The organism is Kutzneria sp. NPDC051319 (assembly GCF_040682195.1).
Classification (GTDB): domain Bacteria; phylum Actinomycetota; class Actinomycetes; order Mycobacteriales; family Pseudonocardiaceae; genus Kutzneria.
Map to the genome: position 1 here is coordinate 1 of NZ_JBFBAM010000051.1, position 57671 is coordinate 57671.

Below are 57671 nucleotides of genomic sequence, written 5' to 3' on the forward strand. Positions count from 1 at the left end.
ACCGCGCGCCGGCCGGCGCGCGGTCGCTGACGACCGGCCGAGCCGCACGGCGCCGTCGAAATATCGTCGAATATCGACGACTCGTTGACAGTGCCGCGAAAGCACGGGCAGCATGACTCGCTGTTCCGGAAGGCAGGGGCTCATGTTCACCTCAGGTAAGCGCTTTCTTGCGGCGGTGGCAACGGTTCTGCTCGGCCTGACGACGGCGGGCACGCCCGTGGTCGCGGCACCGGCCCAGGCCGGCGAACGAACCGTCGACTTCGATCACGGCTGGCGTTTCGCCCTGGTGAACACCACGGGAGCGGACGCGCCCGAGCCGGCGGCGGCCGATTCGTCCTGGCGATCGGTGGACCTGCCGCACGACTGGAGCATCGGCCTCGACCCCACCGCCGGCCCGAACACGACCGCCGGCACCGGGTACCTGCCCGGAGGACTCGGTTGGTACCGCAAGACGTTCACGTTGCCGAGGTCGATGACGGGCAAGAAGCTGTCGATCGAATTCGACGGCGTGTACATGGACTCCTCGGTGTACTTCAACGGGAAGCCGATAGGCACGCACGCCTACGGCTACACCGGGTTCAACCTCGACCTGACGGCGCTCGCGCACACCGACGGCCACACGCCGAACGTGCTCGACGTGAAGGTGCGCAACCAGGTGCCGAGCAGCCGGTGGTACTCGGGCAGCGGCATCTACCGCGACGTGCACCTCGTGGCCACCGACCCGGTGCACATCGCCCGGCACGGCACCTTCGTCACCACCCCGAATCTGGCCGGCACGATCAAGTCCGGCTACGCGACCGTGCACGTGGACACGACGGCGGTCAGCGAGTCCGGCGACAACCCGGCCCAGCTGGCGGTCACGGTTCGGGATGCCGCCGGCAGGCCGGTGACCAGCAGGTCCAGTGACGTCAGACTGGGCAGGAACGCCGCTACCACGGGGCTGGACCTGCGCTTGGACCATCCGAACCTGTGGTCGACCGACACCCCCTATCTCTACACGGTGGACACCACACTGTCCGTCGGCGGCCGGCTGGTCGACCAGACCAGCACCACGTTCGGCGTGCGCTGGTTCACCTTCGACGCCGACCAGGGCTTCTCCCTCAACGGCACGGCGATGAAGCTTCACGGCGTCGACATGCACCACGACCTCGGCGCGCTCGGGTCCGCCATCGACCTGGACGCGGTGCGCCGGCAGATGCGGATCATGAAGAGCATGGGCGTGAACGCGCTGCGCACCTCGCACAACCCGCCGTCGCCGCAGATGCTGCAAGTGTGCGAGGAACTGGGCATCGTCGTGATGGACGAGGCCTTCGACACCTGGCGCACCCCCAAGGTGCGGTACGACTACGGCCGCTTCTTCGACGCCGACAGCGACGCCGACGTTACCGAGATGGTCAACGCCGCCAAGAACTCGCCGGCGGTGGTCATGTGGTCCATCGGCAACGAGATCCCCGACTCGACCTCGGTCACGATCGGTGTGCCGATCGCGAAGCGGCTCATCGCGGACGTCCGAGCCGCCGACCCGACCCGGCCGATCGTGATGGGCTCGGACAAGTACCGTTCGGTGCCGGCAAACGGCTCGGCCCAGGACCAGATCCTGCGCATGCTGGACGGTCTCGGCCTGAACTACAACACGGCCGCCTCCGTGGACGCGTTGCACGCCAAGTACCCAACCAAGTTCCTGTTCGAGTCGGAGTCGTCCTCGGAGACCTCGACCCGGGGCGCCTACGACAGCCCGGACCAGCTCAACTCCGGTGAGAACTACACGCCGGGCCGGCGGACGGCGTCCTCGTACGACAACAACCTCGCGTCGTGGACGATGAGCGGGCAGTACTCGCTGAAGAAGGACCGGGACCGCCGGTTCTTCGTCGGCCAGTTCCTGTGGTCGGGCTTCGACTACATCGGCGAGCCGACCCCGTACGACGACGTGTTCCCGGTGAAGTCCTCGTTCTTCGGCGCGGTCGACACCGCCGGCTTGCCCAAGGACCAGTACTACCTGTTCCGCAGCCAGTGGAGCGCCGATCCGATGGTGCACCTGGTCCCGATGAACTGGACCGACCACCGGCCGGGGGAGCCGGTGACGGTGTGGGCCTACAGCAACGCCGACACGGTGGAGCTGTTCCTCAACGGCAAGTCCCTCGGCGTGCGCAAGTTCGACCAGAAGACGACGGCCGACGGCCGGAAGTACCTGGAGACCACCGAGGCGACCGGGGACGACAAGACCGTGACCGGCGGGCCGTATCCGGGCAGCTACACCAGTCCGAACGGCAGCGCCGGCAAGCTCAATCTCACGTGGACGGCGCCGTTCGCTCCTGGCCGGCTCGTGGCGGTGGCCAAGCGCGGCGGCGTGGAGGTCGCCCGTGACGAGCTGCGGACGGCCGGCGCACCGGCGGCGATTCGGCTGAGCGCGGACCGCGGGAGCTCACTTTCCTTCGTCACGGCCGAGGTCGTCGACGCGAACGGCGTGACCGTGCCCGACGCCGACAACGAGTTGACCTTCCACGCGTCCGGCGGCCGGCTCGTCGGTCTCGACAACGGGCAACAGGAGAGCGCCGAGAACTACCAGTCCAGTTCGCGGGCGGCGTTCAACGGCAAGGCGCTGGCCATGATCCGGGGTCCGCTGAGCCTGACGGTGACCTCGCCGGGTCTGCTCTCCGGCTCGCTGAACGGGAATCCGTCGATCGCGGGGCCCGCCGTCAAGGCGAGTCCGGGTGCGGACGCCAGCTTCTCCGGCGCTCCGAACACCCTGCCCGCCGCGATGCTGGACGGCGTCACCACCAGTGGCGGCTGGTCGAACTACTACAGCAAGGCCGCCACCGCGCTGCTGCCGGCCGTGAGCAAGGCCCATGCGAGCGACTGGGTTTCCGAGTCGTGGCCCACGACCCGCCGCGTCGACGAGCTCGGGGCCTACTTCACGGTGGACGCGGTGCATTCGCTGCCGGCGTCGATCCAGGTGTCCTGGTGGGACGGCCGAGCCTTCGTGCCGGTGACCAACCCGAAGATCACCTGGGCCGCCGGCTCCGACCAGCCGACGCGGGTCGCCTTCGATCCGGTGTCCACCACGAAGATCCGGCTCGACCTGTCGAGCAGCCATCCCGGCGCCGGCAACGGGTTCCTGCAGATCGCCGAGCTGACGGCCGGCTGACCGCGGCACCGCGGCGGCCCCCTGGGTCGCTCACCGAGTTTGAAACGATTCAACGAGAGGTGTGGCCATGCTCGAACGGCTGTCCCGAGGTTGTGTCAGAGCGGTGGTGGCGGCCACCGTCGTGGCGGCGGCCGCCACGACGCTGACCGCGTGCGGCGGCGAGTCGGGCGGTCCGACGACGCTGCGCTTCGTGTGGTGGGGCAACGAGGACCGGGCCACCGCCACCAAGGCCGCGGTGGCCCAGTTCGAGAAGCTGCACCCCGACATCAAGGTCGAGACCGAGTACAGCGGCTACGACGCGTACTTCCAGAAGCTGTCCACCCAGGTCGCCGGCGGCGCCGGGCCGGACCTGATGCAGCTGGACCGGGCCACCATCGGCGAGTACGAGCACCGCCACGTGCTGGCCGACCTCGCCGGCATGTCGCTGCACCTCGACAAGATCGACGCCAACCTGCTGGCCGGTGGCAAGGTCGACGGCGGCCAGTACGCCGTGCCGGCCGGCCAGACCACCCAGATGCTGGTGCTGGACCCGGCGAAATTCACCGCCGCCGGCGTGACCGTGCCGACCGCGAAGGGCCAGAGCTGGACCTGGGCGCAGTTCACCGACGCGATCACCAAGGTCGGCGCGACCGGAGTGGCCGGCACCACCGACTTCGGCTGGGCCATCGACTGGTTCGAGGTGTGGCTGCACCAGCACGGCAAGTCCCTCTACACCGCGGGCAAGCTCGGCTTCGACACGAACGACCTCCAGACCTTCTGGACGCTGACCGGGTCGCTGCGTGACCGCAAGGGCGTCACGCCGGCGACCGCGACGACCAAGATGGACGGTTCCACGCAGAACTCGGCGCTGGTGGGCAAGCAGTCCGCGTCGGAGATCAATTACGACTCCAGCCTCACGGGCTACCTGTCCTCCTACGGCGCGCAGCTGGCCGCCGCGCCGCTGCCCAGCGACGGCAAGGACACCGGCATGGCCGCGATGCCGCCGGTCTCGTTCGCCGTCTCGCAGCGCTCCAGCCACAAGGACGCGGCGGCGAAGCTGCTGGACTTCCTCGTCAACGACCCGGACGCCGGCAAGATCCTCGGCGCTACCCGTGGCCTGCCGCCCAACCAGGACATCCGCACCCAGGTGTGCGGCGCGGCGACCGGCGCGAACAAGGCCGTGTGCGACTACGAGGCCGCGCAGCGGGACAAGGTCGGGCCGGCCTTCGGGGCGTGGCCAACCGGGTCGTCGGCGATCAAGCGAGACTTCCAGCGGACCTACGACGACGTCATCTTCGGCCGGATCAGTGCCGCCGACGGCGCGAAGCGTGTCGTGCAGAACGCCCAGAACTCGTTGTCGTGAGGCGCACCCAGGGGGCGGCGTACCTGTTCCTGTCGCCGTGGATCATCGGCGCGACGCTGCTGACGGTCGGCCCGATGCTCGCCTCGCTGTACCTGTCGCTCACCGACTACGACCTGTTCGACCCGCCGAAGTGGCTCGGCCTGGACAACTACCGGGTCATGTTCACCGAGGACGACCGGTTCTGGGCGGCGGTCGGCACCACCGCCCGGTACGTGCTGTTCTCCGTGCCGCTCAAGCTCGTTCTCGCGCTGGCCGTCGCGCTGCTGCTGAACCGGCCACGGCGCGGCGGCGGGCTGTACCGGTCGGCGTTCTACGCGCCGTCGCTGCTCGGCGCGAGCGTGAGCCTGGCGCTGGTGTGGCGGGCGATGTTCGCCAGCGGCGGCACCGTCGACCGCGTGCTCGCCGCCGTGGGCATCACCACCGGCGGCTGGGTGGACCAGCCCCAGTACGCCCTGCTGGCCCTGGTCGCGCTGGCGGCCTGGCAGTTCGGCGCGCCGATGGTCATCTTCTTGGCCGGCCTCAAGCAGATTCCCCGTGAGTTGTACGAGGCGGCCGCGATCGACGGCGCGGGGCCGCTGCGGCGGCTGGTGAGCGTCACGCTGCCGATGCTGTCGCCGGTGATCCTGTTCAACCTGGTGCTGGAGACCATCCACGCGTTCCAGGCGTTCACCGGCGCCTTCGTGGTCAGCAGCGGGCGCGGCGGCCCGAGCGACTCGACCCTGCTCTACACGCTCTACCTGTACCAGCGGGGATTCACCGACTTCCGGATGGGCTACGCCTCGGCGATGGCGTGGGTGCTGCTGGTCGTCGTCGCCGGCGTCACCCTGCTGTTGTTCCGGGGCGCGCGTGGCTTGGTGTTCTACGCGGGGGAGGACCGATGACACGGAGGCTGGTGTGGCATGTCTTCGTCGTCCTGATAATGGTGGTGCTGCTGTACCCGGTGATCTGGCTGGTGAGCACGTCGTTCAAGCCGGCGCAGGAGGTGCTGTCCGGTCTCGCGTTGCTGCCGAAGGCGCCCACGGGGGACAACTACGCCCAGGTGTTCGCCGGCGTGGGTGGGTTCAGTGTGTGGCACTACTTCGGCAACTCGCTGCTGGTGTCGGTCGGGGCGGTGCTGGGCAACGTGATCTCGTGCTCGCTGGCCGCGTATGCCTTCGCTCGTCTGCACTTTCGCGGTAGGGGGCCGATGTTCGGCTTCATGATGGGCACGATCATGCTGCCCCAGCACGTCGTGCTGATCCCGCAGTACATCATCTTCCAGAAGCTGGGCATGGTCGACACGTTCTGGCCGCTGGTGCTGCCGAAATTCCTGGCCACGGATGCCTTTTTCGTGTTCCTGATGGTGCAGTTCATCCGTGGCCTGCCGCGCGAGCTCGACGAGGCCGCCACGCTGGACGGCTGCGGGCCGGTGGGCACGTTCCGGCACGTGGTGCTGCCGCTGCTGCGGCCGGCGCTGGTCACCACCGCGATCTTCACGTTCATCTGGACCTGGAACGACTTCTTCAGCCAGATCATCTACCTCAACGACCCGAGCCGGTTCACCCTGCCGCTGGCGCTGCAGATCTTCGTCGACCAGAGCACGCAGTCGGCCTACGGGCCCATGTTCGCCATGTCCGTGCTCGCGCTGGTCCCGATCGGGCTGTTCTTCCTGGCGTTCCAACGGCTTTTGGTGGAGGGCGCGGCGACGTCGGGGCTGAAGGGATGACGCGGTCACTGGGGTTGTTCGCGGAGGTCGCGCTGATCGGCGTGCTGGTGTGCGTCGCGTCCGCGCCGCTGGTGACGTCGCTCGGCGCGGTGGCGGCGGGGTCGGTGCTGTTGGGCGAACTTCTCGACGGCGGCCCGACTCCCACGGCCCGTCGCTTCGTGTCGTTGCTGGGGCGGGCGTTGCGTGATCCGGTGGCGCTGCTGGTGCCGGCCGTTCTTCTCGCAGTCGGTGCGGTGGACGTGGTGGCGTTGCTGGGCGGCGTTCCCGGCGGCCCGCTGATCGGACTGGCCCTGTTGGCGGTCTCCGTCGTGGTGGTGCGCGGTGCCGCGCGGTGGATGCCCGGCGCGTCGTGGGCCGTGCTGCTGGCCGACCCGCTTCCGTTGCGGGACTGGCGTGGCAGCGCGTTGGTGGCCGCCGCGCTGGTGGTGCTGGCGATTGTTGTCGTGCAGGCGCCGGCGTTTGTCGTGCTGGCACCCGGCTTGCTCGTGCTGTCGACGGCGGCCGTGGCCCGCAGGCGTGCGCGATGAGGCCGCGGGTGGTGCTGGCCGGCGCCTCCGGTTACGGCCGCAGCTACCTCCGGCAACTCGTCGACCTCGACGCTGCCGGCCGGCTCCGGTTCGTCGGGGTGTGCGAGGTGAACCCGTTGGACGACGAGGGAAGGCGTCTGGTCGGCGCCCGACCTGTCGACACCGAACTGGGACGGCTGCTCGCCGCCACCGGCGCCGACATCGGGATCGTCGCCACACCGATCCCCACGCACGTTCCTCTCGCGCACCAGGTCCTCGACGCGGGGGCGCATCTGCTGTTGGAGAAGCCGCCGACGATGACGCTGGGGGACTGGAACCGGCTCGTCACGCGAGTGGGGGAGGCCGGGGTCGCCTGCCAGATCGGCTTCCAGAGCCTGGGATCGCAGGCGTTCACACGCCTCGCTTCGCTCATTCGTGACGGCGAGTTGGGCATCGTGACCGGAATCGGCGTTCGCGGCCGGTGGAGGCGCCCCGACGACTACTACCGGCGCGCGTCGTGGGCCGGCCGGCGCGAGCTCGGGGACGGCGCGCTGGCCAATCCCTTCGCGCACGGCATTGCCACGGCGCTCGAACTGGACGGCAGCACCGGTGTCCTCGATGTGCCGTCGATCGAGCTGGAGTTGTTCCGTGCCAGGGACATCAACGCCGACGACACCTCCTGTCTGCGGCTGCGGACCGCGCGTGGCACGACCGTCGTCATCGCGGTGACCCTGTGCGCCGAGGACGAGGAGGAACCGGTGCTGATCGTGCACGGCACCGCTGGCCGCGCGGAGCTGCACTACACCCTCAACCGGCTGGTCCGGCCAGGGCGCACGGAGGACTTCGGCTGCGTGTCCCCGTTGGAGAATCTGTTGGCGCACCTGGCGGATCCGGCCGTGCCGTTGCAGTCGCCGGTGCAGCGTTGCGGTGGGTTCACGCGGGTGCTGGAGGCGATCCGCACCGCCCCCGATCCACTGCCGATCGGCGCGGAAAACGTGCGCCGACGGGGCGAGTATGTCGACGTGGTCGGTGTCGACGCCGTGGTCGGCCGGGCCGCGGAGGAGTTGCGCACCTTCTCCGAACTCGAGGCGCCGTGGGTGACCGGCCTGCTCAAGGACGTGACGGAGTACGGCTGGGACAAGGTGTCCCTGCCGCAGGTGGTCCCTCGGCCCGCACTGCACCCGGTGCGGACCCTGCACGGCACCGTGGTCACCGCCGAGCACCCCGAGGATCACCGCTGGCACCGCGGGATCGGACTCGCGCTGCCGGACGTCAACGGGGTCAACCTGTGGGGCGGTCCGACCTATCGCCGTGGCCTCGGCTACGTCGAAGGTGAGTTGGGCCAGGTGCGTGAGATCGAGCCGGACGTGGTCGAGTGGTGTGACGCCGCCGGCCAGGGACTCCTGCGGGAACGTCGCCGAATCGAGGTCCGGCCGCACACCGGCGGTTGGGAGTTGGTGTGGCACAGCGTGTTGTCGGCCGAGACCGACGTGGTGCTGAACAGCCCCGGCAGCAACGGCCGACCCGGTGCCGGTTACGGCGGCTGGTTCTGGCGGCTGCCGACGCTCGACCCGGAGCTCGTGGAGGTGTTCACCCCCGACTTTTACGGCGAGGAGCAGGTGAACGGCGCCCGCGCGGAATGGCTCGCCGTCGTCGTGCACGATCCCGACGCGCCCTGGACCGCCGTGCTGTCCGGCCCGGACGACCCGTGGTTCGTCCGGGTCGGCCAGTACCAGGGCGTCGGATCGGCGCTGGCCTGGGAGCGTCCGCGGGTGGTGCACGCCGGCGAGCAGCTCGACATCACCGTGCGCATGGTGCTGCTCGACGGCGTGCACCGCCGGGCCTGACGCGTCGAACCGGTCAGCCGAGCCGGAAGTCCGCGACCCTGATCGGCGACGGCGTGGTCGGACCGGTCGATTTCCGCTGGTACAGCACGGAGAAGACTCCCTCGTCGCGGACCCGGGACGTGTCGACGTCGACCTCGCCGAACGCGCCGAGCTGATCGGCGCCGAACACCTGCGTCCAGTCGGTCCAGCCGCTGGCCCTGGTCGCCGCCACGATCCGGCCGAACGGCATGATCACGTAGGCGTTGTCGTACCTGTCGAACACGAGCTTCGACCGCTGGGTGGAACCGGACTGAACGGGAATCTCCACCTTGCTCCAGGTTCCGTTCCCCGCCCTGGACAGCAGGAAGGTGTGCCCGTACCGCTGGCGATCTGCCTGGTAGTCGGTGACGCACTGGGTGAACCGCCCGGGCACGTAGCTGATCAGGGCGTGGACGGCGCCGGCCGAGTCGACGGCCTGGCTCTCCTGGTTCATCAGGCCGTGGTCGGGACCGAGCGGGTCGACGACCAGCCCCGGCGAGTCGAGGGAGACCGCCGACCCGCCGGTGGCGCCGACCACCGTGCCGGCGTTGTTGTGCCAGGTTCGGCCCTGATCGTCGCTGTAGACATAGCCGGTGTCGTGATTGGACAGTCCGCCGCCGGCGCACAGCACCCCGGTGTTGCCCTCCCGCCACGTGAACGTGGCATACAGCCGGCCGCTCGGCGTGTAGTCGATGCCGTGCAGGTACATGTTCCGGGTGGTGCTCACCACACCGTTGGGGCCGGTGTAGTTCCCGGTGGCCGACTGCCATCGGCCCAGCTTCGTCCACCGGCCGCCGGCGTACTCGGCCAGCTCGTTGGTGCCGTTGCCGGAGGCGCCGGTGCGGTAGGAGAGCTGCAGCGCGCCCGTCGGCGTGACCAGGAACTGCGGATAGGTGATCGAACCGAGGTCCACGCCGCCCAAGGTGCGTTGCACCGCGCCGAAATCCGCCCCCGTCCACGGGTGCGAGGCCGGGTGCGACAGCAGGCCGGCGACCGAGGCCACGTAGTAGACCGGATTGTCGTGGGTGTCCATGGCGATGTGCAGCCGTCCGTCGGCGGGGGAGACGCCCAGCGAGATGACGTTGTGGGAGTCGTTCGTCGACAGCTGGTGCGGCAGTTTCACGGTGGCCCAGGACCCCGACGGCAGCCGGCGGCGGGCGATCACCGCGTTCCGGTCGGCGGTGTACCAGGCGGCGTACTGGTAGCCGGCGTAGGACAGGATCCCGCTCTGCTGGAACGAGTCGTTGTTGACCAGCCCGTCGTAGGAGACGAAGTACAGCGCGGTCGGATCCAGCTGGGTGTCGGCGGTCCTGGTCACGGCGACCGAGCCGGCGGCGTGCGCACGGCCGGCCGGGGCGGCTGTGGCCAGCGTGGCCACGATGGCGGTGAGCGCCATGGCCACCAGGAAGCCGCGAGATGCAACCCTGGCTTTCAAGATCATTTCAAGGCACCCGTCGTTGTGGTCAGCGCAGGAAGGCGGCGGCGGGCAGGTGGGCGTCGGCCATGTCACGCGTGACGAGACCGGCCATCACCGTCCCCCCGTACTCCGAGAAGTGCGAAGAGTCCTGCACGCCGTCGTGGGCGACGGTCAGGTACAGCGGCCAGGAAGCGGCTTCGCCCAGCCCCTCCAGCAGCGCCTGGCTGCGTGCGGTGAGGTCGATCAGTGGCGTGTGCAGCTCGCCGGCCAGGGAGCGGATCACCGCGGGCAGGTCGACACCGAGGTTGTTGACGACCAGGCCGGTGGGCGTGAGCTTGCCGTCCGAACCGAACAGGTGCCGCACGGGCGGCGTGACCAGCACGGGCCGGCCGCCGCGCTGGCGGACGCCGTCGACCAGTTTGCGCAGGTTGGCCCGAAACGTGGCTTCGGGCGTGGTCTTGTCGTTGTGGGCCAGCTGGATCAGCACCTCGTCACCGGGCCGGATCAGCGGCTGCACGGCGGCGAACAGCTTCGGGTTGCTCAGCCAGCTGACGGTGCTTTCCCCGGAGTCGGCGTAGTTCGCCACCACGATCCCGGGGCGCAGCAGCTGCGGCAGTTCCTGCGCCCAGCCGCGTTTGGGGCCGTTGAGCCAGTCCGAGGCGGTCGAGTCGCTGATCACGAACAGGCGCGGGTGATGTGCCGGTGTCACGGTCACTCTGGTCGCGGCCGGATGGCTGCCGGTGAGGCGGACCTGCAGGCCCGGGGTGCCGGTTCCTTCTTCGCCCGTGGGCATGCTCTCCGGACTGCGCACGTTGACCGAGAGCACTTCCTGGCGGAACTCGCCGGCACGGGTGCCGACCGGGGCCAGCATCGTCCGGCGCGCCTCCACCTGGATGCCGCTCTGCGCGGCGGCGGTGGCGCTGCCGAGGGTGACCGTGACGTCGTAGTCGCCCGGCGGGACGTCGAACGAGTACGAGGCGGCGGCGGGGGAGGTGGTGAGCAGCGAGAACAGGGTGACGGCGCTGACGATCGGGGCGATCACGGGGCCTCCTGCGGGGCGATGGCGAGCAGGGAGATGTAGGCGAGGGTGCGCTGGGCGAAGTCGTTGGTGGCGAACGTGGCGAAGTCGCCTGCGGGGTTGGACGTGCCCCGGGTCGGGATCTCGTCCACCGGGACGGGAACGGCCGTGCCGGAGACCCGCACCGCCGCCGGCCACGGCTGGCCGCTCGGATCGGAGGTGAACTGCTGCCAGCCCCGAGACCGGATCGTCGGATCGGCCAGTTGCTCGCCGGCCCACGCGGTCACACGGGAGTAGATCGTCTTGAACACCTGGGGGTTGAAGTCCCGGCCGTAGCGGGCGATCTTCTCCGCCGACGGCGCCTGCACGTAGCGGGCGAAGTCCAGCAGGGTGCGGCGGAACTCCGGCACGTCGAAGAGATCCAGCGCCTCCCACAGGATCTGCTCGCCGCAGAACGCCATCGCCAGGTTGTAGCCGCCGTCGAAGTCGCCGCGTCCGAAGTTCACCAGGTGCCCGGTGGTGGGGTCGAAGCCGACGGCCCCGCCGGCCTCGCCGGTGAACAGCCCGGCGGGGAAGGCGGCGATGTCCCGCATGCCGGTCACGATCCGGTCCCGCCACCGGGTGTCGCCGGTGCGCTCCCACTCGGTCAGCCAGTTGCTCACCAGCGCGTACCAGTCGGGGCCGATGCGCACCCGGGCCGGCGCCTGGGTCTGCGGCGGCAGCACTTCACGCAGCGGATCGATCGACCGCAGCGTGGCGTCGGCCCGCAGCGAGCTCCTGATCAGGTCGCCGAGCAGCTCGTCGGCGGTGAGGTAGTAGGCGAACCGCTTCGTGAACGACTCGCCGACCCTGGCCTCCTTGGCGCCGTCGCCCCAGTGCGAGACGGCATGCCGCGAACCGAGGCCGGCGAACCGCCCGCTGTGGTGCGTGTCGACCTCGCTGACGTGCTGGGTCATCGCCCGCGCCAGCCGGAACACCTCGGGCCGGCCGGACCGCAGGAAGACGTACCACAACGCCGCGTCGGTGCCGAGTTCCGCGTTGTCCCAGGCGTATCCGCCCACGTCGTAGCGCCAGCAGTGCCGGTCGGCGTCGTAGGTGTGCATGACGTCGCCGTAGTGCCAGAACCCGTAGAACTCGCGCTGGTCGACCTGGCCGGCGTAGAAGGCGACCTCCCGGTCGACGCCGTCCTCGTAGGCCGCCAGCGTCGCGGTGCGGCGGTCGGGCAGGCTCCAGCGGCCGAAGACGCCGGCCTCGTGGTAGCGGGCCGGCGACGCCACGATCTGCGCGCTGACCTCGGCGGGAAGCTGCGCCACCCGGTCACGCGTCGGCGTGCTGTCCAGGGCCCACAGCCACATCTCGGTGGAGCGGACCACGCCCTCCGGGGTGGCGAATCCGGGCTGGACGTCCTCGTAGGAGAGGTCGAGGCCGTGGGCGGTGGTGTCGTAGGGGCGCAGGTCCATCGCGCCGGCCTGCGGCGCCCATGACCACAAGGTGACGGTGGCGGTGTCGCCGGCCGCGCCGCGGACGTCCACCGCGCGGGGGAAACGCTGCCAGAAGTCGCTCATGCCGAAGGCGAGGCCGCCGCTGGTGCTCCCCACGTAGCCGAAACCCGATGCGCGGTCGCCGTGCCCGGCGTGCTTGAGCCAACTGGCCTTGGCGGAGGTCCGCTTCCACACCGAGAAGTGGTTCGCCGTCTCCTGGAACAGCGTGAAGTCGTTCCACACGGCCAGTTGCCGGTACCCGTCGCGCACCTGCTGCGACCACTGATCGACGGGCGGGGTGGCGGTGCCGGCGATCTGGGCGGCACGCACGGCCGACCCCGGGTCGCGGCGGAGGCCGGTCAGCACCCGCACCGGCTCGCCCCAGATGCCGCCGGCCGCCGTGCCGAAGCGGATGTGCCGGTTGTGCGGCTCCTCGGCCATCGGCACCGCGATCTGCAGCCCGAGCCCCCCGATGAGGTCGTGGTCGACGTCGGCGTCCCACACGAAGTGGTGCACCAGGCGGATGGCCTCGTCGCCGGCCCCGAGGTAGATCCGCAGCGTCCAGGGCAGGACCGACCGCACGTCGCCCGGCAGGCGATAGCGACCGGTCAGCTTCACGACCGCCCGCACCGGGCCGGCCTGCTCGATGGTCGCCGAGGTGACGTACCCGACCCACTCGTTGCGGCGGACCACGTTCGCGTCGTCGTGCTGTCCCTGCAACAACAGCGTGAGTCGACCGTCGTGACCGACGACAGTGCCGCCGCGGGTGATGGAGGTGATGGGCGTGGGACCATGCGCGGCCAGGCGGACATCGACGACACCGTTGCCGAGCCTGATCTCGTCGCCCGACTTCGACACGACAACGGGGTGCCTGGGCGCGGCCGGCACGCCCGTGCTGAGCCGGAACGCCCCGGTCACCGGCGTCTCGGCGCCGGTCGCGTGCGCCGTCCACTTGAGACTGCCGTCCGGCCAGTAGGCCAGCGGCCACGACTGCACCGGAACCGACGCGCCGTCCGTGGTGGCCAGGGCGAAGGTCGCGTCCTTGGCCACCTGCCCACGGGGCCAGGGCACGCCCCAGGTGCTGCCGGACGGGGCGGGCGGCGGGCCGTCCAGCCAGTGCAGGTCCGCCGACGGTGTGGTCGGTGTCGTGGCCGGCGGCACACCCAGCCCGGCGGCCGCGGCCGCCGCTCCGGTGCCGGCCAGGAAGATTCGTCTCGGAAACGACATCGGCGACCTTTCCTAGCGAGTGAGCACGATGACGGCGTTGTGGTCGGCTCCCGGCGTGACGGTCACCGTGAACAGGTGGGTCGCCGAGTCGTAGTGCACCGCGCCGGCCGCGTCGGCCAGGTGGCGGTGGAAAGCGCTTTCCGACGTCGAGTCGCCGGACAGGTAGGCCACCAGCGGGGCATTGGCCTTGGTGACGGCCAGGGAGCTGATCGCCGGCGCGCTGCCGCCGAAGTCGATGTCCAGGCCCGGGGCTCCGGCGCCGCCCTGGCCGGTGGGCTGCCCCTCCGGACCGCGCGCGTTGACCGTGGTGGGGGCGACCTTGCCGGCGGCGGTCGGGGCGGGAAACACGCCCGCGGTCAGGCCGGCCATGAGGATCGCGTGGCGCCTGAGAGACATGGACTTCTCCTGCCGTGTCCGGTGTGGACTGTGCGATCGCGCGACGGGGTCCGGTGCGGCAGGACAGTACTGCTGGCTCCGACCATCGCCAAAAACGTTTCAATTCGCCGGACGCGCTGGTAGGCGGTTCGGCGTGAACGAGACGCGCGGGTTCGGACGTTCGCGGTGGTGGCGGCGGGCATGCGCGGCGGTCGACGGTGATCGTCGCCAAGATGAAAATTACACCGAGCGATCCGCGGACCGGCACGCTTCGACTGGTGATCGACCCACGTGCCGAGGTCCATCGCTCACGAACGAGCTCACCGCGTCTTCGGGCTCTGGGCATTCGTCCCCCCGGTTCGACGTGTCACGCTGGCATTTGTCGAATATTCGACGCCCGGTGGGACCGCCGGATTGGTCGAACCCATGGTGGACGCGCATGCCCTGGTCTAGACCGGCCCTCGCCATCGGGGCCGGTTCTTGACCGGCTCGCAATTCCCGTGCCACAGTGCGCTTGCCTGACACTGTGTCACCGGACGATCACGAGGATCCGTCGAAAAGACTCGATGAACCGTCCGGTCGAACCGCCGCGCAACGACGCTCGGAAGGTCCCTGCTCATGCGTAAATCCCTGCGCTTTGCCCAGGTCGGCCTGGCTGCCCTCGCCACGCTGGTGCTGACCGCCACCACCGCCCACGCGGCCGGGTGGTCCTCCTCCGACAAGTGGGGCACCTGGTCGAACGGGGGCTACACGCTCAGTAACGACGTGTGGGGCGGCGGCGCCGGCCCACAGACCATCTGGGCCAACTCGTACAGCAACTGGGGCGTGACCTCCAACCAGCCCAACACCGGCGGCGTGAAGTCCTACCCGCACTCCGGGCGTGGCATCGGCAAGAAGCTCAGCGCCATCGGCAGGGTCACGAGCAACTTCAACGTCACGGTGCCGGGCAGCGGCGCCTACGAGACGGCGTACGACATCTGGGCGAACAACAACGCCTACGAGATCATGCTGTGGATGAACAAGACCGGCGCGGTCGGCCCGATCGGCAGCAAGCAGACCACGGTCACCGTCGGCGGCCACACCTGGGACGTCTACAAGGGATCGAACGGCGCCAACGCCGTGTTCTCGTTCCTGCGGCACGGCAACACGAACGCCGGCTCGGTGGACGTCAAGGCCGTGCTGAACTGGATCAGGTCCAAGGGCTGGTTCGGCGACGTGACACTGGGCGACGTGCAGTTCGGCTTCGAGATCACCTCGACCGGGCGGTCGCTGAACTTCACCTCGAACAGCTTCTCGGTCTCCTCGTCCTGATCGGCCCGATCCGACACGGCGACGGGTCCTGCGCCGCCTCCGCGGGCGGAGGCGGACCCGGGTCGTGTTGTTCCTCCGAGAGGCGGACGCTGCCGTGCTCAACCTGACAGATGTCCGACCGACGCTGGTGGACGTGGCCCATGCCGCCGGGGTCTCGCTGGCCACGGCGTCCCGTGTGCTCAACGGTTTCCACCACGTCCGGCCGGAAACGCGCCGACAGGTGGTGCAGGCGGTCGACCGGCTCGGCTACGTCCGCCAGCGGGCCGGCCGGGCGCATGAGCCCCGGCGCGCCGGCCTGGTCGCCGTGACAGTGTGCGAGGACGGCAGCCGACTGTTGGCCGACCCGTACTTCAGCCGGATCCTGTGGGGGATCAATCGGGAGTTGGCCGCGGCCGACCACGATGTGGTCCTGCTGACCGTCGATTCTGCCCGCAACGGCAAGTCCCCGGCGCTGCGCCACTTACGCAGCGACCATGTCGACGGCGCGTTGATCGTCAGCATGCACGCGCGGCATGCCGGACCGCTGGAGCGGGTCGGTGTCCCCATGGTCGTCGTCGGTCGGCCGGTGGGCGCCGATCCGACCCGCTATTCCTCTGTGGACGTTGACAATCACGGCGGAGCGGCCCTCGCGGTGCGCCACCTGATCGAGACCGGCCGGACCCGGATCGCCACCGTCGCCGGGCCGAAGGACATGTCCGCCGGCGTGGACCGGCTCGCCGGATTCAGCGACGCGCTCACCGACGCCGGCCGGTTCGACCCGGGTCTGGTGGTGCACGGCGATTTCAGTCTGCCGTCCGGGGAGCACGCCGCGCTGCGGCTGCTGGACCGGCGGCCCGACGTGGACGCCATCTTCGCCGCCTCGGACCTGATGGCCGTCGGCGTGATGCGGGTCCTGCGGCGCCTCGGGCGGCGGGTGCCCGACGACGTCGCCGTGATCGGCTTCGACGACGCGCCGATCTCCCGCACCACGGATCCGCCGCTGACCACCGTGGGACAACCGGTCGAGGAGCTTGGTGCGCAGAGCGCCCGTGAGCTCCTCGCCATCCTCGACGGCACGGTGGTCGAGCACCGCCAGGCGGCCCTCGGCACCAATCTGGTGCTGCGGGATTCAGCGTGAGGGCACAGGTTCGTCGGCCGCCCGGACCCAACCGCGGCTTCGACCCGCCCTGAACGCGTTCCCGGCTCAACCACGACAGCTCACCGGCCCGACCGCAACCGCGGTGCCGCCGACAGCGGCACCGCGGTCCGGCGATCAAGCGATCAACACCCGAGCAGGTTGCAGGCCACCGCCGAGGAACCGCTCGTCCTGGACGGCGGCGTGCCGTCCGGCGAGTTCACCGGCACGTACGAGGCCGACGCCGTGTTGGTGAAGGGCAACAGAGAAATCAGCAGCTGGGTCGAGCAGTAGACCTGCTTGCTCTGCCCCGCCGCCAGATCGAACGTGCCGGCCGCGCTCCGGCAGGACGATTCCGCGCTGTCGTTGACGGTGGCGCCGGTGATGCCGACCGGACCGGCGTCGGTCACCGTGATCCGCCAGTGCGGGTGGGCCAACAGCAGCCCGAGCAGACCTGGAGTCGCGTGTTTCACCCACGGCCCCGGACCACCGGGCCCGCAGTCGCTGTCGTGCGCGGACGCGCAGATCTCCTTGTTCACCGACACGTTTGGCTGGCAACCGGATCCCGGGGCGACCCGCAGGCTCACGGTGTTGGAGGTGAGCGGGCCGGTGGCGTCCGAACCGGTGGCGGTGTCGGTCACGCCGCTCACCGTGCAGGTCGACGAAACCGTGGTGCGGAAACAGATCTGGGGCGCGTCGCCGCTGAACGACACCACCAGATGCGGCTGGTTGCCGCCGGTGAAGTCGTTGCTGTTGTTCAACACCAGGTGTGCCGAGACGGTGATGGCCGGATGCGCGGCCGGCGAGATGCCCGACAGGTCGAGGCTGCCGTCGGCGGCGAACGACGGATGGGCGAACACGGAACCGTTGACGTCGCTGACATCCGCGGTCGACACGGCCAGGTTCACGTTGGTCAGGTTCATGTTCTCCAGCCGGGCATCCGTGTAGCCGTGGATGTGGTTGGTTCCACCGTCGCAGTAGAACGACGACGGCGTCAGCGTGACGTCCGCGCCACTGTGGATGCACGGCGAGCTCGACGTCGACGGGTCCTCGGAGAACAGGACCCCGGCGTCGCCGAGCCCGAACAGGCAGCGGGTGGTCTGGTCGTACGCGTAGCCGTAGTCCCGCGTCGCACCGCCGTTGGCCGAGGGATGGGTTGCCGGCAAAGGGAATCCGGCACACGCGGCGGCAGCCGTCCAGTCGTAGCACACGGTGGCGCCGGCGACGGATCCACCCCAGATGCCGGTGTAGCCGCGCAGGTGCCCGTCCGGGCCGAGGGCGTTCTCCGGATCGAAGACCAGCTGGCTGCTCAGGCCGTTGAACACGGTCGGCGCGGCCAACGAGGTGCCGTCGATCTTGTAGCAGGTCGTGGTCGACGTGGGATTGCCGGCCGTCGTCGAACACGCGCCGACGGCGTTGTTGCCGGTGTCGTAGGCGGTGTAGGCGTTGTACGAGTTGCCGCTCGGCGCGACCGTGTGCGGGCTGCTCCAGCCGGCGCAGGCCGAAGCGGTGGCCGGGTCGAAGCAGCCCAGCACCACCGGGCCGCCCGGCGACGACGAGCCGAACACCTTGCCGCCGGCCACGGCCAACGAACCCATGTACAGGCCACCGGGCGCGTTGTTGTTGGCCGGCACGACCGGGGCGTACGGCTGGCCGGCGCAGGGCGACTGCGAGGCGATGGTCAGGCACGCCACCTGGCCGTTGGTGCCGAAGCCGTAGAGGTTGCCGCTGGTGGTGACCAGGCCGGCGAGGCCGTACGCGCCGCCGCTGCCGGTGTTGACCAGGGGGAAGTAGCCGCAGTTGGCCCGCGCGGCCAGGTCGAGGCAGCCGACGCCGACAGAGGCGTCGGTCGTGGCGGCGTAGTACACCACGCCGGGCCGACCCGGATCCTGCACGTACTGCGGGGTCAGCGTGCTGGCGAGGTCGCCAGTGGCGCCCGAGCCCAACGGGCCGGGCGCGGCGTTGACCGGGCGCGGCCAGGGACCGCCGGCACAGGGCGCGCCGGCCGTCAGGTCCGTGCAGACCAGCTTGGGCGCGGCGGCGTACAGGTGGTGGTACATGTTCCACGCCTCGACCGTGCCGTCCGCGCGGCGGTAGACGATCGGCGTGTAGCCGTCGCCGCCGGTCGCGGTGGCCGTCGGCTTCACCGGCGCCAGCAGGATGTTGCCCAGGTTGGTGCCGCCGGCGCGGGCGCCGGGGTTGGTCGCGCGCACCGCCACCGTTGCCGCGCCCAGGTCGGTGCCCTGGAAGTTCGTGCCGTCGGCCGACCAGGACGGCGTCCAGCCCGGCGGCACCTGGAGCGACCCCGGCACATAGGTCTGCGCGCCCTCGACAGGGTCGGTGACGGTGGCCGGGGCCGAACCGCTCGAACTGTTGTTGGCGTAGCTGAGCACCCAGTTGAGAGTGTCGGCGTGATGCACCGGATCAGCGCCCGGACTTGTCACGTCCTGCACGCTCTTGGTCAACCTGGACGGCGCCGCGACGGCGGTCGGCGCGGCCACACCGGCGGCCACCGCGGTTATCACGACGCCGATGGTCAAAGTGGAGCGTGCGAAGGCCAGTCTTCGTCTCATGCTCTCCCTCGTTCCCCAATGGACACCTCCGCCGGGATTGCCGGCGGCTGCGCGAAGGCGAGCGTAGGAAGACAGTTGCCATGGGACAACAAGGGTCGCTGGGACGCGAACCTCGCTGCTCTGTCCGCGCGAATCCATGGTGTGCGACCGGACTCTGTGCACGCCTGCGGCATCGTCGCGCTGGGCAGAACGGGGGCCCCTCTAGCCCGATCGGCTACTGGTGAAAGTTCTCTCTTCTGGAGTCTCCGCCCGATCGGCTCGGCGTCGACGGCCTGACCGTTCGGCCGACCTCCTGCGTCACGACACCACCAGGTCGCGGTCAGGTGGTGTCGTGACGCAGGGCAGCGGCCAGCCATTCCTGAACCGTGGCCGCTCGTTTCGGGATCCGGCTGGGGAGTGCCGTTGATCGTCGCCACCAGCGTGCTGTACCTGGTGATCAGGTTCAGTCCGGTCATCCTGGCCCGGACTTCGGCCGCCTTGTCCCGGTCGAAGCCGATCATGGTGCGCCGGGACTTGTCGGCGTCGTGCCGCCCGGTCATGGCGGCGACGAACTCGGCGCGGTGCGCGGCCATGCGCTCGGCGATGTCCCGGGCCTGCCGCGAATCGGCGGGCACGCCGGCCTGCTGTGCCGCCTGCGCCTCGAGATGGAGCCGCCGCTGCGTCTCGGCATGCGCCATCATCTCCGGCGAGGTCATCAGCTTGCCCTGTTCGGTGCCGAAGATGCGGTGCAGGTGATCGCGCAGCGCCGTGCGGAACTGTTCGTCCTGCACGATCTCGGCCAGTTCGATCCAGGCCTCGAGCTGTTCGGTGGTGGGCTCGTCGGCAAGGTGCGGCCGCCGGTCGCGCAGCCGCTCGACGTAGCCGGGGTGGACGTCGAGGCCGTCGGTCACGAAGTCCCAGAACCGGGTGATGAGCTGGTCGCGGTCGTCGTCGGACATGGACGCGAGCTTGTGCATCAGGCTCACCTGCTCCGTTGTGGTGTGTTGTCGCACGATGGTCCGCAGCACCGCGCGGCGGGCCCGGAACTGGCGCAGTTGGTCCTCGACCAGCCGCAGATGCGCGACGGCCAGGTCGTGCAGGGTGGTCTGCGCGCCCAGCACCCGGCGGATGTCGTCCAGACCGGCGCCGAGGTCGCGCAGGGTGCGCACGAGTTCGAGGCGGGCGATGGCGTGCACGTCGTACAGCCGGAAGCCGCCCTCGGTGTGGCCGGTGGGCGCGACGACGCCCTCGTCGGCGTAGAACCTGATCGCGCTCACGCTCAGGCCGGTGCGGCGGGCGACGTCCCCGATGGAGTAGAGCTCGTTCACACCAGCCACTATGAGATCTCAAGCGGCCTGAGAGTCAAGGGCGGTCCGACGCGGGCGCAGACCGTGACCTTGGCGTCGCGGCACAGGGTTGGGACGAACACGGCGGCCAGCTCCGTTCGTCCGGTCGACCCGTCGGTGGATCCGCGGCCAATGCGTCGAAATGAACTCGCCGTTGTCGACATCCCCGCCGGGATTCTTTCGGGCCGGCCGCGGCGCCTCGGTCGTCATTGGCACAAGCGAACCTTTACGCAGCGGAATGCGTAGTCACTCGTGCAGTCCAGCCACGTCGAGGTCGGGGGTTTCATGTCGGTCGCCAACCAGCCGAGCATTGTACTAAACGGGAGGTACCGTCTCGACGCGCCACTGGGGCAGCGAAGCGACGGCTGGATGTGCGAAGCGCACGACCTCGTCCTGGGCCGACCGGTCATCGTCAAGATGTTCAAGTCGGTGGTGGACGAGGCGGCCGCACCCCTGTTCACCGAGCAGATCAAGTCGCTGGCCGGCCTGCGGCACCCCTGCCTGGTGGCGCTGTACGACGGGGGCATGGCCGACGGCCACCCCTTTCTGGTGATGGAACCGGTCGACGGGATCGATCTGCTCGACGGCACGAACGAGCGGCCGGTGTCCGCGGCGGACACCGCTGCCCTGGGCGCCGGCCTGGCCGAGGGACTGGCCCGCATTCACGCGGCGGGATTCATCCACGGCGAGCTGACGTCCGCCAGCGTGCTGATCGACGCGAGCCGACGGTGGCGGCTGGTGGGCTTCGGCGTCGCCCGTCCCCAGGACGGCACGGCCGCGGCCGACGTCCACGCGCTCGGGCTCGTCCTGCTGAACTGCCTGAACGGGCCGGACCGGGACGGGGGCAACGAGGCGATCCCAGGGCCGCTGGCCCGTGTGCTGGCCGCGATGACGTGCCGGAATCCCGAGCGACGCCCGACCGCGGCGGTCAGTGCCCAACGGCTCAGCCAGGCCGCGGACACACTGCGAGCCGGTCCCAGCTCGCCATCGGCCGCCGCGCTGCGCTGGGGCCGGGTCGCCGGTCTCGCCGCCGCCGGCGGTCTGGTGGCTGCGGCCGCCATCGCGCTCGTTCCCACGTCCGTTCCGCACCAGGCCACACAGCCGGTCGCGGCCCCCGCGCCGACGCCGCCGGGGCAGCTCCCGGTTCCCGGCCCGACCGCGACCCCTGGGCGGCCGGTGTCGTATCCAACGCAGGCGACCAAGCGGCCGCCGACCGCGGGCACGCACCCCACGACCAGCGCAACTCCGACAACGAGCGCATCTCCGACGACGAGCACCCAGCCGCCCACGGTCAGTGCCGACCCGACCACCACGGACACACCGCCCGGCCTGATCAAGAAGCCGCTGAGGCTGCCACCCGGATTGTTCAAGAAGCTGTTCGGGACGGATCACGACGACTGGGGTTGGCCGTTCGACTGACGAGCGTGGCGAGAATTGCCTACCGGCGTCGAATATTCGACAATTCTGGTGGGTCGGCGTCGTCGTCGAACTAATCGAAGCCACAGGTGCAATCCCATGAACATGGACCAGACCTCCCGCTGGCGATCGGGAGCGTCTTGACCGTGTGCGAAATGGCGTGTCACAGTGTGCCGCTATCCTGCGATTCGCTGTGCGGCGAGCACGCCGCGTCGAATTCATTCGAGAAGGGCGCCGTGCCATGCGTAGGACCCCGCGACGTGCCCGGCCCTCGATGGCCCCGTCGTCCGGACGGGCATGATCTGGTTCGACGGCCCGGCCGAGCGCTGGGTGGAGGGTCTGCCGATCGGCAACGGCCGACTGGGCGCGATGGTCCGGGGCGGGGCGAGCGAGCTTCGCTGCTCCGTCAATGAGGACACCTTCTGGTCCGGCCCGCCGGCCCCCGGCGAGCCGACCGTGCCGGACGGATTGCTCGACACGGTCCGGGAGATGCTCCGGGACGGCCGCCACGTCGCGGCGGGCGAGCTGCTGAAGACGGTCCAGGGACGCAACGCCGAGGCCTTCCAGCCGGTCGGGGACCTGGTGCTGCGGTGGACGAGACCGGCCACCGCGGCACCGGGTCTGCGCCGCGAGCTGAACCTGGTCGACGGCATCGCCCGCCACCTGTCGGACGGGACCGTCACCGAGGCGCTGGCGGAGGTGCGGCACGGCATCATGGTGCTGCACTGGGCGAGCGAGGAACCACGGGACGGCGAACTGCGGTGGCAGACCTCGCAGCACCGGCACAGCATTCATCCCGCCGGCGTTCAACCGTCCGGCCAGGACGGACTGGCCCTGCTGTTGGCGGCGCCCGCCCATGTCGGCCGCGATGATCACGGACCGGTCGTCGAGCATGCCGACCGGGCACTGCGCGCCGCCGCGGTGGCCCGCGCCCGATCGGAAGCGGGCGGGTCCCTGGTGGTGGACGGTGCGGTGTTGCGCCTACGGGGTGTTCGGCGGCTGACCGTTTTCGTCGACGTGCGAACGGGATTCGCGGGCTGGGACCTACAGCCGACGTCGGACGGGCCGGCCTGCGCGGCGGTCGCCGAGCGGGCCATCGCCGCCGCTTTCGGCCGGCCGTGGACGGAACTCCGCGCGGAACACCGAGAGGAACATGCCGAGCGAATGGGGCGGGTGACGTTGCGACTCGGTGGTCGGCCGCCGCAGGATCGTCCGCTCGACGCGAGGTTGCGCGCCCGTGCCGGCGGCGAGTCCGATGAGTGGTTGATGTCGGTCCTCTTCGACTTCGGCCGCTATCTCCTGCTCGCCTGCTCGCGTGCGGACAGCCAGCCCGCCCACCTGCAGGGCCTGTGGAACGACCAGGTGACGCCGCCCTGGAACTGCGACTACACGCTCAACATCAACACGGAGATGAACTACTGGCCGGCCGAGACGACCGGTCTGGCGGAGTGCCACCAACCACTGCTGCGTCTGGTCGGAGAGCTCGCCGAGGCCGGTCGCGGGGTCGCGCGCGGGCTCTACGGGGCGCGCGGCTGGGCATGCCATCACAACACCGACCTGTGGCGGGCGACCTGGCCGGTGGGGGAGGGGCGGGACGATCCGATGTGGTCGTTCTGGCCGATGGGCGGCGTCTGGCTCTGCCTGCATCTGGCCGAGCACTGGGAGTTCGGCCGCGACCGGGACTTCCTGCGCCGCACCGCGTGGCCGCTGGCGGCCGGCGCCGCGAGCTTCGCGCTGGACCTGCTCCACGAGGACGAGGACGGCTGGCTGGTGACCGGCCCCGCCACCTCGCCGGAGAACCGCTTCGTGACGGCGGACGGCCCGGCCGCCGTGGACATGTCGTCCACAATGGACGGGACGCTGCTCCGCGAGCTCTTCGGCTTCCTACGGCGCAGCGCCGAGGACGCCGGCGACGCGGCCGATCCGACGCTGCTCGCCGAGATCGCGGCCGCGCTGCCGCGCCTGCGGCCGATCGCCGCGGGGTCGGACGGACGGCTGCTGGAGTGGCACATCGCACGGGAGGAGACCGAGCCGACGCATCGTCACGTCTCCCACCTGAGCGGCGTGTTCCCCGGAAACACCGTGCTGGCAACGCATTCCGACGCGGCCCGGCGCAGCATGGAGCAGCGCGGCGATGCGAGCACCGGGTGGTCGACGGCGTGGAAGGCCGCTCTGTGGGCTCGACTCGGTGACGGGGACGGGGCGTACCGGCTGCTCGACCTGTTGCTGCGACCCGTCCCGGCCGACGGTTCCGGTGGCGACGAGGGAGGCGTCTATCCGTCGCTGCTCTGCGCGCATCCGCCGTTCCAGATCGACGGCAACTTCGGCGCCACCGCCGCCATCGCCGAGATGTTGCTCCAGTCCCACCACGACGGACGGCTCGATCTGCTGCCCGCGCTGCCGTCCGCATGGCCCGACGGCGAGGTGCGCGGGCTGCGCGCACGCGGCGGCTTCACGGTGGAACTGCTCGCCTGGACGAACAATGCACCTACCCGGTGCCGCGTGGTCGCCGGCCCGAACGCCGCCAACGGCGGCACGGTCCTGCTGCGGTGGCGCGACGCCGTCGGCACGACGCGGGAGCGGCTGTGCCGTGCGGGAGAGGGAACGATCTCGCTGATCTAGGCTCTACGCAGTCCCGACCCGTACCTGAAGTCCAGGTCGGTCAAAGCCGGCACGGTACTCGAACCAGGAGCTGGCGGCAATGACGGGGTGATCAGGTGGACGGGTGCACCACGGCGAGTAGGTGACGATGCGAAGAGGCCGACCGGCCGGCCCGACCGGCTCCGTCGTGCGACGGGCATTCCGGCTGCTGGACGCGTTCGATGCGCAGCGCCGGGCACTGACCCTGAGCGAGATCGCCCGTAGATCGGACATGCCGCTGCCGACCGTGCACCGGCTGCTGCGGGACCTGTGTGCCCTGGGCGCCGTCGAACGCGGTGACGACGGCCTGTTCCGCATCGGGCTGCGCCTGTGGGAAATCGGCTCGCTGGCCCCGCGTGGCCAGGGATTGCGCGAGCGGGCGCTGCCCTTCCTGGAAGACCTGTCGCAGATCACGAAGGAGAACGTTCAGCTCGCCGTCCGTGAGAGCACCGAGGTCGTCTTCGTCGAGCGGATCGCCGGCTCCGGCGCGGTTCCGGTGCTGACCAGGGTCGGCGGGCGGTTCGCGCTGACGGCGACCGGTGTCGGGCTGGTGCTGCTCGCGCACGCCCCGGCCGAGATCCAGGCCACGGTGCTGAGCATGCCGATCGAGCGCTACACACCGCGGACGGTGACCGATCCGGCGCAGTTGCGCCGAATGCTGGCCGACGTGCGGGCACAGGGCTTTGCCATCAGCGACCGGCAGATCTCCATGGACACCCTCTCGGTCGCCGCGCCGGTCCAGGACGGCCACGGTCAGGTCGTCGCGGCGGTGTCCCTGGTCGTGCATCACGGCAGCACTTCGCCGCACTTCTTGGTGCCGTTGGTTCGCACCAGCGTACGAGCGCTCTCCCGCGCTCTCGCCACACCGGGGTGACCTCGGCGGGCGGCACGCAAGTCGTCTTCCATTTTCCGGAAGAGCTGTTGGCGCGTGGGGGAGCACCCGTGATGCTGTGGTCCGTGCCAGCTGTCACCTCGCGGGAGGTCGATGACCATGACGGAGATTCCACGCGACCAGTGGTACGTCGCCGCCTACAGCTCGGAGATCGGTCACGAGCTGTTCGCCCGCACCATCTGCGGTGAGCCGATCCTGTTCTGGCGCACGCGGGGCGGCCCGGTGACGGCCGTGCCCGACCGGTGCGTCCACCGCCGCTTCCCGCTCTCGCAGGCGCCGTCCAGGCTCGTCGACGATCAGGTCGTGTGCGGCTATCACGGGTTCACCTACGCCAGCGACGGCAAATGCGTGGCCGTGCCGGGACAGAGCCGGATCCCCCGCACCGCGCGGCTGCTGCCGTATCCGTTGGTGGAGCAGGACTCGTTCGTGTGGGTGTTCATCGGCGATCCCGCCAAGGCCGACGCGTCGGCCATCCCTCGGGCGCCGTACCTCGACTCGCCGGACTATGCCACGGTCGCCGGCATGGAGCCGTTGCGGGCCCGGTTCTCCTTGCTCGTCGACAACCTGCTGGACCTGTCCCACGAGACCTATCTGCACGGCGGCTACATCGGCACGGCGGAGGTCGCGGCGACCCCGATCACGACCGAGGTCGACGACGAGGCCGGCATCGTCTACGTCTCGCGGCACATGGACGACACGGAATGTCCGCCGTTCTACGCCAGGTCCACCGGGCTGCGGGGCCGGATCACCCGCTGGCAGGACATCGAGTACACGCCGCCATGCCTGTACATCCTGCACAGCCGGGTCGCCCCGGTCGGGTCCGTGCCGAACCCGGACGGCACCGACCCGGACGCCTTCCACGTCGAGGTGGTCTACGCGATCACGCCGGAGACCGAGAACTCCACCCACGACTTCTGGGCGGTGGCGCGGGACTTCGCCCTGGAGGACCAGGAGGTGTCGACCTTCCTCGCCGAGAGCAACCGCACGGTCGTGCTGCAGGACGTTGCGGCGCTCGACGTCCTCGAACGGGTCATCGCCACCGAGCCCGACGGCTACCAGGAGCTGTCGATCAACATCGACACCGGCGGCCTCGCGGCACGTCGGATGCTCCAGCGCATGGCCCGTGCACCTCAGGCTGCCAGCACCCCGTCATGACCGACCTTCCCGAGAACCGGCCCGGGTCGTCCGGCCGGCGTGTCCACCGTGTGCACTGGGTGCCGGGCGCGGACCGGCTCCGTGCCGTGTGCCATTGCGGAGCCGAGCGCGAGTTCGACGAGCCGACCGAGTTGTGGGACTGGCTTCTCGGCCACCCCGCCGGACACGAGGCGACCCACCGCGAACCACAGCCACGGCCGGTCGGAGCACCGGTCCTGGCGTCGACCTGAGACCAGGACAAGACACCGCGATGACGACCGAGCCACACACCGAGCACGAACTCGATCTCGTGCTCGTGCGCAAGGAGACGATCGCCGACGGCGTCGTGCGGCTGACATTGCGCCACCCGGACGGGGAGTCCCTGCCCGGGTGGAAGCCGGGCGCGCACGTCGATCTGGTGCTCACCGACGACATGACCAGGCAGTACTCCCTGTGCGGGAACCCGCATGATAGGTCGACCCTCCAGGTGGCCGTGCTCCGCGAGGAGGCTGGCCGGGGTGGTTCGCGGTACGTGCACGACGTTCTCGTCGAGGGGCAGCGCGTTCACCTTCGCGGTCCTCGCAACCACTTCGCCCTCGTGGAGGCCAGGCGATACCTGTTCATCGCCGGCGGCATCGGCATCACCCCGATCCTGCCCATGCTCGCGCAGGCAACGGCTGGCGGAGCGGACTGGAGGCTCGTCTACGGCGGCCGCACACGTCAGTCGATGGCGTTCCGCGACGAGTTGACGGTCCGATATCCAGGGCGCGTCGACATTCACCCGCAGGACGAGCACGGTCTGCTCGACCTGTCCTCGCTGCTCGCGGAACCGGGATCGGACGCCGACGACACCGCGATCTACTGCTGTGGACCGGAAGCCCTGCTCGTGGCAGTCGAGCAGCATTGCGCCGGTCGGCCGTCCGGCGTGCTGCACCTGGAGCGGTTCGCGCCGAAGGACGGCGCGCTGGACCGTTCTCGTACGGCATTCGAGATCGAGCTCGCTGGGACGGGCACGGTGCTCCAAGTCCCGACCGACCGATCCATCCTCGGTGTCGTCGAGGAATCGGGCGTCTCGGTGCTCTCCTCGTGTCAGGAGGGAACCTGCGGCACCTGCGAGACCGCTGTGCTGTCCGGGAAGCCGGATCACCGCGACTCCGTCCTCACCGCCGAGGAACAGGAGGCCGGCGACGTGATGATGATCTGCGTGTCCCGCTCGCATTCCCCCCGCCTTGTCCTCGACCTCTGACGACAGGCATCTCGTGCTGCGTCGCACACGCCGGAGTGCTAGCGGAGGCCGCTCATGATGGCGTTGATGATCTCCTGATGGGTGACCGCGTAGGACTTCCGGTCGAACAGCCCGAATCCGTACTGGCCGTTCGCGCCGTTGTCCCAGTAGACCGCGGCCGCGCCGTACTTCTTGGCCGTGGCCACGACGGCGTGCGCGTAGTCGGCACGGTACTTGTTGCTCGACGAGTCGAACGAGGACTTGTCTATCGAGCCGTATTCGCCGACCACCACCGGGTATCCCTTGGTTACGAACTTGTCGTACGTCTTCTTCAACTGCGCGTCCAGGTAGTCCTCCTGGCCCCAGGTCGACTTCTTGGCCGGATTGGTCGCCGCGCGGCCCCACTGGGTGATGGCGCCGCTGTCCGTGCCGGTGAAGTCCCAGGGGTCGTAGTAGTGCACGGAGATCATGATCCGCTGTTCGCTGCCGGGGATGGAGGAGGACCGGTACTGGTCGGTCGGCAGCGCGAAGCCGTAGTTCCCGGTGGTGTAGTCGATGTTCGTGTTCCAGCCGGGGATGAGCAGCCACCGCGCGCTGTTGTTGCCGCCGGTCTTCCGCACGGTGTCCACGAAGGTCTGGTTGTAGCCGTTGATGTTCGAGTAGCACGGCTGGGTCGGATTGCCGTACTGCCCGGTGAACTCCTCGTTCATCGACTCGAAGATCAGGTGCTGGTCGTAGTTCTGGAACTTGGCCGAGATCTGCTGCCACGCCTTCTGGTACCTGGCCTTGATCGTCGTCTGCGCGGACGAGTCGCAGATCAGCCAGGAGCCGGTGACGGACTTGTAGCCGTCGCCGTGCATGTTGATCAGCACGTACAGGCCGCGGTTGTAGGCGTAGTCGACGACCTGCTGAATCCGGTTCAGCCAGGAGGAGTTGATCGTGTAGTTCGGGCCGGCCCCGATGTCGTTCAGGTACGAGACCGGGATCCGGATCGTCTTGAATCCGGCCGCCTTCACCTTGTCGATGAGGGCCTGTGTCACGGTCGGCAGCCCCCACGCGGTCTCACTGGGATAACCGTTGGCGTTGGCTTCCAACTGGTTCCCCAGATTCCAGCCCGCGCCCATGTCGGCCACGATCTGCGAAGCGCTCGACCGTGGTGCGGTGCCGGCCGATGCCTGGGTCGCCAGGCCGGAAGCGGACGCGGCGACCGCCAACAGGGCGGCAAGGAAGGCGACTCTGGTCTTCCTTGTGGTGCGGGCCATAGGTGTTTCCTCTCTTCCGACGCGCGAACGGACACGTCGTCGCGCCGTTTGCCGCGGAGGGAGTGCGGCTGGTGCCGTGAATGCCGCACGGTCGACTTCGCCGATGGAACCGCACGACGATGGGCCTGGCAAGTGTTGTCTGCCAGCTTCGTCGAAACACGCGTGTCGCGGTTCCGGCGGTATGAAATTTTCAGATGCCGGCCGCTCGGCCAGATCATGACAACCTGTCACGTGTTCTGGCCGCGCGTCGATGTGCCTTTCGACAAGCGTGAACGCCGCGAATTCGGGCTGCGGTACGGGACCGAGCACGGGCCAACCGCGGAACCGGCCGGCGGCGGCGGTCACTGGAGTCGTCGCGAACGAACGGTTGCCGCACACAGTCGCGCTGATCGCATTGACACTGCCACGAACTCGAAGAACGGGACGGCGCAACCGATGGGGTGGTTCCGGGTCCGTTGTACTCGACCCAACGGGTTCACACACCACGGCCGCCGCCCTGGCCGATGAGGCACGTCGTCGCGACCGACCGACCTTCGACGGCTGTTGTGCGGCGGCCACTACTCCTAGCGTCCCCTTCGTCACGGCACGGCTCGTAGGAAGGACTCGGATGCTTCGGTTAGCAACGGCTGTCGCGCTCGTCGGCACGCTGGTCGTTCCCACGGCCCATCCCATGGACGACGACGATGACAGTGGCCCGGCGGCCCCCGCCGACTACAGCTACGTGCAGAAAACAGTGCCGGGTCAGACCCTTCCCCGGCACGCCTACGATATCGCCGCAGCTCAGGCCCACCACCTGCCGACGGTCGGCGGCGCCTGGCAGCCGCTCGGTCCGACGAACATCGGTGGCCGGGTGGTCGCGCTGGCCATGGACCCGACCGCGACCGACGCCTTGTACGCCGCCTCCGCGAGCGGCGGCCTGTGGCGGTCGACCGACGCCGGCCGCACCTTCACCGCCGCCTGGCCGCAGGACGCCACGCAGGCGATGGGGGCCGTCGCGGTAGCGCCCAACGGCACGGTCTACGTCGGCACCGGCGAACCCAATCCGGGCGGCGGCAGCGTCACCTACGAGGGCACCGGCGTCTACCGCTCCACCGATCACGGCGCGACCTGGCGGCAGGTCGGGCTGCCCGACTCCGGCACCATCGGCGCGATCGCCATCGACCCGACCGATCCGCGGCGGATCCTCGTCGCGGCGAACGGCTCGCTGTACACGCCCGGCGGTGATCGCGGCGTCTACCTGAGTTCCGACGCCGGCAGCAGTTGGCACAAGGTGCTCGACGTGCCGAACGCGTTCACCGGGGCGGTCGACGTCCAGTTCGATCCGGCCGATCCGCACCGCGTCTACGCCGCGCTCTGGGACCACCGCCGGCAGCCCGACCAGCGGGTTTACGGCGGAGTCGGCTCCGGCCTGTACCGCTCGACCGACAGCGGCGCCACCTGGCGGCAGCTCGGCGGTGGCCTGCCGGCCACCGGACCCGACGTCGGCCGCTACGGCTTCGGCGTCTCCGCCTCCCAGCCGGGCCGGCTGTACGCCATCGTCGGCACGGCCGCCGGCGCCTACGGCAGCGCCTACACCTCGGCCGACGCCGGCAACACCTGGACCCGCCTGCCCGACGACCCGGAACTCGTCGACTCGCAGTCCAGCTACAGCTGGTGGTTCGGCAAGATCTGGGTCGACCCGCGTGACGCGAACCACGTGCAACTGGCCGGCGTGCCCCTGATGACCTCGCACGACGGCGGCAAGACCTGGACCGCCAACGACGACGTGCATTCCGACCAGCACGCCATCGTCTGGGATCCACGCCATCCGAAGCGGGTGTACCTCGGCAACGACGGCGGCGTCTACCGGTCCGACAGCAACGGCGACGGCGGCTGGACGCACGCCGTGAGCGAGCCGTTCACGCAGCTCTACAGCGTGGCGATCACCGCTGCGGACACCTCGCGCGTCTCCGGTGGGGCGCAGGACAACGGATCGCTGCGGTCGTGGGGCGGTCCGCGGTTCAACGAGTACTTCGGCGGTGACGGCCAGGAGAACCTGATCAGCCCGGCCGACGACAACACCGTCTACGCCTGCTACCAGTACGGCAACTGCGCGCGGTCCACCGACGGCGGCGCCACGACCACCGACTTCACCGACGCCACCACCTCCGACCGCCGCAACTGGCTCACCCCGGTCCAGTTCGATCCGATCAACCCGAAAGTCATGTACTACGGCGGAAACCGGCTCAACCGCTCCACCGACGGCGGCGTCACCTGGACCGCGATCAGCCCCGACCTGACCGGCGGCCCCGGCAAGGACGACTACCCGTTCGGCACCATCACCACCGTCGCCGCGGCGGGTGATCAGCACACGGTCTGGGTCGGCACCGACGACGGCCGGGTCTGGGTCACGCACGATCTCGGCGCCTCCTGGACCACTGTGCTCACCGGGCAGCCCTGGGTGACCCGGGTCGTCGCGGATCCGCACAGCCCGAACTCCGCCTACGTCACGCTGTCCGGTTACCGGTCCGGTTCGGCGCAGCCGCATGTGCTGCGCACGACCGACAGCGGCGGCCACTGGGCGGACCTGTCCGGAAATCTGCCGCAGGCGCCGGTGAACACCCTCGTGATCGGCGCGGGTGGCATTCTCTACGCCGGCACCGACCAAGGCGTGTTCGCCAGTCCGGCGGGATCCGCCCGGTGGGCGCGGCTGGGCCGGAACCTGCCGCTGGTGCCGGTCGACGACATCGCGTACGACCCGTCGCACCATCGCCTGGTGATCGCCACCTTCGGGCGCGGCTTCTACTCGCTCACCGTCGCGTGACCGGCCGTGCCGGCGGCCCGCGCGGGGTCGCCGGCACGGATCCGAGCGGTCCTCGCAGCAGGTGTTGACATTATGAAGGTTCCTTTACGAACATAGGGGCCCGCCGCCGAAGCACACCCTCCACCCCCTGCCCATGGAGATCCTTCGGTGCCAACTTCATCCGCAGCGCGCGCCGCGACCGCGGCCCTCGCGTGTTCCCTGCTCGCCCTGTGCACGGCCGCCGTGCCGTCCGCGGTCGCCTTCGCCACGCCGACGGCCGTGCACCAGGTCCGCGCCGACGAGGGCGACCTGAACGACCCCGCGAAGAAGGAGATCGCGATGGAGCTCGTCTCCAGCGCGGAGAACTCCTCGCTGGACTGGAAGGCCCAGTACTCCTACATCGAGGACATCCACGACGGCCGCGGCTACACCGCCGGCATCATCGGCTTCTGCTCCGGCACCGGCGACATGCTCGACCTGGTTCGGAGCTATGCCCAGCGGGAGCCCGGCAACGTCCTCGCCAGGTACCTGCCGGCGCTCGAAGCCGTCAACGGCTCCGACTCGCACGACGGCCTCGATCCCACCTTCAAGGACGACTGGGCGTCCGCCGCGGGCGACCCCGTCTTCCAACAGGCCCAGAACGACGAGCGGGACCGCGTCTACTTCGACCCGGCGGTGAGCCAGGCCAAACAGGACGGACTGGGCGCGCTCGGCCAGTTCATCTACTACGACGCGATCGTCATGCACGGTCCCGGCACCGACGGGACCTCGTTCGGCGGGATCCGGGCCACCGCCATGCGCAGCGCTCGGACCCCGGCCCAGGGCGGCGACGAGGTGACCTACCTCAACGCGTTTCTCGATGCCCGCAAGGCCGCGATGCTCACGGAGGAAGCCCACAGCGACACCACCCGCGTCGACACCGAGCAGCGGGTCTTCCTCGACAACGGCAACCTCGCCCTGAACCCGCCGCTGCACTGGCAGGTCTACGGCCAGCCCTTCGACATCGACGGCTGACCAGCCGCGGGTCCGCCGGCCCCACGCCATCACCCGAACACACCCGCCGTCAAACACCGTGGGGTCCGCCGACCTGGTCAGGCCGACGGACCCCACGGTGACAGCGACTACCGGTCAGTGACTACCGGTCAGTGACTGCGGCGACGAGCAAGGAACCGAAGCGCGAACAGCAGGCCACCGCCGAGCACGAGCAGCAGCGCGGCGATCCCGATCATCACGCCCGAGTTCACACCGGTGTTGGCCAGCGCGGTGTTCTCGACCGACGTCTCAGTCGTCGTCGGCGCCACCACCACCGCGGAGGTGGTCGTCGACGGAGCCGTCGTCGTGGTCACCGCCGTGGTGGACGTCGTCGTGGTGGCCGTGGTCGTCGTGGTGGTGGTCGTGGGCGGCGGCGTGCTCTTCTGGCACGCCGCGGCCTGCAGCGTCTTGGTGAACGACCAGCCGTTCTTGCCGTTGGCGTCGTCCCACGCCTTCACCGTGACCACGAAGGTCTCGGCCACGTCGCTCGGAATGGCCTTCGCGTCATGGAACGTCGCGTGGTACTTGTCCTGGAACGTGGTCTGGACCAGGCTGGTCGTGCTCTTCGCACCGGCCGCCTGGACCGTGGCCGACACCGAGTTGGGGTGGCTGCCGTTGTAGTCCTTGAGGTCGATGGTGAGCGTGGTCTGCTCGCCCACACATCCCGCCGTCAGGGTCGGCGTGTGTGCGTCGGCGGGGGCGGCAAGCAGAACTGCGGCGCCGATCGCCACGGCCGCTGCGGAGCCGATGCCGAACGCCCGTCGCGCTGTGAGTGTCATCCGTCGTAACCCGATCTCTGATCAGCCAGGGGGAGAGTAAGGACCGAGCGACCCTACGGGCCAAGAAGGCCGCTGCGCTAGAACGCCCAGGCGCGCGATTGGGTATCAGATTGGTCACGACGACCCGGGACGGTCATTCGCGGACGTCATGGCGTGGTCCGTGTGAACGCGTCAAGCGGCGTGCTGGCAGGAGTGAGCCAAAAATCACACGATCACCAAGGGCAGTAGGGTGCACGGCAGGTGTCGTCAGATGACGCTGAACTTCGTGCTGGACATTCGCCGCAAGTGTTCCACACCATGCCGCTCGGTCCGACACGATACGCAAATGGATTGTGCTTGAGTTCGCGACACCGATCTGGTCCCGGTGACGGGGTTGATCGTCACCAACTCTCCCGTCCCGTCGGGGCGACGAACAAGGTGTCCCCGGTCGGGGGCCGCGATTCGTTGATCGCGAACGTCCCCGGCTCTCCTGCCGCTGGCCCGAGGGCGTCTGGCGGCGCAGGTTGCCCTGGGCCTGCGGTCTGTCGTCGAGGCCGAAGACAGCGACCACGATGCCGTCCAGGACGCTCGGCATTCCCGGGTTTCCCGATCGGCTCCGGTGCTCGACGGGCTGTCCGGTTCTCGGATCCGTGCTCCGCGTCCGCCGAAGTTCGGTGGCGAACAGTGCGCTCACCGCGTCGGCCGGCCCGTCGCACGACAGCCGCCGCGGCCCGATGTGCACGTCGGAAACCGCTATGCCGGCTGTCCGGAACACCGCTTTCACGTTGTCCACATTCGCCGGGTCGGCGCCGAATCGTGCGGCCAGTTCGTCCCGCGACACGATTCGTGTGCCGTCGACGAGGTCCTTCGGCAGCGGGGACCGTCTACGCAGGACGACGGTGAACTCGATTCGCTCGGTCGCGTCCACCGGGCCGAGTGGCCGTGCGTCCGCCAGGGCGGTCCGGTCACTATCCGGCAGCGTGGCGTGGGACATGGCTTCACACTGGGACTTTCGCCCACCAACCGGTCATTCTCGACCACTTCCGGCAGTCAGCCGTCGTGCCGATCTGCCCGTTCGCTCATCACCGCCGCGTGGCGTCAGGAACAGTTCGGCGAGCTGGCTGCGGTCAAGCCTGCGGCCCGCGCCCTGCTGCGCAGCCACACGTCACGCCACCGTTGTGCCTCGTGGATGCGACACCCGACGGGCTGGCGCGTGGGCGCGGACTACCGCACTCATACGCCGCAGGCGGCCGACCGGTGTTGCGTACTCTGCCCGCGCGTCTGTAACTTTCACCGCCCATCTGTCCTTTGTGGACATGGTGCGGTGGCCTTGACGTGGCAAGGCCGCCTGGTCCGGCATCAGGATCCCCGGCACCCGAGCGCGTGGATTGACAACTCTTCTCGCGGACGTCGAGGCTGAGACGACGGAATGTTAGCGGTAACAGTCTTCTCGCTCACGGAAATGCCGATCGGACCGCGCAACGGTGGGAGCAACCATAAATGGACCTGCAGCTGACTGGGAGAAGGTCGTGATGAACAGCGGAAGCATCAGCCGCAGGAGTCGATCCCTGATCGCCGTGCTCGCTGCCGCGGCGATGGTCGTCACGGGAGTGGCGCTGGGGGCCGGACCGGCCCTGGCTGCCGCCACCGGCACGCTGCACGGTGTCGGTTCGGGTCGATGCCTGGATGTGCCGAACGCCAGCCAGACCGACGGCGCCTACCTGCAGATCTATGACTGCTCCGGCGGGGCGAGCCAGCAGTGGACGGCGACGGACAGCGGCCAGTTGACGGTGTACGGCGGCAAGTGCCTGGACGTGCCCGGCAGTGCGACCACCGCCGGGACCCGGGTGCAGATCTGGACCTGTAACGGTGGGGCCAACCAGCAGTGGCGGGTGAACGCCGACGGCACGGTGGTCGGGGTGCAGTCCGGGCTCTGCCTGGACGTCACGGGCGCCGGCACGGCCAACGGCACCGCGGTGGAGATCTGGACGTGCAACGGCGGCAGCAACCAGAAGTGGACCGGCCTGTCGACCACGCCACCCGGGGGAGGCGGCAACTGCTCTCTTCCGTCGACGTACCGCTGGACGTCGACGGGCGCGTTGGCGACGCCGCAGCACGGGTGGGTCTCGGTCAAGGACTTCAGCAGCGTCGTCTACAACGGCAAGCACATCGTCTACGCGTCGAACGTCTCCGGGTCGGGGTACGGCTCGATGGCCTTCAGCCCCTTCACGAACTGGTCCGACATGGCCTCGGCCGGCCAGACCGGGATGAGCCAGGGCACCGTGGCGCCGACGCTGTTCTACTTCGCGCCGAAGAACATCTGGGTGCTGGCCGGCCAGTGGGGCGCCACGCCCTTCTTCTACCGCACGTCGAGCGACCCCACCAACCCCAACGGCTGGTCCTCGGCGCAGCCGCTGTTCTCGGGCAGCCTCGGCGGTGGCTCCAACCCGATCGACCAGACGCTGATCGGCGACGGCACGAACATGTACCTGTTCTTCGCCGGCGACAACGGCAAGATCTACCGGGCGAGCATGCCGATCGGCAACTTCCCTGGCAGCTTCGGCTCCTCGTACACGACGGTCATGAGCGACTCGACGGCCAACCTCTTCGAGGCGGTCCAGGTCTACAAGGTGCAGGGCCAGAGCCAGTACCTCATGATCGTCGAGGCGATGGGCGCGAACGGGCGCTACTTCCGCTCGTTCACGGCCAGCAGCCTCGGCGGTTCGTGGACCCCGCAGGCCAGCAGCGAGAGCAATCCCTTCGCGGGCAAGGCCAACAGCGGCGCCAGCTGGACCAACGACATCAGCCACGGTGACCTGGTCCGCAACAACCCGGACCAGACCATGACCATCGACCCCTGCAACCTGCAGTTCCTCTACCAGGGCAAATCCCCCAGCGCCGGCGGCCCCTACGACCAGCTGCCGTGGCGGCCGGGTGTCCTGACGCTGCAACACTGACCCACTCCGCCTGACCACGCATGTCTCGGTGAGGGACCCCAGCCGCCCACCGGCTGGGGTCCCTTCTGGTCTCACATCAGCTGGAGGCTGTGTTCCTCGGTGGACCGGCCGTCGACGGCCGCCAACTCGGGTAGACGCCCGGCCAGCACGAGCGCCCCGACCACCGCGACTATCGCGCAACCCGCCTGGGCGATCATGATGCCGACGCTGTTGTTGGTCGACTCGTGGTAGACGAACAAGCCGATGCCCGACGCCACCAAGGGATCCACGATGGTCAACGTGGCAACGACCGCCGCGGCCGGTCCGTTGGCATGCGCCTGGTTGATCAGCCAGGCGGCGCCGAGCAGAGCGATCGCGATCGTCGCGGCGAACACGAGTGCGATCAGGTTCAGACCGGACGAGCTGATGTGCTGGAGCATCGCGCGGATCACCGCGGACACCGTGCCGTAGAGCACGCCGGCCCCGGTGCCGAACAGCGCGCACCGTCGACGGCCCGTCGTGGCAAGGCCCGATGCCAGCAGAACCGCGACCGCGATCGCACCGATCAGCACCGCGCTGAGCACTGCGCTGGTGGGGATGGCGGCTTGGGTGCTGGTACTGGCCGCGAGCACGACGAAAAGCCCGACGGCCACGCTGGTGAGCGCGATCGCCAGGAATGGCATGCGAGGGCTGCGCCGACCGGGCAGCGCGATCAGGATGAGGGCGAGGATGCCCACGGGCTGGATGACGACCAGCGGCGCCGTGGCGAGCGCAGCGATGTGCATCGCGGCCCCGACCGCCATCATGAGCAGGCCAAGCAGCCACCGCCGGTCGGCCAGGGTTCGCATCAGCGCGCGGCCGGTGAGTAGGCCGGAGTTCTGCCCAGCGCGGACCGCGCGGTGTTGCCAATACGCCGCAACGGCTTGACAACACGCAGCACCGCAGGCCAATCCGACCGACCACCAGATCATTCCGCGCTCCTGCCGGATTCGACGTCCTGCGCGCACCGTACGTCCTGCCGTGCCCGCACCACGCCGATCAACAGCACGCCGACAGCCAGTCAACAGCTTGGCGATAGCTGCCCCGGAGCGTCGTCATCCCTCGGGGTTCCAGAAGTCGGCCCATGCCTCCCGCCTGCGACGACAGGCCGGTCAGGGATTCAGGGCGAGCTACTCGAGTGTTCGCTCGGCAGGGTGGCGGTGGTGGCGGTCCTGCTCGCCATGCGATAAATAGTGCGGACCTGATGGAGGCGCACGCATGTCGGACACGGTGGAGTGGACCCCGGCCGGGGTAGATCGAGACGTGCCCAGCGTGGCGCGGATCTACGACTACCTGCTCGGTGGCAGCCACAACTTCGCCCCTGACCGGGCGATGGCCAACAGGCTGCTTGCCGTTCAGCCCAACGTCGCCGACATCGCCCGCGGCAACCGTGCTTTCCTGCGCCGTGCGGTCCAGTTCATGGCGGAGGCGGGTGTGCGTCAGTTCCTCGACCTCGGCTCGGGCATTCCGACCGCCGGCAACGTGCATGAGATCGCTCAGAAGGTCCTGCCGGGCTCGCGCGTGGTGTATGTGGACTACGAAGGCGTTGCCGTCGCCCACAGTCAACTCCTGCTCGCCGAGAACGAGGACGCCACGATCGTTCAGTGCGACGTCACTCGGCCGAACGATGTGCTGAACGCCGAGGAGACTCGCAGGCTGATCGACTTCTCGCAGCCCGTCGGGTTGCTGGCCATCACGATCGGGCACTACCTGCCGCCCGACTGCGACCCGGCCGGAGTGTTCGCCCGCTACCGCGACGCCATCGCGCCGGGGAGCCACCTCGCGCTCACACACTTGACCGACGACTTCACCAGCGTGCACGGCGACGAGATCATCGAGACGATGAAAAGCACGCAGAACCACGTGTTCCCACGAACTCGCGAGCAGGTGCTGGAGTTGTTCGGCGACTTCGAACTGGTCGAGCCCGGGCTGGTCACGACCTCGGGATGGCGGCCGGACCATGGGATCGCGCCCGCCGTGGAACCTGAGCGGGACGGACTGTACGCGGGGGTCGCGGTCAAACCGTGACACTGTGTCACGTCGTGCGACCTGCCGATAGTCGTGGTTCAGGCCGCTGAGGCGATCCCGTCGACGCCCCTGTTCGAGCTGGCACCGGGTTGGTGAACAGCGTCCGGTCCACACGCTCACGGTGGACTCTACCCGCCCAAGGCGAAGGCTGGACCGGCCCGATGTCCGGGGACTCGGCCACTGAGGGGAGTGCGCGCCCGGGGGTTGCTGGGTACCGTCGACTACGGTGGGTGAACCTGGGGAGGAAGGCGTGGCGGCGGATCAGGCCGCGTTATGTGCTCTCGGCGCATGCCTGCGGCGACTGCGGCTCCGGCGCGGTCTCTCCCTGCGCGGCATGGCCCGCCGGCTCGGCGCCACCGGCCACAGCGCGCTGGTCGACTTCGAGCACGGACGCCGGTTGCCCCCTGCCGGCCTGCTCGCCTTGTACTGCAACGTTTATCCGGATGACGCCGCGGAGCTGACCCGGCTGTGGGACGCCGTGCACGAGGCGCGGGCCCAAGGCGTCGTGGCCGTGCCGTCGCCGTCCGAGCCGGTCGCGCAGCTGCCGGCGGATCTCGCGGACTTCGTCGACCGGGCGGCGGAGTTGTCCCGGGTGCTGGGGTGGATCCGGAAGGAGCCGGCGGTCGTCACCGTGTCCGGCGAACCGGGCGTCGGCAAGTCGAGCTTCGTGCTGCACCTCGCGCATCGCGTTCGGGCCGACTACCCGGACGGCCAGTTGTTCGTCGCACTGCACGGCGCCGGTCCCGCGCCGCTGCCGCCGGCCCAGGTGCTGGCGAAACTCCTTGTCCCGCTGGGCGTTCCGGACAACCGGCTGCCCACGGACCTGGACGGCCGCGCGGCGTTGTTGCGCTCCGTGCTGGCCACGCGGCGGGTGCTGATCGTGTTGGACGACGCCGCCGACGAGGCTCAGGTGCGACCAGCGCTGCCGGGGCACAGCGGGGCGCTGGTGTTGATCACCTCGCGTGGCCCGTTGGCCGCGCTGGACGGCGTGCGGCACGTCCGGCTCGGCGTGTTCGCGCCGGATGCCGCGCTGGAGCTGTTCCGGCGGGTCGCCGGGGCGGATCGGGTCGCGGCCGAGCTGCACGAGAGCAGGCAGATCGTCGCCCACTGCGGGCATCTGCCGCTCGCCACCCGGCTCGCGGCAGCCGGCGTCGCGGCCTGGCCACGTGGGCAGCTGCGGGATTGGGCCGACGAGTTGGCGGACCGGACGACCCGGCTGGATCGGCTGAGGGTCGGCGACCGCGCCGTGAGCACGGTGTTCGAGCTGAGCTATCAAGCCCTGTCCGAGCCGGCGCGGACGCTGTTTCGCCGGGCGCCGCTGCTGCCAGGTCCGGACTTCAGTGCGCGGACCGCCGTTAAAGCGCTTCCCGACGGTGACGTGGACACGGCCCTCGCGGAGCTGACCCAGCGCGGCATGATGCAGGCGTCCGATCGCGCCCGTCGGTACCGAATGCACGACCTGCTCAGGTTGTTCGCCGAGACACGACTCAACCGAGAGGAGGCGGCGGGCGACCGGCAATCGGTCGAACGGGCCGTGCTCGGCGACCTGCTCGGCACCGCATTCGACGCGGGCGCGACGCTGGACCCGTCCGGCTACGCCGTGCCCCGGCCGGAATCCCGGTTCGCCGACCGCGCGCAGGCGGTTCGCTGGCTGGACGCCGACTATCGCTGCGTCACGGCCGGCGTGCGGCGGGCCTGTGAGCTGGGCCTGACCGAGCTGGTGTTCCCGCTGCTGGTGGCCCTGCCGTGGTACTGGGACCTGCGGTGCCACTGGGACGAGTGGCAGGACGTGAACAAGTCCGTCCTGGAGGTGGCCGCGACCGTCGGCGACGGCCTCCGGCAGGTGATCGCGCTGAACAGACTGTGCATCGCACTGCGTTCGGTCGGCGACGCCGAGGCGGCGATCGAACACGGCCGGGCCGCGGTCCGGCTGGCCCGTCGGATCGAGCGTGCCGACGAGGAAGCCGGCGCCCTCGACCGGCTGGGCTGCGCGCTCGGCGATATCGGCCAGCACGAGAGTGCGGCGTCGCTGTTCGCCGACGCGATCCGGCTCAACGAACAGGTGGGCGAGCGCTGGTCGCTGGCCACTACGCGGCGGCACCTCGGTGAGGCGCTGCGGGCACTGGGAAGGCTGGACCAGGCCTCGGCGGCCTTCGAGCAGGCTGCTCGGGAGTTCGGCGAGCTGGACGCGACCCGCTCGCAGGCGATGACCTACTGCGGGCACGCCGACGTGCGGCTGGACCGCGGCGAACTGGACGAGGCCGCGCTGCTGTACCGGGCCGCGATGGAGTCGTTCCGGGCACACGACGACCACTGGGGCGTCGCCTGTGCGCGGCTCGGCCTCGGCCGGGTGTTCACCGCCGTCGGCCGGCGCGAGGATGCCAGGCGAGAACTCGCTGTCGCCGTCGAGGCGTTCGCGGATCTGGGGGACAACAGCTACCAGGCCGCCGCCCTGCGGGCGCTCGCCATGCTGTCGGACGCCTCCGCCTGAGCCGGTCCGGAAGTGGTCCGGGGTCGGTCCGGACCGTGTCGACCACCCGGCTGGCCCTGCTTTCCTCGGATCGAACCCGTTCCGGCACAAGGAGGTTCGATGCGTATCCGGCTACCACTGCTTGCCGCGGTCGTCACGCTGGGCGCCGCGATGATCGCTCTCGCGCCGGCCGACGCGGCCGGCGCTGAACAGCACCACATGTACCTGCGGACGGTCAGCGGCTGGAACTACGTCTCCACGGAGGCAGGCTGGACCGACAGCCAGGGCCGACACGCCAAGAACGTGCTTCGCGCCCGCTCCACGATCCCCGGCCCGTACGAGGGTTATCAGATCCGCCACCTGTCCGGTATGCCCGCCGGCGCCGTCGCGCTCTGGTCGGACGTCGCGCAGGCCTATGTCACCGCCGAGTTCTCCTGGGCCGGCCGCGACCGGGGCACCCTGCACGCCCGGCCCGGCCAGACCACCGTCGGCCCGTGGGAGACGTTCTACCAGGTGCAGATCGGCACCAGCGGCAACTACCCCGTGTTCACGCTCAAAGCGAACGACTCCAGCGGCGGCAGCTACTACGTGTCCGCCGACCAGGGCAGCAACTATCCCGGCGACCTGCAGGGCGTGCTGCAGGCCGACCAGACCGTGGCCAAGGACGGCGAGCACTGGGCTGAGGGTCCCGGCCCGCAGAACCTGGTCACCGGCGACGACTATCCCTGGCGCTACGCGGCCTTCGACCCGACGAAGAACCCGCCGAGCGACTTCGTCGACGCGCCGACCCGGGGCGGCTTCCAGTACGCCCGCGAGTGCGACTCGTTCGTCGCGTGGAAGATCTACGAGAACTCCGGCGGCCGGCAGTACACGCAGATCGGCGGCCCCGGCGGCACGCCGACCGACTACCGCACGTACTCGGTGGACATCAACGGCGGCAACCCGGGCATGGGGCCGGACGCCAAGGACTGGGCGAACAACGCGACGCGCTACAACTCCGGTTTCTGGGTGGACCAGACGCCGACGCCCGGCGCGGTGGCGCAGTGGAACGCCAACTCCGGCGGCATGGCCGGCTTCGGCCATGTGGCCTACGTCGACAAGGTCGACTCCGACGGATCGATCGTGGTCGAGAACTTCAACCTGACCGGGAACGGCGAGTACTCGGTGAACACGTTCAGCACGAAGAGCGCGACCGTGGTGGGGAACCTGACGTTCTCCTGGCCGTCGAACTTCGTGCACATCCATCAGTTCCACTGACCGATCGGCGGGATCTCGCGTCATCGAGGGGCGGCGCGAGATCTGCTTGTCGTGCGGGCGCGGGCGGCCTCCTGCCCGACCTCGTCGAGCGGGTGCTGTCGGCCGAATCAAGCCGGGCCTTGTCTTCGACCTCACCTTGCCGCTGGAGCAGGTCGCCGAGGGCTATCGGGCCATGGACGAACGCCGTGCCATCAAGGCCCTGCTTTGCGGTTGACCTTGTCGGTGGGGCGCTTGTCCAGGTCGACGGCCGTGCCGCGCGGCTGCCGCGCGTCCGGCAAGATCGTTTCGGTTCGCCTGATCGGGGGTATTCGCGGGGCCAGCCAGCTCCGGACCGGGAGGCCCCGATGACCAGCACGAACCGCCAGGACAAACCCAGCCTGCACGACCCGGCCACCATGCCCACCGACATCACCGGACGGCTCTCGGCCTTCGACAAGTTCGCCACCCACGCCGACCACTTCGCCTCCCGCGCCTGGTTCTTCGCGTTCTGCGTGGTGTTGGTCGTGGTCTGGGCGCCGTCGTTCTTCCTGTTCGGCAGCATCGACACCTGGCAGCTGATCATCAACACCATCACCACGATCGTGACGTTCCTGCTCGTGGCGCTGTTGCAGAACACCCAGAAACGCGCCGACGACGCGGTGCAGCACAAGCTCAACGCGATCGCCGAGGGCCTGGCCACCCTCATGGGCCACGTCGCCGGCCAGGACAACGCCGACCTGCGCCGCGACTCCCAAGAACTGCGTGCCGCGGTCGGCCTGGAAGACCGCGAAGGATCCTGAGCCGCTGCCGCTGCGCCGGCCGCCTGTGGGCACGACCGGCGCATCCCGGCACCAGCGTGCCCGTGGCGGGCCACCGCTGGGAGCGTTCTACCGGCTGACGAGTTGCAGAGCCGGCCGGGTACCGAAGTAGGCGGCGCTGGTCACGTACACCGCGTCGTGCGGGGCGAACGCCACGGCGGTCGGGTTCTGGATGTCGCCATGGTCCTTGTCCGCGAGAATCGTGATCGGCCCATCGCCGGCGAACCGGACCACCTGGTTGGCGAAGTTCAGCGCGGCCGTGACCACGCCGCAGTCGTCGATGACGAAGTCGTCGATGCCCAGGCCGGACCGGACGACGACCGGAAGCCCGGCGGCGTGCTGGCCGATCGGGATGCGCAGCAGCACGCCACGGGAGCTGTTCGCGGCGTAGAGGACTCCGCCGCGCAGCTTGAGGCCGTTGACGCCGGGTATCTCCACGCCGTGGTACGTCTCGCCGGTGGGGGCGAGCATGGGCGAGGACAACCATGGTGTCGCGGTGTCCGTGCCGGGCGCGACTCGAAGGATCACGCCGCCGAACGAGTCGGCGACGTAGAGGGCGCCGTCGGTGGCGAAGACGACGCCGTTCGGAAACGCCTGTGTGGACAAGGCGATGCGCCGCGTGGGTGTGCCCGTGCCGGCGAAGGCGCTCAGCGGCACGGTCCAGATCCCGGCGACGGCCGGATCGGCGGAGGACAACCCCACCGCGAGTCGGTCCGGTCGCAGTGGGTCTATCGCCACGCCGGTCGCCTGCCCGGCGGGCAGCGTCACGACCGCCCGGCTGCCGTCGCCGTGGACGGCCACGACGGCGTGCGCATACAGCCAGGTGACGTAGACGGTGCCGTCGGGGCCGACAATCAGGTTCTCGGGGTTCTGTCCGCTGCCGGCGTCGAAGGACGCGACAACCCGCACCCCCGAGGACGCGGCGGCCGGACCCGCCGCGGCGACGAGCACGGCCAGGACGGTGGCGATCGTGGCGACCGCGCGGTGTCTCCACGACGATCTGATGGTGATCGGGGACAAAGTCGTTCTCCTGTCAGGTGGGCCCGAGAGGGTGCGTTCGACCACCCGGCGGGCACGCGCCCGCCGACGCATCCCACCGGATGGTCGCTCACTCGGCCGGGCGCTCGGAGGCTCGGACGCGCTGGTAGGTGAGGTGGGTGAGGCTGTCGCCGACGGTGCGCACGTCGACCAGCCGCATCTGCTGGTGATTGCTGGTCCGGCCGAACAGGCGCTCGCCCACACCCATCACCAGCGGAAACACCACCAGCCGCAGCTCATCGACAAGGTCGTGCTCGACCAGCGTGTGCATGAGCCGGGTACTGGCGTAGACGCGGATCTCACCGGACACGGTGCGCTTGAGCGCCGCGACCGAGTCCACGACATCACCGGCGAGCACCGTCGAGTTGATCCAGTCGGGATCGGCGAGCACGGTCGAGACGACGAACTTGGGCAGGCTGTTCAACCGGTCCGCCAACGTGCCGGTGCGCGGTGGATACCGCGCGGCGAAATACTCGTAGCTGCGACGCCCCAGCAGCACGGCCTGCGCGCCCAGCGCGTCGTCCGCGATCATCTTGTACCACGCCTCGCGGTCGGCCGGACCGAGCGCGGCACGCCAGTCGTCGCGGCTGACCCCCTCCTCGGCGGTCGGGTCCTGGGTGACTCCGTCGAGCGAGATGTTCTCGAAGGCGACGATCGTTCCCATGTCGGTGCTCCTCTGCTCCGCGGTCGGACTCCTCGACGAGATAGACACCGCCAGGTCGGTGAGACTGGGCGCTCGCCGGCCGCCCAGTTCCCTGGTCGACCGGTGTCCATATCCGAAGGAAGTGCCGTGTGCGGCGGGAGAGGGTGACACGAGCGTGGTGACCGACAACCTGATGTCAAGGGCGCGAGCCGGGGACGGCGAGGCGTTCGCGGCACTGATCCAGCCGTACCGTAAGGAGTTGCAGGTGCACTGCTACCGGATGCTCGGCTCGATGCAGGAAGCCGAGGACATCCTGCAGGACACGCTGCTGGCCGCCTGGCAGGGTCTCGGCGGCTTCGAGGAACGCGCCTCGATCCGCACCTGGCTGTACCGGATCGCCACCAACCGGTGTCTCAACGCGCGTCGCTCGACAAGTCGACGCCTGGCCAGGGAATGGAACGTGCCCGACGTCGAACCGCCCGAGCCGACCCGGCTCGGCGAGGTCGTCTGGCTGCAGCCGTGTCCCGACCCCCTGCTCGACACACCGCTCGGGCCGGAGGCCCGCTACGAGCAGACCGAGACGATCTCGCTGGCGTTCGTCACCGCGTTGCAGGCGCTGCCGCCGCGCCAGGTTGCCGTGCTCGTGCTGCGTGACGTGCTCGGATTCCCCGCGGCCGAGGTGGCCGCGATGCTGGACTCGACGGTCGACTCGGTCACCAGCGCCCTCAAGCGGGCCCGGGTCACCCTGCCCCGCCGCCCGGCCGGCGATCACCAGCCGCCCACACCTGGCTCAGCCGCCGAGGGCACGGTGGTGGCGAAGTTCGTCCGCGCGTGGGAGTCCGCCGATCTCGACGCCCTGGTGGAGCTGCTGACCGACGACGTGTTCATCTCGATGCCGCCGATACCGCTGGAGTACGAGGGCCGAGAGCCCGCCGCCCGCTTCTGCGCCAGCGTCTTCCGCGCCGGCCGCAGGTTCGACCTCGTGCCGACCCGAGCCAACGGCCAACCTGCGTTCGGCGCGTACCTGCGCGCCCCCAACGGCATCAGCCATGGCACCAGCCTCTACGTGCTCACGCTCGCCGGCGACCGCATCAGCGCCATGACCGCATTCGACAGCACCATGCTTCCCCGGTTCGGCCTGCCCCGCTCACTCCCGAGCCGAGACACCTGACCCTGTCGCCGCCGAGCGTGCGCATCACGGACAACGGTCCTCGGGGAGTTATGTCGGCTTGCGGCCCCATGCGGTGATCATCGGTGCGAGCATGAGGTGGAGATCGCCACGGGCGAGGTTCGCGAGGTGTGTCTCGATCTCCTCGACGGTTGCCAGTCCAGCGGCCAGCAGGTGGTCGCGAACGTGCTGGATCGTGGCCGCTTCGAGGGTGGCGCAGGCGGGTGATCCGATCGGGAAGTAGGCCTCCGCGCGGACATCCTCCAGGTCCGCCTCACGCAGCAGCCTGGGCAGCGTGCGACCGTACGCGAGGTCCGCGCCGCGCTCGACCATCAGCGTGCGGATTCGGGTGCGCAGGCGGTTCGCCAACTCCTCGGCGGGACCGCGTTCGTCCGGACAGGCGAGCGGCTGCAGTGCGGGGTCCGCATCCTCGATCACCAGCCACCCGCCAGGCCGGAGCGCATCGACCATGACCCGCAGCGCGGCCGCGCGGTCCTTGAGGTGGACCAGCACCAGTCGGGCGTGGACCAGGTCGAACGTCTCCGCCGGCGGCGGGTCGCCCGTCACGTCATGCCGCCGCACTTCCAGCGCACCGCCTGCTGCCGGCTCGGTCCACGAGACGTCGATGTCGGTGGCCAGCACCCGGCCGCCGGGCCCCACCCGCTCCGCCAGACCGCCCGGTACCGAGACGCCGCCGGCGCCGACCTCCCAACACCGCCATCCTTCGGCGAGCCCCACGTCGTCGAGGTGGCGAAACGTCCAGGGGTCGAACAGTTCGGCCAGCGCTTCGAACCTTTCGCCCGCTTCCGGGCGGCGGTTGTCGAGCAGGTAACGGTTCACGGCGACAGCATACGAGCGGCCCCGCTCAGGCTCATTCAGTTCGTCGGCGGGAGGCTCAGTCCAGTGCGATTGCTGGGCGCGGCGGCGATCTGACTGAAGCCTGGCCGATCGGCCGGCTCCAGCCGCCAGAGATGGTCGGTCGTGCCGTTGTCGTGGAACTGGACCGCGGGCGCGCTGTCCTGTGTGGACATGTTTGCCACGCCCAGCAGCAGGCCGCTGTTGAGGTTGCGGAGCTGGAACTGGCCGCCGCCGGTGTCGATCAGACTCCACAGGTGGTCGGTCGTGCCGTTGTCGTGGAACTGAACCGCGGGTGCGCTGTCCTGTGTGGACATGTTCGACACGCCCAGCAGCAGGCCGCTGTTGACGTTCTGGATCTTGTACTGACCGCCGCCGGCCGGCGTCAGGCGCCACAGGTGATCGGCGGTGCCGTTGTCGTGGAACTGGACCACCTGGGCGCCGTCCTGGGTGGACATCTGGTCGACGCCGAGCAGCAAACCGCTGTTGACGTTCTGAATGTGGAACACCGGCGGACTCCACACCTCGAACTCCTGCAGGCCCCAGCCGATGCCGCCGCCACGGTTGGGGGCGACGACCCGCAACCGGTCGGTGCTCAGCGCGGGGAAGGTGACCTCGTCGGACTGCCGGACCTGGCCGGGCACGCTGGCCCAGCCGCTGCCGGTGTCGTACTGAAGGTCGTACGACACCGGCGAACGCACGCCGCCACCGTCGTCGTAGAAGGTGAGGCGGACGTCGCTCACCGACACTGTGCGTTGGAAATCGACGCCGTAGTAGTCGCTGGCGTTGGGGGAGGCGTAGCTCGTCCAGCGGCTGTTCTCGGGGATGCCGGTGCGGTAGACGATGCCGTCGATCGCGTTCCAGACGTTGTCGTACGGGGAGGTGTAGGACGCGAACGGCTGCGGACCGCTCGCGAAACGCTGGCCGTTGGCGGCGATGTCGACGAGACCGGAGGCCGGCTGGGTGATGGCCGGCCCGACGGGCACGGTCACCGCCCTCGGCGTCGGCGAGGACGCTACCTGGCGGCCGTCGACATACACGTGCATGCCCGCGCCCTGGTGATACCGAGAACCGGTGCGGTCCCACAGCACAGTGACGTTGTGGCCGTGGTAGGGGGTGTTCTCCAGCGCGAAATAGTCCCAACCGGACGGGGCGAGGGGCTTGATCGTCAAGGTGTTCCCGGCCTGGCCGCGCAGACCGATCAGGCCGGAGATGACGTTGTCGTTGAAGGTGGAGTGGTTGTAGTCCTCGCTGTGGTCGTACGAGTCGTAGATCCACGTGGGCTGGTCCGGGTCGTGCGCCTCGGCCACGTACGGCTGTCCGTTGCGATACTGGGTGGCCGCGTAGGTGTGCAACATCGACACGTAGTCGCTGGCGGTGATGACCGACTGTGCGGGGTAGTCGTCCAGCAGGTTGGCCACTCCGGTCAGCGTCTGCGAGGTCTCGTACGGCCAGGACGGCCCGTCCCAACGGCAGCACTGGGCAGCCTCGTGCATGAACCACCGACTGCGCCGCTCGGTGGTCGTCGGCCCGTACGCGGCGGCGAAGCCGTTGGGGTCCTTCAACTGCGCGAACGCCGAGGAGTCCGATGCTGCCGGCATGTCGAACATCCACGGCACGAAGCCCATCTCCTCGCGCGTGTCCAGCAGCGCGTGGGAGGGGTTGTCGTCCCGGGGCATGTCGTAGAAGAACTGGCGGCTGGGATCCCACAGGTGGGTCTGCATCGCCGCCTGTAGGGCCGAGGCGCGGTGGGCGAAGTCGGCTGCCGTCGCGGTGTCGCCGGTCAGCCCGGCGATCTGGGCGATGGCCATGGCGTCGCCGTACTGATAGGCGTTGATGGTCGGCCGGAAGCCGGCGCCGCCGTGGTACGGATTGCTGGACTCGTACGAGGACGGCGAGTACTCGGTGGCATCCCAGACCGGCACCTGCCAATACAGACCAAGTCCGCTGTCGAAGTGATCGGCCCACCCGTCGTACTGGCGGATCAACGCCTGCCGCTCGGCGGTGGTGAAGCCGGCGTCACCGGCCGCGAGATACTGCTGCCACACCGCGCTCGCAGCCCAGAAGCTGTACTCGTGCGCCCAGTCCCCGGTGTCGGGGTTGACGCCGTCGGTGCGGGGCTTGGCGAACTGGCCCGGGCCGTTGAGCCAGTAGTCGATGTCGTCCTTGGTGTACTGCTGGTCGCGCAGCCAGCGGCCCTCGGTGATCTGGTGCCCGGCCGCCGCCACGACGCCGCCGTAGGGGGCGCCGTAGCTGACCGGCTGCAGGAACTCGTTGGACAGCCAGCCGTATTCCGGTCCGGTGTAGACCAGATGTTCCCTGTAGGTCTGCCAGCGGTAGTAGTAGACGTCCTGGATCTGCTTGTCCGGCACCTCCAGGAACGGGATGTTGGCTTCGTACCAACCGGGATCCTCAACCGAACCGAGTAATGCGGTGTGGTCGAGGAAAGTGGTCGCCGCGGCCGAACCGCCGACGGCGGGGGCGGCCGGCGCGGCGACGGCGAGCAGCACCACGGCGGCGGCCATGGCCCACCCTGCCCGCCCCATGTCAGTGCTTTCCGGCACGCAGGGCGAGCAGCGCGAACATGCCGCCGACCACCGGGCGCGCCTGGAAACCGGACTGACGGCCGGAGATCGTGTCGTAGAGGTCGGTGAACGGCACTCGGCTGGCGCTGGTCGTCACGAAGTCGTACACGTCGTTGACGAACGCGTCACGAACCGCGGGGTGGTCGTGCTGCCAGGCCGCAGTCCACAGTGCCCAGTCGGCCTTGGTGTAGGAGTGCCGAAGGTCCAGCGGCGTGCCGAACTGGTTGCGGTGCTGGAGATACCACGTCCCTTCCTCTGCCGTCACCGCGGCCGGGATCAGGTCGAGGCCGAGCAGCGTGTCGGCGAAACCGTTGTACTTCAGGCTCCAGGTGCCCGGCCGGTCGTAGGCGAGTTTGAGCTGTCCGGTGGCGTCGGTCGCCTTGGCCCGCCACTGGGCAATGTAGTCCTTGGCCACGTTCAGGTAGTGCGCGGCGTCGGCGGTGTTGCCGGCCGCCGTGGCGATCTGCGACATCGCGCCGATGGCGACGATGCCCTTCAACGCCAGGTTGACGCTGTGCGCGATGAAGCCGGTGAAGTCGTCGGTCTGGTTCTGGTAGCCGGGGTCCAGGGCGTTGTCGACGAGGTAGTCGGCCCACTGCTTGAGGATCGCGTAGTGGCCGGTCTTCTTGGCCGCGGCGAACATGATCAGCATGTTCGCGGACTCCTCGACCGGCATGTCCTCCTCGTTGCCGTCGTTGTGGCCGCCGGCGTTGGGGTAGCTGGAGCCCAGGTCGTGCTCGGCGAAGTTCTTCGGCCAGCCGCCGGTCTCGGCGTAGTCCAGCACCGGTTCCAGCAGCAGGCTCAGGTACTGCGGGTCGAGGTAGGCGAACACGGGCATCGCCGGGTACAGCACGTCGATGGTGGAGACGTTGCCGTCGCTGGAGATCTCCTTGAGAAACGCCCACGGCCGGCCGTCGCGGACCACCAGTTCGGTGCCGGCGTAGGCCTGACGCAACGCCAGCGCGCACAGCGCCGCGTACTTGGCGCCGCCGGCCCGACGGGCCTCGGAGGTGACCTTGTCGTCGAGGCGGTCCGAGCGGCCGAAGGCCTGCTTGTCCGCGTGGAAATCCGCGACCATGCGGCGCCAGTCCGGCCAGTACATGGTCCACAATGGATTCAACGGCGTGCCCAGGTAACTCACCGCCGGGGTGCGGATGTGCCCGACGGAGACGACGAACGGGTCGGTCGGACCGCGGACGGCTCCCAGGTCGAGGGTGAACCCGGCCACCGGCCACCGATCACTGATCCGGCGTGGCTGGGCGGCATCCACGGTGTCGTCGAGCCGGGCCTTCTGCCGCACGGCAACGTCCTCGCCGATCTGCCAGGTCAGACCGGGCCGCTCCGCGGTGCTCCAGGTGACCGTGCCCCAGGACGCCATGTCGTCGTGCTCCGCCAGCACACCCGGGTTCGCCGGGGTGAACGACAGCGAACGGACTCCGTCGGCCGACGTCGAATCCCACCCCACGGAGGCGTTGGAGTCACCGTTGGTCCATTCGGCGCTGATGTCGACGTACAGGGAGACCTGGTGCGCCCTGCCGTCGACGCTGCGGGCCTGCATCGAGACGTAGGACAGCGGCATGGACTGCCGACGCAGGTCGCCGGGCTCGATGGGGGACAGGAACGTGACCGTGAGCTCGACGCCGCCGCCGTTGAGTGTGAACCGGGACTTCGTGGGCGTGACGGTCACGTCGGTCTGGATCATGCCGCGCGGCGCGGCGTCGGGCAGCGCCGGCGCGCCGATGAACACGTGGGCCACGCCGTCGATCCGGGCGATGCCGGCCATCGCGGTCGTGCGGCCGGTCCAGAAACCGGCCCATTCGCCGGCCAGGTAGTCACCGGCCAGCCAGGTGCTCAGGTACGGCGAGCGGACCGCGAGCGGCGTGGCCGGCGGTCGCACCGGGTGGAAGCCCGACGGTGCGGGGGAGTTCGGGGCCGACTCCTCGGCGGCCGATGCGTTCGTTGCCAGCAGGGAAGACGCGGCGAGCGTCAGACCGGCGGCGCCGGAGAACCGAAACAGGTCACGGCGTCCGAGCGACGCCGGTGCTGCTTCGAGGTGGTCACGGTCAGAGGGCACGGTCGTCTCCCAGTGGTCACAGGGATAGGGACACTGCGTGGCTCCTCGGTCTTACATCGTTGGCACAACGTTGTAAATCGGTCTGTCCGGTTCAGGACAGTGAACAGGTCCGGTCGGTCGATGATGCTCCGTCGGATCGCCGGCGCGCACGGTTCACATCCGGTAGCTGGTTTCGGCTGCCTGGACAAGACCGCGGACCACCGGGTTCCGGCTGGTCCGCGGCCAGGCCACGACGATCTCGCTCGGCGGCCGGTCGGCCAGCGCGACGACGACCAGCCCGGCCGGCAGTGGTTGGTCGACGGGGGCCAGCGCTGAGATCCCGTTCCATACGACTGCCTGCAGGCATTCCTGGATGGTGCGCATGACCGGCGCGGCGGCGTCGTGCGGTCCGCCGGTCCAGTAGGCGGTCCACGCCGGGTCGGCGTCGTCCGGCAGTCGGACCCACCGGCGGCCGACCAGGTCGGCCGCCGAGACTGTGACGTGGTCGGCGAGCGGATCGCTGTCCCGCACCACTACCCCGACCGGCACCGAGCGCAGCACGTGTGTCCTGATCCCGGTGCTGTCGAAGGGGGTTCGGGTCAGCGCCACGTCGACGATCCCGGCGCGCAGTCCGGCCGTCGGGTCGCCGAGATCGGCTTCGTGGATGCTGACGTTCACGTGCGGATGGCGGTCACGGAAAAGGGGGACCAACCGTCCGGCGGCGTGCTCGGCCGTGTCCGCGAGCGTCCCGATCGTCAGGTTCGCTGTTCCCGACGCGGCGATGACCAGTCCGGGAATCCGGTCGGCCTGCCGCAGCAACGCGACGGCTTCGCCGTGCAGCACCGTGCCGGCAGCGGTGAGGGTGACGCCCTTCGGGGTGCGTTCGAACAGCGGGACGCCGAGTTCGTCCTCGAGTTGCCGGATCGCCCGGCTCAGCGGCGGCTGGGTCATGTGCAGGCGGCTCGCCGCCCGGCCGACGTGACGCTCCTCGGCCACGGCGACGAAGTACCGGAGCACGCGCACATCCACCCGAACACGATACCCGTGCGGTATCGGGTTGTCGGAAATGGACTTGGACGTGCGGGCGGCCACGGGCGAAGGATCGGAAGCAGAATGCGGAGAGGAGCAGAGCCCATGACCGACCGCACGCTCAAGATCGGGTGCTTCCGGTACGACACGACACAGCCGTTGTTCGACGGGACCGTGCCCGCCGACGGCCTCGACCGCGTGCTGGAAACCGCCGCCACGCTGCCGGAGATCTTCGAACGACTGATCCGCGGGAACGAGTTCGACGTCGCCGAGCTGGGCCTGACGTTCTACCTCCGGCTGCTGGAGTCGGACCGATCGCTCGTGGCACTGCCGATCTTCCCGAACCGGGTGTTCCGGCACTCGTGCGTCTTCGTCAACACCCGTTCGGGGATCACCGGACCAGGCGATCTCGTGGGCCGGACCATCGGCGAGTTCGGCACCTACGGCCAGGACTCGGGCGTGTGGTCCAAGGGCATCCTGATGGACGACCACGGGTTCCGGCCCGAACTGAACCGCTGGCTGATCGGCGGCCTCGATCATCCGTCCGCGCCGTTCGACTTCATTGCCCACCCGCGCCCGGACAATGTCGACGTGTCCGACGCGCCCGAGGGAAGAGCGCTGAGCGACATGCTCGATGTCGGCGAGATCGACGCCTTGTTCTCCGCCAACGTTCCGCAGTGCGTGCTCGACGGATCCCCGAACGTCGCCCGGCTGTTCCCGGACTTCGAACCGCTGGAACGCGACTACCACCGGCGCACCGGCATCTTTCCGATCATGCACACCATCGTCGCTCGGCGAGACCTCCTGCGGGAGCGCCCTGGTCTCGCCCGCGACGTCTACCGCGTCTTCGCCGCGGCCAAGGACGCGGCCGCCGACCGCTATCGCCGCAACCGCAGGCTGTACCAGGTCCAGACCATGGTCCCGTGGATGAACGCGCTGATCGAGCGCAACGACGAGGAGTTCGCCGAGGACTGGTGGCCCTACGGCATCTCGGCCAACCGTGTCACGCTCGAAGCGTACCTGCGCTACCACTACGAGCAGGGCCTGTCCTCGCGGCCGTGGAAGGTCGAGGAGATCTTCGCGCCGGAATTGCTGGACACGTGACCTCCGACGACGGCCGGGAAGGACGGTGACTGCACCCAGGATCGGCGGGGCGACAGCCTCGCCTCCCGGCCGTCGTGCACCGCAAGTACCGAACGCGCCTCATGACGCAGGCACCGGCGCGGCAGGTCGACGACCGTCACGCGTGGTCGAGCAGGGCAAGCACCTTGGCCGCCATCGCGGCCGGGTCGCCGTCCTGGGGACGGAGCACGAGTGCGGGCTCGACGGGAACCTCGTAGGGATCGTCGACCCCGGTGAAGCCGGTGATCTCGCCGGCCCTGGCCCGCGCGTACATGCCCTTGGGATCGCGGGCCTCGCAGACGTCGACGGGCGTGTCCACGAACACCTCGACGAAGGCGAGCCCGGCGGCCACGTGCCGGGCTCGCACCAGGTCGCGGTCGGCGCGGTACGGGCTGATCAGGGACACCACCGCGACCAGCCCGGCGTCGGCGAACAGCTGGGCCACCTCGCCGACGCGCCGCACGTTCTCGGCCCGATCCGCAGCGCTGAACCCCAGCCCGGCGTTAAGGCCGTGCCGGAGGTTGTCGCCGTCGAGCCGATAGGCCGGACGGCCGGCGAGCACCAGGCGGCGTTCCAGTTCGGCGGCGATGGTGGACTTGCCGGAGGCCGAGAGGCCGGTGAGCCACACCGTCAGACCCCGCGTCGCCCGGTCGGATCGGCCGACCGCGGTGGGGTGCCAGACCACGGACGCGCTGGGCTCGGTGATCATGCCGGCGGCGACCGTGTTGTTGGTGGCGTCGTCGACCAGGATGAAGCTGCCGGTCGACCGGTTGCGGCGATAGGAGTCGAACAGCAGCGGTGTCTGCGTGCGGAGCCGAACCCGGCCGATCTCGTTGAGCGACAACGAATCCGCGGCCTCGTCGCGGTGCAGGGTGTTGACGTCGATGCGGTAGGGCAATTCCTGTACTTGGGCCCGGACCGAGCGCGTGGTGTGCCGCATCGTGTAGCGGGCGCCCGGCGTCAGCGTGGACCGTTCGGTGAGCCAACAGACCATGGCGTCGATGTCCTGGCTGACGTGTGGTCGGTTGTGTGGACGGCAGATCAGGTCGCCGCGCGCCACGTCCAGCTCGTCGTCGAGTCGCACGGTGACCGCCTGCGGCGGGAACGCCTCGTCGACCGGTTCACCACCCGGACCCCAGATTTCCCTTATCCGCGAGGGGAAGCCGGCTGGCAGTACCACGACCTCGTCGCCCGGCTTGAGCACGCCACCGGCCACGGTGCCGGCGTAACCCCGGAAGCCCTGCGCGCGGATCACATACTGGACCGGGAGCCTCGCGTCGATGAGGTTGCGGTCCGAGGCGACGTGCACCTCCTCCAGGTGGTGCAGCAGCGAGGTTCCCTCATACCAGGGCATGTTCGCGCTGCGCTGCACGACGTTGTCGCCGTGCAGCGCGGAAACGGGCACGAACGCGAGGTCGGCCACGGTCAGCTTCATGGCGAACCGGCGGAATTCCTCGCGGATCTCCGCGAACCGCTCGGCCGACCAGTCGACGAGGTCCATCTTGTTCACGCACAGCACCAGATGGGAGACGCCAAGCAGGCTGGCGATGAACGCGTGCCGCCGGGACTGCTCGACGATGCCCTTGCGCGCGTCGACCAGGATCAGCGCCAAGTCCGCGGTGGACGCGCCGGTGACCATGTTCCGCGTGTACTGCACGTGTCCGGGCGTGTCGGCGATGATGATCTTACGCTTGGGCGTGACGAGATAGCGGTAGGCGACGTCGATGGTGATGCCCTGCTCGCGTTCGGCCCGCAGCCCGTCGGTGAGCAGGGCCAGGTTCGGTTCGGCCTCGCCGCGGGCGCGGCTGGTGCGCTCCACCGCGGCGAGCTGATCGGCGAAGATCGCTTTCGAGTCGTGCAGCAGCCGGCCGATCAGGGTGGACTTCCCGTCGTCGACACTGCCCGCGGTGGCCAGCCGTAGCATCAGAAGTAGCCCTCCTTCTTGCGATCCTCCATGCCCGCCTCGGATATCCGGTCGTCGGCGCGGGTCGCGCCGCGCTCGGTGGTCCGGCTGGCCGCCACCTCGGTGATCACGGCTTCCGCCGTGGTGGCGGTGGATTCCACGCAGCCGGTGCAGGTGGCGTCGCCGACGGTGCGGAAGCGCACCGATGCCTCGAACGGCTCGTCGCCGTCGAGCAGCGTGATGAACCTGGTGTGGGCCAACAACATCCCGTCCCGATGTAGAACCCGGCGCCGATGCGCGTAGTAGAGCGACGGCAGGTCGATGCGCTCGGCGGCGATGTAGCGCCAGATGTCCAGCTCGGTCCAGTTGGACAGCGGGAAGACGCGGATGTGCTCGCCTTTCCGGTGCGCGCCGTTGTAGAGGTTCCACAGCTCGGGCCGCTGGTTGCGGGGATCCCACTGGCCGTACTCGTCGCGGAAGCTGAACACCCGCTCCTTGGCCCGCGCCTTCTCCTCGTCGCGGCGCGCGCCGCCGAACGCCGCGTCGAAGCCGTTCTCGGCGATGCCGCGCAGCAATGTGGTGGTCTGCAACCGGTTCCGGCTGGCTCGCGGGCCGGTCTCCTCGACGGCCCGGCCCGCATCGATGTCGTCCTGGACGGTGGCGACCACGAGCCGCACACCGAAGCGGGCGACCGCGCGGTCCCGAAACGCCAGCACTTCGTCGAAGTTGTGGCCGGTGTCCACGTGCAGCACCGGGAACGGCACCGGCGCCGGCCAGAACGCCTTGGCCGCCAGGTGCAGCAGCACCACCGAGTCCTTGCCGCCGGAGAACAGCAGCGCCGGCCGCTCGAAGGTGGCCGCCACCTCACGCAGGACGTGCACCGACTCGGCTTCCAGCGCCCGCGGCGGGGACAGCTCGTACGCAGTGGTCATGGCGGAACCACCCTTCACGTCGGAAGGAAATTAGAACAGGTTCTTGTTCTTGGTCAACCGAGGGCGCAACCTGGACGGCGCCACTTCCGCCAGAGGAGGACCCCGATGGACCTGATCGCGATCGAGGAGATCCGCCGGCTCAAACACCGCTATCTGCGCAGCCTGGACCTCAAGCGCTGGACCGAGTTCGCGCTGACGCTGACCGCCGACGCCACGGCCGACTACGGCACCCCGGTCTACGGCGACCGGCTGGTGCTGGCCGGCCGGGACGAGATCGCCACGTTCATGAGCCGCCGGCTCGGGCCGGAGGTGATCACCGTGCACTTCGCCGGCCAGGCCGAGATCGACATCGACGGCGACGAGGCGACGGGAACCTGGAACATGATGGACACCGTGATCGCGACCGATCGTCAGGTCGTGATCCAGGGCGCCGCCTTCTACGAGGACCGCTACCGGCGCGAGGACGACGGCGTGTGGCGGATCAGCCACACCGGCTACGACCGGACCTACGAGGCGATGTTCACGCAGACCGACCTGCCCGGCTTCAAGCTCACCGCCAACCGGTGGGCCGCCGTCCACTGACCTGTTCGGTGACGGTGTCGGCCGCGGCGACGAGCGCGTCGCCGCGGCGGGCGATCTCGGCGCCGGTGATGGCCTCGCCGACGTACAGGGTGAGCACCAGCTCCTGCCGGCCGTCGGCGTCGAAGGTCGGCGCGGCGATCAGGCTCACCGGGTGTTTGCGCCGTGTCGCCAGGTCCGCGCCGAGGTACACCCGCTCGCCGAGGCTGGACACCATCTCGCCGACCAGGTCCCGCACCTCGGCCGGCAGGTCGTACGCGGCGACGCCGGCCATCAGCGAGTGCAGCCGCATGCCGGCGGGGGACAGGCTTTCCACCAGATAGCCGCGTTCACGGCATTCGCCGACCACACGGCGCAGGTGCGCGCGGTCGGTCCGGGACGGCAGCGTCGGCGGCCGGGCCAGCCACTCGTCGAGGGCCCGGTCGCCGCCCCACAACACGTACATCAGCCCGACCGGCGGGGCGAACGGGTAGGTCTGGCCGACCTTGACCGTGGCGGCGGCCCGCGCCGGCCCGCTGCGCTCCAGCACCATGATCTGCTCGCCGACCACGGCGGACGCCGTGCAGACGGTGTCGTAGCGGGTGCTCAGCTCGGCGAGTTCGCGCCGGGCCAGGGCCGCCGCCGTGAAGTCATTCTGGGCAACGCGTCCCGCGGCGATCAGCGCCGGACCGAGCCGGTAGGCCTTCGTTGCC

Annotated in this window: 42 protein-coding genes (1 of these 42 running past the window's edge); 23 read left to right on the plus strand and 19 right to left on the minus strand. The window is 69.6% G+C overall.

Features of this window, described 5'->3' with window-relative positions; translation table 11 throughout:
* Positions 1 to 175 precede the first annotated feature (175 nt).
* From AB0M73_RS34845 to AB0M73_RS34870, 6 genes are all read left to right on the plus strand, one after another.
* Positions 176 to 3145, plus strand: coding sequence for a glycoside hydrolase family 2 TIM barrel-domain containing protein (locus AB0M73_RS34845; protein WP_363899987.1), 2970 nt, complete (start codon positions 176 to 178; stop codon positions 3143 to 3145).
* 67 nt (positions 3146 to 3212) lie between these two features.
* Positions 3213 to 4487, plus strand: coding sequence for an extracellular solute-binding protein (locus AB0M73_RS34850; RefSeq protein ID WP_363899990.1), 1275 nt, complete (start codon positions 3213 to 3215; stop codon positions 4485 to 4487).
* Positions 4484 to 5368: a sugar ABC transporter permease gene (locus AB0M73_RS34855; RefSeq protein WP_363899993.1), complete on the plus strand. Its 885-nt coding sequence runs from the start codon at positions 4484 to 4486 to the stop codon at positions 5366 to 5368. The genes AB0M73_RS34850 and AB0M73_RS34855 overlap by 4 nt, the downstream gene beginning before the upstream one ends.
* The gene (locus tag AB0M73_RS34860) at positions 5365 to 6192 is read left to right on the plus strand and encodes a carbohydrate ABC transporter permease (RefSeq protein ID WP_363899996.1); all 828 of its coding nucleotides are present in this window, start codon (positions 5365 to 5367) and stop codon (positions 6190 to 6192) included. The genes AB0M73_RS34855 and AB0M73_RS34860 overlap by 4 nt, the downstream gene beginning before the upstream one ends.
* Positions 6189 to 6719: a hypothetical protein gene (locus AB0M73_RS34865; RefSeq protein ID WP_363899999.1), complete on the plus strand. Its 531-nt coding sequence runs from the start codon at positions 6189 to 6191 to the stop codon at positions 6717 to 6719. The genes AB0M73_RS34860 and AB0M73_RS34865 overlap by 4 nt, the downstream gene beginning before the upstream one ends.
* Positions 6716 to 8545 (plus strand): DUF6807 family protein, encoded by a 1830-nt coding sequence (locus tag AB0M73_RS34870; protein ID WP_363900002.1) that lies wholly within the window; start codon positions 6716 to 6718, stop codon positions 8543 to 8545. Before AB0M73_RS34865 ends, AB0M73_RS34870 begins: the two co-directional genes overlap by 4 nt.
* Positions 8546 to 8558: 13 nt before the next feature.
* Here AB0M73_RS34870 and AB0M73_RS34875 read toward each other — a convergent pair whose 3' ends face one another.
* Genes AB0M73_RS34875 through AB0M73_RS34890 form a run of 4 tightly spaced genes read right to left on the minus strand, consistent with a single transcriptional unit; the run spans position 8559 to position 14102 of the window.
* Entirely contained in the window at positions 8559 to 10004 is a 1446-nt protein-coding gene (locus tag AB0M73_RS34875) for a BNR repeat-containing protein (protein WP_363900005.1), read from the minus strand.
* A 22-nt stretch (positions 10005 to 10026) separates the two neighbouring features.
* Entirely contained in the window at positions 10027 to 11022 is a 996-nt protein-coding gene (locus AB0M73_RS34880) for a rhamnogalacturonan acetylesterase (RefSeq protein ID WP_363900007.1), read from the minus strand.
* Complete coding sequence (locus AB0M73_RS34885) at positions 11019 to 13706, minus strand: hypothetical protein (protein WP_363900010.1); 2688 nt, start codon at positions 13704 to 13706, stop codon at positions 11019 to 11021. The genes AB0M73_RS34880 and AB0M73_RS34885 overlap by 4 nt, the downstream gene beginning before the upstream one ends.
* Before the next feature lie 12 nt (positions 13707 to 13718).
* Positions 13719 to 14102, minus strand: coding sequence for a hypothetical protein (locus AB0M73_RS34890; protein WP_363900013.1), 384 nt, complete (start codon positions 14100 to 14102; stop codon positions 13719 to 13721).
* Between the two features lie 597 nt (positions 14103 to 14699).
* On the opposite strand from AB0M73_RS34890, the gene AB0M73_RS34895 reads away from it, so the two are divergent.
* Together AB0M73_RS34895 and AB0M73_RS34900 are read left to right on the plus strand one after the other, a co-directional pair.
* Positions 14700 to 15392 carry a hypothetical protein gene (locus AB0M73_RS34895; protein WP_363900015.1) on the plus strand — a complete coding sequence of 231 codons (693 nt, stop codon included), beginning with the start codon at positions 14700 to 14702 and terminating at the stop codon, positions 15390 to 15392.
* Between the two features lie 64 nt (positions 15393 to 15456).
* Entirely contained in the window at positions 15457 to 16509 is a 1053-nt protein-coding gene (locus tag AB0M73_RS34900) for a LacI family DNA-binding transcriptional regulator (RefSeq protein ID WP_363900017.1), read from the plus strand.
* Between the two features lie 143 nt (positions 16510 to 16652).
* On the opposite strand, the gene AB0M73_RS34905 is transcribed toward AB0M73_RS34900, so the two are convergent.
* Complete coding sequence (locus AB0M73_RS34905) at positions 16653 to 19079, minus strand: hypothetical protein (protein WP_363900020.1); 2427 nt, start codon at positions 19077 to 19079, stop codon at positions 16653 to 16655.
* Complete coding sequence (locus AB0M73_RS34910) at positions 19076 to 20386, minus strand: MerR family transcriptional regulator (RefSeq protein WP_363900023.1); 1311 nt, start codon at positions 20384 to 20386, stop codon at positions 19076 to 19078. Before AB0M73_RS34910 ends, AB0M73_RS34905 begins: the two co-directional genes overlap by 4 nt.
* Before the next feature lie 303 nt (positions 20387 to 20689).
* Between AB0M73_RS34910 and AB0M73_RS34915 the strand changes: the two genes are divergently transcribed.
* From AB0M73_RS34915 to AB0M73_RS34935, 5 genes are all read left to right on the plus strand, one after another.
* Positions 20690 to 21823 (plus strand): protein kinase, encoded by a 1134-nt coding sequence (locus tag AB0M73_RS34915; protein ID WP_363900026.1) that lies wholly within the window; start codon positions 20690 to 20692, stop codon positions 21821 to 21823.
* 294 nt (positions 21824 to 22117) lie between these two features.
* Complete coding sequence (locus AB0M73_RS34920; RefSeq protein ID WP_363900029.1) at positions 22118 to 24442, plus strand: glycoside hydrolase N-terminal domain-containing protein; 2325 nt, start codon at positions 22118 to 22120, stop codon at positions 24440 to 24442.
* A 127-nt stretch (positions 24443 to 24569) separates the two neighbouring features.
* Entirely contained in the window at positions 24570 to 25334 is a 765-nt protein-coding gene (locus AB0M73_RS34925; protein ID WP_363900032.1) for an IclR family transcriptional regulator, read from the plus strand.
* Positions 25335 to 25451: 117 nt separating this feature from the next.
* Complete coding sequence (locus AB0M73_RS34930) at positions 25452 to 26507, plus strand: aromatic ring-hydroxylating dioxygenase subunit alpha (protein ID WP_363900035.1); 1056 nt, start codon at positions 25452 to 25454, stop codon at positions 26505 to 26507.
* A 250-nt stretch (positions 26508 to 26757) separates the two neighbouring features.
* On the plus strand, positions 26758 to 27732 hold the full coding sequence (locus tag AB0M73_RS34935) for a PDR/VanB family oxidoreductase (protein WP_363900038.1): 975 nt from the start codon (positions 26758 to 26760) through the stop codon (positions 27730 to 27732).
* Positions 27733 to 27770: 38 nt separating this feature from the next.
* On the opposite strand, the gene AB0M73_RS34940 is transcribed toward AB0M73_RS34935, so the two are convergent.
* Positions 27771 to 28973, minus strand: a complete 1203-nt coding sequence (locus AB0M73_RS34940) for a glycoside hydrolase family 5 protein (RefSeq protein WP_363900041.1) — start codon at positions 28971 to 28973, stop codon at positions 27771 to 27773.
* A 607-nt stretch (positions 28974 to 29580) separates the two neighbouring features.
* Between AB0M73_RS34940 and AB0M73_RS34945 the strand changes: the two genes are divergently transcribed.
* Positions 29581 to 31776 (plus strand): glycosyl hydrolase, encoded by a 2196-nt coding sequence (locus AB0M73_RS34945; RefSeq protein ID WP_363900044.1) that lies wholly within the window; start codon positions 29581 to 29583, stop codon positions 31774 to 31776.
* A gap of 147 nt (positions 31777 to 31923) precedes the next feature.
* Positions 31924 to 32769 carry a chitosanase gene (locus AB0M73_RS34950; RefSeq protein ID WP_363900046.1) on the plus strand — a complete coding sequence of 282 codons (846 nt, stop codon included), beginning with the start codon at positions 31924 to 31926 and terminating at the stop codon, positions 32767 to 32769.
* 128 nt (positions 32770 to 32897) lie between these two features.
* Here AB0M73_RS34950 and AB0M73_RS34955 read toward each other — a convergent pair whose 3' ends face one another.
* Together AB0M73_RS34955 and AB0M73_RS34960 are read right to left on the minus strand one after the other, a co-directional pair.
* Positions 32898 to 33566: a hypothetical protein gene (locus AB0M73_RS34955; RefSeq protein ID WP_363900049.1), complete on the minus strand. Its 669-nt coding sequence runs from the start codon at positions 33564 to 33566 to the stop codon at positions 32898 to 32900.
* A 133-nt stretch (positions 33567 to 33699) separates the two neighbouring features.
* Positions 33700 to 34539: a protease pro-enzyme activation domain-containing protein gene (locus AB0M73_RS34960; RefSeq protein WP_363900052.1), complete on the minus strand. Its 840-nt coding sequence runs from the start codon at positions 34537 to 34539 to the stop codon at positions 33700 to 33702.
* A 538-nt stretch (positions 34540 to 35077) separates the two neighbouring features.
* On the opposite strand from AB0M73_RS34960, the gene AB0M73_RS34965 reads away from it, so the two are divergent.
* Positions 35078 to 36502, plus strand: coding sequence for a non-reducing end alpha-L-arabinofuranosidase family hydrolase (locus AB0M73_RS34965; protein WP_363900055.1), 1425 nt, complete (start codon positions 35078 to 35080; stop codon positions 36500 to 36502).
* A 71-nt stretch (positions 36503 to 36573) separates the two neighbouring features.
* On the opposite strand, the gene AB0M73_RS34970 is transcribed toward AB0M73_RS34965, so the two are convergent.
* The gene (locus AB0M73_RS34970) at positions 36574 to 37329 is read right to left on the minus strand and encodes a hypothetical protein (RefSeq protein WP_363900058.1); all 756 of its coding nucleotides are present in this window, start codon (positions 37327 to 37329) and stop codon (positions 36574 to 36576) included.
* 409 nt (positions 37330 to 37738) lie between these two features.
* Here AB0M73_RS34970 and AB0M73_RS34975 point away from each other — a divergent pair, with 409 nt between their 5' ends.
* The 4 genes from AB0M73_RS34975 (at position 37739) to AB0M73_RS34990 (ending at position 43054) form a co-directional block, all read left to right on the plus strand.
* Positions 37739 to 38548, plus strand: coding sequence for an SAM-dependent methyltransferase (locus AB0M73_RS34975; RefSeq protein ID WP_363900061.1), 810 nt, complete (start codon positions 37739 to 37741; stop codon positions 38546 to 38548).
* A gap of 250 nt (positions 38549 to 38798) precedes the next feature.
* Positions 38799 to 41039: a tetratricopeptide repeat protein gene (locus AB0M73_RS34980; protein ID WP_363900064.1), complete on the plus strand. Its 2241-nt coding sequence runs from the start codon at positions 38799 to 38801 to the stop codon at positions 41037 to 41039.
* 99 nt (positions 41040 to 41138) lie between these two features.
* On the plus strand, positions 41139 to 42275 hold the full coding sequence (locus AB0M73_RS34985) for a CHAP domain-containing protein (protein WP_363900067.1): 1137 nt from the start codon (positions 41139 to 41141) through the stop codon (positions 42273 to 42275).
* A gap of 344 nt (positions 42276 to 42619) precedes the next feature.
* Positions 42620 to 43054, plus strand: coding sequence for a low affinity iron permease family protein (locus tag AB0M73_RS34990; RefSeq protein WP_363900070.1), 435 nt, complete (start codon positions 42620 to 42622; stop codon positions 43052 to 43054).
* 87 nt (positions 43055 to 43141) lie between these two features.
* On the opposite strand, the gene AB0M73_RS34995 is transcribed toward AB0M73_RS34990, so the two are convergent.
* Both AB0M73_RS34995 and AB0M73_RS35000 read right to left on the minus strand, forming a co-directional pair.
* On the minus strand, positions 43142 to 44092 hold the full coding sequence (locus AB0M73_RS34995; protein WP_363900073.1) for a hypothetical protein: 951 nt from the start codon (positions 44090 to 44092) through the stop codon (positions 43142 to 43144).
* 88 nt (positions 44093 to 44180) lie between these two features.
* Positions 44181 to 44774, minus strand: a complete 594-nt coding sequence (locus AB0M73_RS35000) for a dihydrofolate reductase family protein (RefSeq protein ID WP_363900076.1) — start codon at positions 44772 to 44774, stop codon at positions 44181 to 44183.
* A 154-nt stretch (positions 44775 to 44928) separates the two neighbouring features.
* Between AB0M73_RS35000 and AB0M73_RS35005 the strand changes: the two genes are divergently transcribed.
* Positions 44929 to 45924, plus strand: a complete 996-nt coding sequence (locus tag AB0M73_RS35005; RefSeq protein ID WP_363900078.1) for a sigma-70 family RNA polymerase sigma factor — start codon at positions 44929 to 44931, stop codon at positions 45922 to 45924.
* Between the two features lie 48 nt (positions 45925 to 45972).
* Here AB0M73_RS35005 and AB0M73_RS35010 read toward each other — a convergent pair whose 3' ends face one another.
* From AB0M73_RS35010 to AB0M73_RS35025, 4 genes are all read right to left on the minus strand, one after another.
* The gene (locus AB0M73_RS35010) at positions 45973 to 46761 is read right to left on the minus strand and encodes a methyltransferase domain-containing protein (RefSeq protein WP_363900081.1); all 789 of its coding nucleotides are present in this window, start codon (positions 46759 to 46761) and stop codon (positions 45973 to 45975) included.
* Between the two features lie 35 nt (positions 46762 to 46796).
* Positions 46797 to 49301 carry an RICIN domain-containing protein gene (locus tag AB0M73_RS35015; RefSeq protein ID WP_363900084.1) on the minus strand — a complete coding sequence of 835 codons (2505 nt, stop codon included), beginning with the start codon at positions 49299 to 49301 and terminating at the stop codon, positions 46797 to 46799.
* Positions 49302 to 49323: 22 nt separating this feature from the next.
* Positions 49324 to 51435: a DUF5127 domain-containing protein gene (locus AB0M73_RS35020; protein WP_363900086.1), complete on the minus strand. Its 2112-nt coding sequence runs from the start codon at positions 51433 to 51435 to the stop codon at positions 49324 to 49326.
* A gap of 153 nt (positions 51436 to 51588) precedes the next feature.
* Positions 51589 to 52443: a LysR family transcriptional regulator gene (locus AB0M73_RS35025; RefSeq protein ID WP_363900089.1), complete on the minus strand. Its 855-nt coding sequence runs from the start codon at positions 52441 to 52443 to the stop codon at positions 51589 to 51591.
* Positions 52444 to 52548: 105 nt separating this feature from the next.
* Between AB0M73_RS35025 and AB0M73_RS35030 the strand changes: the two genes are divergently transcribed.
* A complete protein-coding gene (locus AB0M73_RS35030) occupies positions 52549 to 53547 on the plus strand; it encodes a 4,5-dihydroxyphthalate decarboxylase (RefSeq protein WP_363900091.1) in 999 nt (332 codons plus the stop codon).
* A gap of 136 nt (positions 53548 to 53683) precedes the next feature.
* Here AB0M73_RS35030 and cysC read toward each other — a convergent pair whose 3' ends face one another.
* Together cysC and cysD are read right to left on the minus strand one after the other, a co-directional pair.
* Positions 53684 to 55489, minus strand: a complete 1806-nt coding sequence (cysC, locus tag AB0M73_RS35035) for an adenylyl-sulfate kinase (protein ID WP_363900094.1) — start codon at positions 55487 to 55489, stop codon at positions 53684 to 53686.
* Positions 55489 to 56400, minus strand: a complete 912-nt coding sequence (cysD, locus tag AB0M73_RS35040) for a sulfate adenylyltransferase subunit CysD (protein WP_363900096.1) — start codon at positions 56398 to 56400, stop codon at positions 55489 to 55491. Before cysD ends, cysC begins: the two co-directional genes overlap by 1 nt.
* Positions 56401 to 56505: 105 nt before the next feature.
* Here cysD and AB0M73_RS35045 point away from each other — a divergent pair, with 105 nt between their 5' ends.
* Positions 56506 to 56982 (plus strand): nuclear transport factor 2 family protein, encoded by a 477-nt coding sequence (locus tag AB0M73_RS35045; RefSeq protein WP_363900099.1) that lies wholly within the window; start codon positions 56506 to 56508, stop codon positions 56980 to 56982.
* Here AB0M73_RS35045 and AB0M73_RS35050 read toward each other — a convergent pair.
* Positions 56951 to 57671, minus strand: partial view of a helix-turn-helix domain-containing protein gene (locus tag AB0M73_RS35050; RefSeq protein WP_363900123.1) — the 3' portion only. Its footprint extends 176 nt past the window's final position; only the last 721 of its 897 coding nucleotides appear in the window; the start codon falls outside the window, past its right edge; its stop codon occupies positions 56951 to 56953. The genes AB0M73_RS35045 and AB0M73_RS35050 overlap by 32 nt on opposite strands.

Bases quoted from the DNA above. Each gene is read 5' to 3' on its own strand.
- AB0M73_RS34850 (WP_363899990.1), top strand. From the start codon at position 3,213: ATGCTCGAACGGCTGTCCCGAGGTTGTGTCAGAGCGGTGGTGGCGGCC.
- AB0M73_RS34860 (WP_363899996.1), top strand. From the start codon at position 5,365: ATGACACGGAGGCTGGTGTGGCATGTCTTCGTCGTCCTGATAATGGTG.
- AB0M73_RS34865 (WP_363899999.1), top strand. From the start codon at position 6,189: ATGACGCGGTCACTGGGGTTGTTCGCGGAGGTCGCGCTGATCGGCGTG.
- AB0M73_RS34870 (WP_363900002.1), top strand. From the start codon at position 6,716: ATGAGGCCGCGGGTGGTGCTGGCCGGCGCCTCCGGTTACGGCCGCAGC.
- AB0M73_RS34875 (WP_363900005.1), bottom strand. From the start codon at position 10,004: ATGATCTTGAAAGCCAGGGTTGCATCTCGCGGCTTCCTGGTGGCCATG.
- AB0M73_RS34885 (WP_363900010.1), bottom strand. From the start codon at position 13,706: ATGTCGTTTCCGAGACGAATCTTCCTGGCCGGCACCGGAGCGGCGGCC.
- AB0M73_RS34890 (WP_363900013.1), bottom strand. From the start codon at position 14,102: ATGTCTCTCAGGCGCCACGCGATCCTCATGGCCGGCCTGACCGCGGGC.
- AB0M73_RS34895 (WP_363900015.1), top strand. From the start codon at position 14,700: ATGCGTAAATCCCTGCGCTTTGCCCAGGTCGGCCTGGCTGCCCTCGCC.
- AB0M73_RS34905 (WP_363900020.1), bottom strand. From the start codon at position 19,079: ATGAGACGAAGACTGGCCTTCGCACGCTCCACTTTGACCATCGGCGTC.
- AB0M73_RS34915 (WP_363900026.1), top strand. From the start codon at position 20,690: ATGTCGGTCGCCAACCAGCCGAGCATTGTACTAAACGGGAGGTACCGT.
- AB0M73_RS34920 (WP_363900029.1), top strand. From the start codon at position 22,118: ATGATCTGGTTCGACGGCCCGGCCGAGCGCTGGGTGGAGGGTCTGCCG.
- AB0M73_RS34925 (WP_363900032.1), top strand. From the start codon at position 24,570: ATGCGAAGAGGCCGACCGGCCGGCCCGACCGGCTCCGTCGTGCGACGG.
- AB0M73_RS34930 (WP_363900035.1), top strand. From the start codon at position 25,452: ATGACGGAGATTCCACGCGACCAGTGGTACGTCGCCGCCTACAGCTCG.
- AB0M73_RS34935 (WP_363900038.1), top strand. From the start codon at position 26,758: ATGACGACCGAGCCACACACCGAGCACGAACTCGATCTCGTGCTCGTG.
- AB0M73_RS34940 (WP_363900041.1), bottom strand. From the start codon at position 28,973: ATGGCCCGCACCACAAGGAAGACCAGAGTCGCCTTCCTTGCCGCCCTG.
- AB0M73_RS34945 (WP_363900044.1), top strand. From the start codon at position 29,581: ATGCTTCGGTTAGCAACGGCTGTCGCGCTCGTCGGCACGCTGGTCGTT.
- AB0M73_RS34955 (WP_363900049.1), bottom strand. From the start codon at position 33,566: ATGACACTCACAGCGCGACGGGCGTTCGGCATCGGCTCCGCAGCGGCC.
- AB0M73_RS34960 (WP_363900052.1), bottom strand. From the start codon at position 34,539: ATGTCCCACGCCACGCTGCCGGATAGTGACCGGACCGCCCTGGCGGAC.
- AB0M73_RS34965 (WP_363900055.1), top strand. From the start codon at position 35,078: ATGAACAGCGGAAGCATCAGCCGCAGGAGTCGATCCCTGATCGCCGTG.
- AB0M73_RS34970 (WP_363900058.1), bottom strand. From the start codon at position 37,329: ATGCGAACCCTGGCCGACCGGCGGTGGCTGCTTGGCCTGCTCATGATG.
- AB0M73_RS34975 (WP_363900061.1), top strand. From the start codon at position 37,739: ATGTCGGACACGGTGGAGTGGACCCCGGCCGGGGTAGATCGAGACGTG.
- AB0M73_RS34985 (WP_363900067.1), top strand. From the start codon at position 41,139: ATGCGTATCCGGCTACCACTGCTTGCCGCGGTCGTCACGCTGGGCGCC.
- AB0M73_RS34990 (WP_363900070.1), top strand. From the start codon at position 42,620: ATGACCAGCACGAACCGCCAGGACAAACCCAGCCTGCACGACCCGGCC.
- AB0M73_RS35000 (WP_363900076.1), bottom strand. From the start codon at position 44,774: ATGGGAACGATCGTCGCCTTCGAGAACATCTCGCTCGACGGAGTCACC.
- AB0M73_RS35015 (WP_363900084.1), bottom strand. From the start codon at position 49,301: ATGGCCGCCGCCGTGGTGCTGCTCGCCGTCGCCGCGCCGGCCGCCCCC.
- AB0M73_RS35030 (WP_363900091.1), top strand. From the start codon at position 52,549: ATGACCGACCGCACGCTCAAGATCGGGTGCTTCCGGTACGACACGACA.
- cysC (WP_363900094.1), bottom strand. From the start codon at position 55,489: ATGCTACGGCTGGCCACCGCGGGCAGTGTCGACGACGGGAAGTCCACC.
- cysD (WP_363900096.1), bottom strand. From the start codon at position 56,400: ATGACCACTGCGTACGAGCTGTCCCCGCCGCGGGCGCTGGAAGCCGAG.
- AB0M73_RS35045 (WP_363900099.1), top strand. From the start codon at position 56,506: ATGGACCTGATCGCGATCGAGGAGATCCGCCGGCTCAAACACCGCTAT.